The following is a 49760-nucleotide window of genomic DNA, read 5'->3' as shown; positions in this document are numbered from 1 at the left end:
ATTTGACGAAATGAGACTAAAAGGTATTTCCTATGATACAAGAGATAACGCGTATCATAATTTTCTCAATACTAACCCCACCATCAAAGACAAGCAACTCTACCGTACGTTTACGCTTGATCCCTGGCGTTTTTGGGAGTGGAAAGAATGGTTAGATCACTTCGATCGTTTCGCCCTGCCGTATATTTCCGAGGAAGAACTACAGCAAAACAGGGAAATAGATGGGTTAGATAGTGAACAACGAAAGAGATGCTTTTGAAAATGCAACTCGCGAACAAGCTTTTTGCTCTATTGGATTCAGACGTCCCGTGCGATGTCATCAAAAAATGGTTAGCTACCGCGAAGCATAAACCGCAGCAATCGCAGCTTGATAAGCTAGACGAAATTGTGCGTACGACAACTATGCGGCCAGGCATTACCACGCAAACGGTAGCTAGACTTCAAGACATCGATAATGCCTACAGCACAGTTGTCAATATGGACTATTTTCCGGTCACGATAGACCAACTTCCTGAAGTAAATGGACAAAGGCTCACTCCTCAACAATTTTTACGGCATATCCGAACGAATATCAATTATTTAATAAATACTGACTACACTGAGTTCGAACCTTATCAATGGTATAGTGTCAATGAGACTGCTTTATAGAATTCCTCTAACCCATTGGGTGCTGTTATCGCGATAGATTTTGACGAGCTCTTTGGGGTACTAGATGACAACGGATCCGTTATTGTAAGTGATTATTCTACAGACAAATGGACTTTTTCCACTATTTTTGACCCCAAATACGGCAATCATCCAGTGAGTGGGAATAGGGACTTTGGTTATGAGCAAAATGATGATGGGTCGTATACTTTTTACACAAGGGGGGTGGATAGACTGACAACCTTTGTTGTTGCATTGTTGCAGTCAGTAAGTGGGGTGCCATTTAATCGGGCAGATGAACTATGGGCCTCATTTCAGAATAAGATCAATGATTATGTGAACCAGCATGGGGGAGCATCCAACTTAGCCCCCAAACAGGTTCACAGGCCCGATTGGGGATTAGTTGAGGATGTAATAAATGGTGATGCACCATTAAGCTCACTCAGTAAGGATTGTCCTGATTAAAAGAAAGGCTATGATTCGAAAGGTTGTCGTCAATTTGGTGGTAAGTTTGTTTGTCGTTCCTATTCTGGCACTGTCAAGGCATTGGGGTAGTTTAATCGATGGAATAAAGAATGGGATATTCAGGTATGAAGATGCCTATTATGATACATTTTGGGAATATATCAAGGTACTCCTGCGTCCCATGTGGTTTGTTTCACTATTTTTCTTTGTCCTTATATTGATTCCCTTTCAAGTAATTAAAGGGTGGCGCTACACTAGACGCAAAAATGGGTTTTCGTTGTGGGTAAAGTGTTTGGTCTTGACAGGAATCATTTGTTTTTGGGCGGTATTTCTGCCCTACGTTCCGTCGCCAGATTGGCAGGATAATCTCAATCTTTTGGTACGCATCGTTATCATCAGTATTCCCGTTTCGATACTCTTGTATTTTATGGTGGATCGGTATTCAGAGAAGTGAATGGCACACGCAGCAACTGGACCCAGCGACCCGGCGGAGAAGCTGATCCTGAGGGGGAAAGACGCCTGGATTGTGGAAACACGCAGTGGCAACCGGGTGGTGGCACCCGAACACTACGTGAATAACCGCGACATCAGTATACGCCGGTTCCTTGTTTTCAATGCCGAGGGACAGCAAGATAGCCGCAGTATATCGTGCGTCTACAGGCTGCGATCCGCCTGTCAGGTCTATAGTGGATCCAAGAATTACCATTGAAGGCGTAGGCCGTGCAACGAGCGTCTATTATCGTCCAAACACTTAGAATACATGAAAAGTTTAAGAATCTATTTGTCAGTAATCATAATTATCACGTTGGCCAGTAAAGTTCAGTGTCAAACTAGAGAACAAGCGAGGGAACTCGCCGCCGAACTGTACAAACTTAGAGATTACAGTATCGATTATGATCGGTATTTGAAAATTGCAAAGCCGAATAAAGACTACGCACAGAAAAAGGACGCTGTTGAAAAAAAGTATAGAAGTCAAATACGAAAAATAAAATATGGGTCTAACCGAGAACTATTTCTAGCGTTTTTAAATAAGGCAATAGAAAAGGATTCTGTACAATACAGTAAATCGTTAGGGTTCAATTACACATATGTTAATGAATTACTTCCTATTAGGCGAAGTCAATTACCGACATTGTTGGAATATTTCAAAGCAGTTCGATACAGTCTGTTCGAATTGGATAAGGATGAGCTATTATCATTAGAGGATGTCCCTTTCTTGAAATATAAAAAAGACTTTCAAATTCAGTAATGTCGTAATCCTATACATTACCGGGTATGACAGAACGTTACCTGTGTATTCACAGCCACTTCCTCCGCGAGGTAGGAAATCGGCAACGTGATAAGCCTAAACAATTTAAATTGCAAACAATAGAGGAGGCAACGGGAAATAAGCATAAAATCAACTAAAGAGTTAAAAGCACAAATCCCATTTTCCCACCGAGCCTGTGGCTGACATGCTCAAGATACTCCTTATAATCTATTCGTTTTTAGCCCAAAGCCCGTGTGGAGAAAATCCACAACAGTGTCAAACCCCCAATAGTGCTGCAAGGGTAATGACTTGGAACAAAAGGCCGGAGGCCGCGAACGCGACCAAGACCACAACTGCGATTACAAACAAGGGTTTCCGGTTGCGCAGACCCAATAACCCGGCAACGGCAAGCAATACCAATGGGGTAATAGCCGGGAAAATATGCCGGAAGTCATTGGAGGAGGAGGAGTAAGGATAATAAATCCGGAAAGCGACCATAGAAATTAAAAGCAGAAAAAACGCCACTGCGAAGGGTAGATAGGCCGCAATATCCCTCACAGCCTGATGTTATACGTATATACGGCAAGGTCCCCTTCTTCTTTAGAACTAAACGGGACGTCTATCGGCACTACGTTGCCAGTGGGTAGTGTAACGGCAGCACGTCACATTGATTAAAAGCGTTTGCTGCTTAGTCAGCGCTCAAGCAGTAGTAACCGTTGCGTTAATAAAAAAGTTCCAACAGAATACGATGATCACCGCTATGAATTTACTGACATAGAAATCGATTTCTTTCCGTTGGTGGAGGATATAAATGGTCAGTGTATTTAAGCCCAGTCCTGCTAAACTGATTACAATGAATAAGCCTAGTTGTCGTATAATTCGTGGGTCGTTACTTTCAAAAGTCCATACCCTGTTATAGTTGCTAACTACGGCTACTGAAAATCCAATAGCGTTGGCAATAAATTTATTCCATAGCAGCTTTTCCTTAATATATAGGTAATACTAAAATCGATGAAGAGACCGTTAAAACCCACCATCCTGAATTTGAAAAACTGGCGAAGCATAAAACCTGCAAGTCAATTTTTGTTAAGGATTGCCACCAACGCTGTACAATTCGACAACAGTCTTACAGTCTGCTTTGACTCTGCGAACGAAGCTAGGGCTTAAAACCAAACAATCAATCCGGCTCCAAAGCATTAAAACCTGATTTCCCGGCCGTAGAATATCACCGGATGTTCAAGGTATTCCCTTCCCTTGAAAGTGGCTTTCACCTCCTTGCGAAGGCGCTTGTCTATCATATATAATTCCTTTGGCGTGATGAGTGTGTTTTTGGGAAAACCATAAGAAGAAATATCCAATATATTGCCGTCATGATCGAAAACATAATTAATGATAACTACTTCTTTGTTCGTATTTAATGCATCTAGTTTGCTTTTCAGCACGTCAAAAAAAATGTTCCGATCAACTACTGTATCCACTTCCATATCGCCACTCCGTATTGGCAGTGGGGGAGTTGGGCTTGTTGGCAATGGATAGCCATTTTTAAATTGTGGAAGTTTGGTAATTACAACCATCCTATTCATACTTGATTCAAGAAACTTTGTCTCAAAACTTTGATTGCCTATTATTTTTTTCCCTTCCGTAAATTTTTCCTGTGCACCAACTATTGAGCACCAAATTACATTCGCTAGGGTGGTAATTATCAATAATCTTAAAAAATTCTTCATATCCTATTGGCTTTTATAAAGATGAAATAAAGCATCAATTTTCACAATCGGGCTGTAATCCACCATTAAAAACCCGTTTCAATGCTTCCGGTTCACCGTGCCGATGATCGGTGCATTATAATACGGATTGGTGTCCTTGAACTCTTCCAAGAACTCGAAATATTTGGTTTCCAGGGATAACATTAGGAATAAGAGCGCAATTGTGAAGGCGTATCTTGGGTCGGAGAAGCAGGAATAGACCGCCATGTAGCTCCGGTTGCAATACCTGTATTCCATGGGCCAATTCGCACTTTGAATTTTTCAAAACCTGATTTCACGTCCATAGAATATCACCGGATGTTCAAGGTATTCCCTTCCCTTGAAAGTGGCTTTCACCTCCTTGCGAAGGCGCTTGTCTATCACCGCCAACTCCTTTGGTGTGAGCGTGTTTTTGGGAAGGCTGTAAGATGATATGTCAAGAACATTCCCGTCTTGCCCGAAAACATAACGGATGGTAATTTTCTCGCTATTTGCTTTTAGCTTGTCTAGCTTTTCTTTGAGCGCTTCGTAAATGATCTTTCTATCTATAAGCGTATCTACTTCCATATCACCACGCCGTATCGGGAGTGGAGGGGTAGGGCTTTGGGGTAATGGGTAACCGTCTTTATATTTTGGTAAGCGACTACTTACGACTATACTTTCGGTTTTTGGAAATGATACCTCAAAAGATATTTCATCAACAATCATTTTTCCTTCCGTAAATTTTTGTTGAGCACTGACGGTTAAACATAAAAGTATGTTTATTATAGTAATCCCTAATAATTTCAAAAAATTCTTCATATCCTATTGTCTTTTATAAAGATGAAATAAAGCATCAATTTTCACAATCGGGCTGTAATCCCCCGTTAAAAACCCGTTTCAGTGCTTCCGGTTCACCGTGCCGATGATCGGTGCATTATAATACGGATTGGTGTCCTTGAACTCTTCCAAGAACTCGAAATATTTGGTTTCCAGGGATAACATTAGGAATAAGAGTGCAATTGTGAAAGCGTATTTCGGGTCGGAGAAGCAGGAATAGACCGCCATGTAGCTCCGGTTGCAATACCTGTATTCCATGAGCCAATTCGTACTTTGTATTTTTCAAAACCAGATTTCCCGGCCGTAGAATATCACCGGGTGTTCAAGGTATTCCCTTCCCTTGAAAGTGGCTTTGACGTCCTTGCGAAGGCGCTTGTCTATCATATATAATTCCTTTGGCGTGATGAGTGTGTTTTTGGGAAAACTAAATGACTCTATATCAACGATGTTTCCATCCTGTCCAAAGACATAATGGATGGTGATTTGTTCATTATTTTTCTTTAGTTTTTCCAATTTGTGCTTAAGCACTTGGTGGATAATCGTCTTTTCAGTTGTGGTATCCACATTCAAATCGCCTTTCTGTAATGGCATAGGAGGGGTTGGGGTTTCAGGCAAAGGATAGCCGTTCTTGTATTGTGGAAGCCTTGTAGTAACCCACATTCTTTCTGGGTTGATTTTAGAAATCCTTATTTCAAAAGTTCGGTCGCCCATCGTCTGTTTACCTTCAATAAACTTTTCTTGGGCCTCGGTATTCAATAAGAAAATCAGGTTGGTGAGGGCAATTGTCATTATTCTCAAAAAATTCTTCATATCCTATTGTCTTTTATAAAGATGAAATAAAGCATCAATTTTCACAATCGGGCTGTAACCCTCCGTTAAAAACCCGTTTCAATGCTTCCGGTTCAACGTGCCGATGATCGGTGCATTATAATACGGATTGGTGTCCTTGAACTCTTCCAAGAACTCGAAATACTTGGTTTCGAACGTGGACCAATTGGCTGAAAAATCCGGGTATTCGGTGCCATTGTTAGTTAAAGAGTCTATCCAGGTTTTATATTGACCTTTGAGTTGTTCATCTTCTGAATAATTCATCGCGGTTGCACTGGATCCGTGAAGCATCATAATATCATGGAAAAGCGCTTGCTCAAATTCGATGTTGCTATAAACCGGTTCACCTAGACTGTAATTGCCGATGCCACCTGAATAAGCAATGTTGTCCTGATACGCGTGGAAGAGTTCGTGCCGTATAACCTCGACATGGGTCGAAGCAAAGTTTGTCGAAAACACGATGCTCTTTGTTGCCGCATTATATGTGCCGTTTCCTAGCGTCCCGTCCACGCAAATACCGATTGCTAGGTCCGGCTTGTTTGCCAAGGCCATATTGACAACATAAGTTGCACAGTTCAAATCGGCAGCGTCTTGTACAGCGTTTTTAATGTTGGTTCTTTGCGTGCTGTTCAATTCCGCGCAAAATGAAAAGGTGATTTTTGTTTTTGGCTGGCTCCCACCCCCCCCCACCAAACCACTATTGCGATTACAAACAAGGGTTTCCGGTTGCGCAGACCCAATAAGCTCAACGTCAGGTTTCCTGTTACCCTCAAAGTCAAGCAAACATGAAACTCACACGCACAACGAATTTTTTAAATATTAGTTTGTATTCTAACCATTTTTGTTTTACCTTTGTCCCATAAACAACGAGAGATATGGACGCTGTCAAAAATTTAGTAGAGAATATGCAGATGCTGAGCCTCAATGTGCGCCATTATTTTCAGAAGCGTTTTGCGGCCCTGGAACTGGACGTCACCTATGAAATGGTACGGGTACTGCTGATACTTTCCAAGCAAAAGTATATGAACCAGCAGCAGATCGCCGATGTTACATTTAAAAATAAAGCCAGCCTGACGTCGTTGATAGATAATTTGCAAAAACGGGGGCTGGTGGTCCGGAATGAGGATTCGGCGGATAGGAGAAACAAGATCATCACCCTGACGGCCAAGGGCAGGGAACTGGTGGGCGTCGTACAGCCGATATTCGATGAGATGTTTGACCTGCTCTATAAAGATGTAACGGCGGAGGAGCTGAAAGTGATGAACCGGGTGATTGCCAAGATGAACAGGGTAATCGAATAAAAAATTTAATACAATAGTTAGATATTTAACAGTTAACATATTGACTAATAAAAATGATGAATAGGTATAAAAATCAGGCGTTGAAATCACTAAGGGGCGTGATGTGGCTGACGGCGGTGGCTGCCTTGACGACATCGGCAGCCTCCGGGCAGGAACGTGCCGAGCACCGGTTAACCCTTGACGAAGCCGTGGAACTGGCAATGGAAAACCACCAGCAGCTGAAGCTCTCTAAGGCCAATGTCTCGCTCAACCGGGCCCAGCAGGATGTGGCGAAACAGCAGCGGTTGCCCACGGCGACCTTTTCAGCCAGTGCACTTTATCTTGGTGACGCGCTGGTGCTGAATACGGACTTTTCCAAGTTGCAGACCGTGGAGATGCCGCATTTCGGGAATTCCTTTGCCGTGCAGGCTTCGCAGTTGCTTTACAAGGGCGGTGCAATAACCAAATCCATCGAATTGGCTGGGTTGCAGACCCAGCTTGTGGAACTCGACCTTGAAAATGACATGCAGTCGATCAAGTTCCTCGTCATTTCCAATTACCTGGATATCTGCAGGGTGCTCAACCAATTGCAGGTATTCGAGCAGAACAGGGTGCTCGCCGAGCAGCGGCTGGCCAATGTGCTGAGACAGTACGAACAGGATATGGTTACGCGCAACGAAGTGATCCGCGGGGAACTGCAGATCAAGAACCTGGAGCAATCCATCCTGACGGCCCGAAACAACCACGCCATCCTGAGTAACCAACTGGCCTATGCATTGGGCCTGCCGGCTGATGTGCTGGTCAGGCCAGCCGATCCCATCGGCGAGCCCCGGATTCAGGCGCAGTCGCATTACGTGGACCTAGCCCGTCGTGCGCACCCCGTTATCCGTTCGGCTAACCAGCAGATCGGTATGGCCGAAAAGAACGTAAGCCTGATCAAGACCGACCGGCTTCCTGCGGTATCAGCCTTCGGCGGGTACAACATGCAGCGCCCGCTCACGACAGGCACGCCGGTGATGGACCTATACAATAACACCTGGCAGGTGGGCGTGAGCCTGAATTATACTATCGACAACCTGTTCCGCACGAAGAAACGCATACAGGTCGGGGAAAGGCAGACGGTCATCGCACAGGAGGCGTTGGAATTGACCCTGCAGAACATTGATATCGGCATCAATGCCGCCTATACCAAATACCGGGAGGCCGTGCAGCAGGAAAAACTGATGGAGGAGTCCAAACGCCTCGCCAACGAGAACTATCACATCGTCGAAGCGAAGTACCTGAATCAGCTGGCCATCACGGCCGAGATGACTGATGCGACAAACGCCAAACTGGAAGCCGAGCTGCAGCACGCCAACGCGGCGATCGGCGTCCTTTTCCAGTATTACAACCTGCTGAAAAGCACGGGAACACTCTAGCCGGGATAACACATTAGAACAATTAAAAAAACAAAATCACAGGATCATGTCTGAGCATACAGAAAACAACACACTGAAACAAGAGGAACCCGTTGCAGGCAACCGGCAACCGAACGCGAAAGATCCGGAAAAGGAAAGCCGGAAGGTCAACCCGAAGAGCAACATGAGGCTACGTGCCACCATCGTAAACCTGCTCGTCTTTGTCGTCGTGGCCGGCGGGTTCATCTGGCTTGTGCAGAAGTATTTCCATATCGGTGATGACGACTTCACGAATGCCGCCCAGGTAGAGGCTTTTGTCAACCCGATCAACACCCGGGTATCGGCCTATATCAAGGAAATCCGCTTCATCGAGCACCAGCAGGTGAAACGGGGCGATACGCTGCTGATATTGGACGAGCGCGAAATCATCACGCAGCTGGAACAGGCGGAAGCCGCCTATCAGAATGCACTGGCTTCCAAGGGGGTCACTTCATCCACGGTGACTACCGTAGCCAATAATGTGCAGGTGATGGAAGCCAACACCGCCGGTGCCAAAGCCCGGCTGGAAAATGCCGAAAAGAACCTGGAGCGTTACGCCAACCTGGTGGCTTCTGAAGCCGTAACACGCTTCCAGTATGACCAGATCAGGACGGAATACGACGTGGCCCGGTCTTCGTACGAGGCGCAGTTCAACCAACACCGGTCGGCGGGATTTTCCGTGACGGAAGCCAAAAGCAGGCTCGCCCTGAACGATGCCGAAATTAAGCGGGCGAAGGCTGCGCTTGACATGGCCCGGCTCAACCTTTCGTATACCGTCATCACGGCGCCCTACGATGGCATCATGGGAAGGCGGACCATCAATGAGGGCCAGCTGCTCCAGCCGGGGCAGCAGGTGGCCACCATTGTACTGGACAACGATAAATGGGTGACCGCAAATTTCCTGGAAAGCCAGATGCCGGGCGTCCATATCGGGCAGCACATCCGCATGACGGCCGACGCCATCGGCAAACACGAATTCGAGGGGGTGGTCACCGCGGTATCCGCAGCAACCGGTTCACGGTACTCGATGGTTCCCGTCGACAACAGCTCGGGCAACTTCGTGAAAGTGCAGCAGCGCATCCCGGTAAGGATCGAATTTACGGAAAATAATGCCCCGGAAGACCTGCGGAAACTCAGGGCGGGGATGAACATGAACGTGTTTATTAAAAAATAACAACCGTGTATAACAGAGGACTGACAAAGGATTGGGTGCCGAAAATCGGCATACTCCTGCTTATCATTCTGCTGCTGTTTACCTTCATGCTGATCAATCCGATTTACAGCGGCAACATGGGGCAGATGGTAAGCAGCACGGGCATCATGTCCGAATATTTCGTGTGGGCCAACTTTGCGTCCACCATCGGGATGGCGGCTGCCATACCACTGGTGATGCGCTTCAAGATGCGCTTCCGTTCCAAAGAGTTGATGATTTCCTCACTGCTGGCCATGGCCGTGCTATCGGTGGCCATCGCCACCACGATGTCGCCCGAGGTGATCGTGGGGTCAAGCTTCCTATTCGGCTTTGTCAAGATGTTCGGCATGATCGAGGTAATCCTGCCGGTGATGTTCATACTGAGCCCTACGGGCGACAAAGGACGCTTCTATTCGCTCTTCTACCCCATTGCAATCATCGCGGGCCAGCTGGGCGGGTTGATTGCCGCAAACGTGTCCCTGGACTACGACTGGCAATCCATCCACCTGTACGCCGCCGCGATATTGCTGCTGGTTGCGCTCATCTGCACCGTGGTGATGCATGACCTGCGTTTCTCGCGGAAAATGCCGCTGTACCAGGTTGATTGGCTGAGCGTGGTCCTGTTTTCGGCTTCGATGCTCTCGCTGGCGTATGTGTTCGCCTTTGGCAGGCAACAGGCCTGGTTCGTTTCCACAAGCATCCGGTATGCTACCCTGGCTTCGATTGCGCTGGCGGTTTGCCTGGTGGTCCGCCAGCAGTTCCTGAAAAGGCCCTACATGACCTTCGGGCTGTTCAAAAGAGCCAACGTGCGCATCGGTGTGATCCTGCTTGTCGGCCTTGGAATGTTTATGGGCGCCGGTTCCATCCAGTCCATCTATACCAATGCCATCCTCGGCTACAACTGGAAAATCAATGCCTCGCTCAGCCTGATGACGATGCCCGGCATGGTCATCGCTGGATTTGTCAGTTTCCACTGGACCAAGCATAACCTGCCGATCAAAATGTACATCTTTTCGGGGTTTGCCGCCTATGTATTGAACTACGTGATATTGTACTTCATGATGGTGCCGGGCCTCAGCATTGACTGGTTCCTGCTGCCGCAGCTGCTGAACGGCTATGGGATGTGTTCCTTGTTTATCGCGCTCTGGCTTTACGGACTGAACGGAATCCCCCAGAATGATATGCTCACATCCGTGGGTTCGGTCATGGTATTCCGCAGTTTCATTGCAACGGCATTTTTCAGCGCGCTGTTCAGCTGGCTGCAGTATGCCCTGCAATGGCAAAGCGTCAATAACCTCGCCTTTTACTTCGATGCCACGATCATGAACACGTACCACTCGGTGGGCAATTTCGGGCAGGTGCAGCTGGGCGCCATACTGGCCGCCAACAAGACCCTGCTGGGCTATGTCATCATCACGGGGCTGGCATTTCTCACGTTCATCTTTTTCCACCAGTTCGGCGATTTCAAGTACCGCATCGCAAGATACCGCATGCGCAAGTCCGAATGGGAAAGCCGCAGAAACGGGAAAGCCAGGGATGCGGCATCAGCCGGTGCCCAAGACATAGCAGGTGTTGTTTAATAGCATAGTAAGTGTCGTATTTATTTAATTTTTATCATTCATAATCTGTAAACCATGAAAAAAAGTATCGTTAAGAAGGCATTGAACTACTGGTATTTGACGCTGATAATCGGAATCTTATACCTTATATTGGGAATTTGGGCATTTATAACTCCCCTGAGTTCGTTTCTTGCCATGACGGTGTTCCTGAGCGCCGGAATTCTGATTATCGGAATTGCCGAACTGGTCTATGCCATCGCCAACCGGAAACGTCTTGATAATTGGGGCTGGAGTTTGATCGGCGGCATATTGAACCTGGTGATCGGTGTCTACCTACTCTCCAACCCAGGCTTATCCGCATTGATGCTGTCAGTTTTTATCGGGCTATGGTTGCTGTTCCGGTCAGTCATGGCGATTATCAATGCATTTGAAATCAAGCGTATGGGGACAAGGAAATGGGGCTGGGTACTGGCAACGGGAATTCTGGGTGTCCTCTTTTCCGCCCTGTTGCTCTGGAATCCCATCATCACCGGCATGACCGTCGGCATCTGGATAGGGATCGGGCTGGTCACCGTCGGGCTGCTCCATGTTCTGCTGAGCCTCATTCTCCGGAAAGTAAAGCAATACCGGGACGAGCTGGAGGGCCGGTTAGACGACTACGTGGAAGTGAATTAGCGGGCGTTGGCATGGCATGTGCCCGGAAAGTGCCGAACGCATCATAGCCATTACCCTGGTCGGTACGCTTCGCTCAGGAAGCCGGAGAATCCTCGAAAGGAAAGATAGCCAAAAACCGCGATTAATCACGCCAGCCCCCGGTACTCCCGCCGCAGGCGTTCCACATCGCTATCGCGGAAGTACTTCTTGCGGTTTTTGATCTTGGCCACGGCAATTTCGCCCCGCTGCTGGCAGCGCATCAGCGTGCGTGCGCTGATGCCTACGCGGTCCATCGTTTGCGCAGCATCGAGGTACGCAGTTTCGGCTTCCTGTTTCTCGAGGACGTGGTTAAGAATTTCCTGTTGGTCGGCGCGGATTTGTTTCAGTTCGGGATAAAGCATCACGAACACTTTGGCGCAGGCACAGCATGGTTGTGCGTGGCCCAATCGAGTTGGTTTGCGCATAACATTTGTTTTTCATTGGTTACAGAAGATGCAGGTTAATTACTCGTGGGGCATCGAAAACCACTCCAGATAGGCAGCTGCGTTTTTCCGATGCAGGGTAAATGTCTTTGTTGTGTTCTCCGCAAGCCTGATCGTCACCTCCAGCCCCCGCTTCCTTTTTATCCCCGGTCCGTTTACGATATACATTCTATTGATTATGATCGTCCTACGTATCCTGAAAAACCAATAGTCGGGCAGTGCTTCTTGAAGTGTAAGTAATGAGGCAATCAATGAACGCGGCGATTTCGTGGTGTAGGCCCAAACTTTACGATTATCGTACTCCAAATACCGGATCTTGCTAAACGGAACCTTCTCCATTCCCAATGCGCCTTGCATTTCTAAAACGCCGTGGAGCTTAGGCTTTTCGGGCAAGTTTCCCAATTCATCTTTGCTCGCCAGGAGTTCAGTCTCTAAAGCCGCCAATACGCTTTCCGCCTCCGATAGTCGTCTCGAGATCCCGGCCGCATCGTTTCCTGCAATTTCCAGTTTTTGCCTCAGTACCAAGGCGCGGCGCTTCCAAATGTCGCCACGGATCACAGCCTTCCGCAACGACACAGTGCTATCGTTCAACTCCTCGGCCAGCCGATCAGCTTCATTCCGGTAGTGAAGCACGAGGTAGGTCAGGTTCATGATCACGATCAGCAAACAAATAATCGGAAACTCATGCGTCAGGTAACCGCTCGCCATGAAATCCCGGCCGAAGCCTTGCAAAAACCCAAAGGCCAAGGCAATGGCGGCCAGGCAGGGAAGCACTACCCCACCGCCGATTTGCATAAAAAAGCGTACGTCATGCGATCTATTCCATCGTGGAAAACGGTCTATGGATCTCGAAAACCAAGCAATGAAATGGATGATCATCCAAGCAAAAAGCCAACTGAAGGCCACGGAGACATAAAATCCAGGATATTTGATAATTTCAATAAAAGGAATACGCTGGTTGTTGAGTACGATGACTACTGCTACAGCCAACGCCGTGGCCACTTGGCCACGCGCAGAAAAATAGGTTAGTTCATGTGTCTGCATAACGTTTGTATTAAGGTAACAGCTTAAGTGCTATCAGAGGTCAGCGCCCAAAATAACACATCGTGCCTTAAGTGCCAAATTCGCATGCCTAGAACCTCGCAAAATGGGTGGCCAAACGTGTACCTAAATTGGCCATTCGTGTAGCAAAATTCGGGTTAGCCTACTAAAAGCACCCAGTATGCCCTAATTTTGGCGATTCCAAGGCAGTGCCATCTGCCTTACTAACTAATTTTTTATTTAATCAAAATTAAAAACATGGCAAAAAAACCATTTACTTCCGTAGGCGTGCAAGCCTTACAACAAGAACTGTATGCGCTTACCGATGCAGCCCTGCAAGCCGAGGCCGATGCCGCCCGCAGCGAATTTCAGGATTGGCTGATTGATCATTTCGAACTGAGTAGCAGCCAAACGGCGTACATCGATAACTTTGATCCCGATTTCATCGCGCATGCGTCCGCTTTGGTCTCGCACTATATCGGCCATCGCCTCCCGATGTCTTTGCAGGCAGAAACGCCGCCAGAAGACGACGATGAAGGACGCGGCAAGCTCATCCTTTTCAATGAGAGCCAACAGGTTGTCTATCGGCAATCGGAAGGTGCGCTGGCCACCGGCCACCTTCAGGTAAGCATCCGCTATACCACGGCCAACAGCTAATTCAAAAAACACGATGGCCACAAACCCAAACAATCCACTAGCCCCGCTATTCGCCTACTGGGTGCAGTATTGTGCACTGGAAGATTCACACCGCGAATGGCTGCACACCTTCGCTACCGTGGTAAACGTGAAGCGTGGCACAAGGCTGTTCGAGCCGGGAGACAGGGATGACTACGTGTACTTCGTTTGTGAGGGCTTGTTGGCCACAGTATGGTGGGATGAAAACGGCAACCGGCGCATCGACCGGTTGCTGCCACCCACCCACAGTGTACTCACCAAAGGCAATCTTTACGCCAGCCACCAAGTTTATTACGAGGTGGTCGCGTTGCGTCCAAGTACCACCATCCGCATCTCCGCAAATGCATTGAAACTCTACAAGGAGGCGTGCACAGAGGCCGATACCCTCGTGGATGTGATGGAACAGAAAAAATTAAAGCAGTACCGGGCGAAGAACCGGTTGATGCTGATCAAGGGAGAACCCGAACGCTACAAAGCATTTGCGACGAATGACTACATGAGATCTTTCCGCCGCCTTACTTCCCAGCAGGAGCAAGCGGATTACCTGAACATCTCGCGCGTTACGATCACCCGCGCAAACCGGGAGATTTAGCCCAATTCGTAAAACTTGCTTCTCCAGAAGCAGGTGTACCCGCTCCATCTGCCCGACCTTTGCTTCTATGAATGAAGCAACTCACATATCCAACCAAAAGCAAACCGCATCCTCGGCAGGCTGGAACGACTTCCACGCCGAAGAAAAGCGTTATAAGAACCTGATGACCCGAGTAGACATGGTCGGCTCGTGGTATTTTGGCCGAGGTGGCAACCCGTTTCTGAACGTTTCGACCAGCGACGGCCTTGCTTTTGCCCTCGACTGCTGCTACGGGCCTTTGATGGTAATCGAATCGTGCAGCGATGTGTTAGCGGAAGATGCCCACCGGCTTACCTATCGGCTGGTCGGCTCGGGCGTCATCCATGAACGCGTCTTGGCCCTCCAGTTTGAGTGTAAAACGCTGTACATCGATATCGCCGTGCCGGTTAATATATACCTGCATTTGCTGCTATGCCTGAATGAGCTGCTCGCGCCCTACTATGAGCTGAGGCGATATAGCCGCTATATTGCTGCCAATGGTGACATCATTCTACCGTTGAAGCCTGCGGAGTGGGAGACCTTAACCAAACAAAAAGGCGCGCGGAAAGTAGAGGCTGCTTTCCAACGCATCACCGAGCGCACCGAACTCGCCATCCGACCGGATTTGCTTACTAAGGAAAGGTGGTGGTTATGAAATACCCTATCAATTACTCATTTAAATACAAAGGAGGTAGTACCATGGGACCCTGATCAAAGCGGATCGGCCATCGAGGATGGAGATCGCTAAAAATAAAATGGCTATGGTAAGCCATTCCAAAAACTAACCGAATAACATCAATACAATGAAAGTATTTGAACTAACATCAGGCTTTTTAGCCGCCGTAGTGGTCGCACTAGGTGTAAACTACTACGTCAAAAACAACAAGGTCGAGGAAAAACCGGTGGTTACGGACAAAACGGTATTAATTCAATGGTTTGAGTATACCGGGCCGGAATTGGACGAAGGAGATCCAAATAACCAATATGATCCGCACAATCCTGAAAACTATTCGCCCTATCAGGGCACAGGCACCCCAAACTGCACCTCGGGAAACCAAGTATGCGCGATTCAAGTGGAAACAGATGATTCTGATCCGGGAAACCCTATTCCGGATAGTAATGCTCTGCAGGCGCTAGCAGCGGATATAGACAATTTGACGCCAAGACCCGGCGAGCTTATGTTTAAACCTTAACGGGCCAGACTTAGAAAGTCCCTGCAGAAAGTTTCTTGCAGGGACTTTCGTTTTAGTTTTGCTCGATACCTGTTAGTTCGATAATCTGGGTAGGGATAAGAAAAGCAAACGATTTGATGTCGCTATTTTTAAGCACATACGACTCCTTGCCGAGCTGCCTTTTGAGCTCCAATGGAACTTCTTGATCCAATCTCCGGATATCGCTCCATCTAACTCCCCGAAAGACCAGCTCTTTTCTTCTTTCTGATAAGATTTCCGACAATATTGCAGCATCGGTTACACCATCAAATGCCACGAATGACTTCTCTTGGTACCTATTTCTTTTAAATGTGTTCAGGTCATTTAGTGCCTCTGACGCCCTGCTATTTCGAATATAGCATTCTGCCCTCGTCAGAAGCATTTCAGACGTGGTGATTCCGTTAAACTTAAACGCGGTATTGTTCTGGCCATAATCGCCCGTAAATGCATAATAACCGTCGGTCATCTTCGTAAAAAATAACCGTAAACGTAAGTCTGTATCAAGGTATTGTGTCATCAACGCCGTATCGACCCGCAGCCTACTTTCGGTAAGCATACTATAACCTGCGAGTTCGGAATAAAAAATCACTTCGTCATTGAATCGATCAAAGGGATACGGTCTTACTTCAATCTGATTATAGTCAAGCAATTGTTGGCGAATTTGGAGACAAAGATCTGCATATTTCCCTGCAACTTCGTAGTTTCCCATGGCGAGATAGCAACGCGCTAGTGCTCCATAAGCGGCCGCTTTGCTGGGCCTCGTGGGATATCTCGGACTGGCTATCGGCAGTAACTCAGCCGCCGACTCAAGATCTTCGATTATTTGAGCATATGAGTCAGCCACAGTGGCTCTTTGAGAAGGCACATTAATGTCAGAGGTTAACCTTAACACGATTCCGAGACGTTGAGAAGCCGAAGCAGCATCGAACGGCACAGCAAAGAGCTGAACTAAATCAAAAAATGAAATTGCTCTGAAGAATTTCGCTTGCCCCAAGATTCCGTTTCGTTGAGATAAGGTTTCATGCGAAACTTCATCAATCAAATCGATGACCGTATTCGCAGCGATGACCTTTCGATAAACGGTATTCCAGTAGATACTTGCCACTGGAGTTTTTTGCCATACATAGCTAGCCCTATCCTCTTCACTTGTAATTGAAGACCAAGTTTGATTCGTGTAGAATACATTGTCAGATGCGATTTCAGACAACCCCGCGGAGAAACCGTAATTCATTGTCGCCACATGATCCATAAGTGCTTGAAGGTCTTTCGAAGATCGGGGCACGGCAAGTTTTCTATCCGGTTTCACCGACAGGAATTCATTACAAGCCCCCAGAAACAATACGAGCAAGCACGGAACAATTATTGATTTCATAATGCATTCGTTTTTATGTTTAGAAATTGATGTTAAGCCCCAAACTGTAGCTTCGTGGGAACGGGATGTTTCCACTCATATCAGGATCTAACGCAAGTTTGTTTGCCCTCCATAGTATACCCAGGTTATTACCGCATATAAAAAATTGAGCGCTTTTGAACCGCTCATTTTCACCGGAAAATGCGTATCCAATGCGGATATCCTGAAGCCGTATGTGGTCGCCACGCTCCATAAGCACCTCTGCATTTTGATAGAACGTATTGGCTTGCGGATTTATCGGATAGCTAAACGCCGGAACATGCGTGAATTGTTCGTCACCGGGCTTCTTCCACCGATGATAGAAGTCGATATGGCCGTCGCGGCTGTTCAATAACTTCGTGTAGTCCATCCCTGCCCTTCTAAAAAAATATTTAAATTTCCAGCTGATATTGGCCGATATCGAAACGCCTTTATAAGTTAGATCATTCCGCAGCGAACCAAAAATCAAAGGACGGGCCGAGCCATGGAACACCAAATCCTCAAGGGTTGTCTGGTTGGACGTTATTGCGCGATAGTCCTTGCTGATTTCTCCGTTTAAATAGCCTTGAGGCTCACCGGTCTGGGGGTCGAGGCCGGCCCATTTATAGCTATACGCCGGAAACGCGATTGTCCCTTCGGTAAATGATAAGCTTCCCGTGCTCACATATGCCCGAGGATTGGCATACTCGCGTTCGGATTTCGTTATCCAACTGTTGTTGTAACTAAACAATAGATTTGCATCCCATGAAATGCTCTTGACAAGAATTCTTCCCCGAATATTTGCATCAACACCACGGCTGCGCGTATTAGCCACATTCATTGTCATGCTTGTACGGCCGGTCGTTGGGTCCAAAGGTGCTTCCTGCAACAGATCGTTAGTGAATTTCTGATAAAAATCTACACTGCCGAATAACCGCGCACCCACTAACTTAAAATCCACGCCGATGTTGACATTCCCTACCTTTTCCCATCTCAGTGCTGGGTTGGGCGGATAGTTCAGCATTGCTGCAGGCCAATCAACGCCGGTCGAAGCGGCATTATTTGAATAATAGATTGTTGTAAGCGCACTCATGCTATTATCGACATTTCCGCTAAAACCATAAGTAGCCCTTAGTTTCAACAACTGCGGTGCGTTTGAACTGAAAAACTCTTCATGGTGTACGGCCCAGCTCGCACCTACAGACCAAAGTGGAGTCCATTTATTATTCGTGTTTACGCCGAATAAATTCGATGCGTCACGCCGGGCGCTAGCGGTTACCGTGTATCTATCCTTGTACGTATACGATGCATTGGAGAAGTACGACACGAATCTATTCATAGTGTTTGCAAAATCAGCCACAGGATATGGTACGTTTTCAGTGGAAGCAAGATTAGCAAATACCGGATAACGGTATGTATGATCGATATTATTGGCATAGGTCAGTAATTCATCATCGTAGCCGTAAGTATTGAATCCCCCCGCCTCGAAGCTCGTCTGCGTAATATCCACCCCAGCCAACGCATGAACGGCATGGTTGCCGTGCCATTTTTCGGCGTAATTTAATAACGCTCGTGTATTATGGTTTTGGCGTGTGGCATAACTTTGCTTTAAAATCCCACCCAGTGGAAAATGATAGATCAATTGGTTGTTTACCATTTCTGTCCCTCTATTAATCAAGTTCCTCGCGTAGTAGGTAGAAACATCATAGTAATCTCGACCCGTTGAACCACCTCGAACATACTGGTATTTGACATCCGCGCGCAACGCCGCGGTTAGTTTGTACTGTACTCCAAAATTCGCTAACAGCTCCTGGCTTTTAGTGATGAGCGTGTAATTTTGAAGCTCTTCCAACGGTCTGTATTGCCAATCGAGCAGCCGGCCGTTGCCTGCCGTATCGACAAATCCCAGTCGATAATCGTTGGGAATCGCCAATGGATTGCCCACCTCATCCGCCAACTTCACATAAGGAAAACGAAAGCCATTATCCGTATATGCCCCGAACAATGTAGCATTGTATTGGCGGTTGTTTGTCCATCTTATCCCGGTTGATAACTCCAACTTATCACTGGGTCGGAATGAATTCTCCAAACGTAATGTCATGCGATCATGTTTGCTAGCTACTTGGGAGGGTAACGCATTGTCATACCCCAATCCCAGTAAGAAGCGATGCTTGGCCGATCCGCCACTCATATTCCAAGCATATTGTTGCTGCACGGCTTGCCGGTATGTATAACTTAACATATCGTCTCTGGTATCTTGCTTTCGATATCCGTCTATTAGCCGTTGTGCTTCATCCTCATCGATCGATCCGTCTCGTTGTTTGATCAGAATTTCTACCACCGGCGACAGTGCGGGTTTAGCACGGCTATTTTCCTGATTGCTATAAAAACCCTGGGAAAAGAGGTATTTTTCTACATCGATCAAATCCGAAACATCGATGATTCGATGCTGGAAAAGATCGGGTTTGTCTGTTATATTCACATTTCCACTAAAGCTCACATGGATGGGCTGTTCATACCGCGCTTTCTTACTGGTAATTACAATTACGCCATTTCCAGCTTTGGCCCCCCATATCGAAGCAGCGGCAGCATCTTTCAATATGGTTAGGCTTTCAATATCATTTGGATTAATATTGTTGATATCACCCTCATAAGGGAAGTTATCAAGTATGATTAACGGCGAATTCCCGGCTACGGCACCATCGCGAAGTGTACTTATGCCATGAACATAGATTTCATGATTCGGACGTCGGCCAGCGTTATTGAAACTAGCCCCCCGGCGGTCAAAATGTATTCCTGAGGTCACGTTTTCAATCCGGCTTAGCACGTCCATGCTTACGCTACGATTCAATAGCGCGTTGTCTATTTTTTCAAATGATCCGGTAGCCCGTTCAAGCGGAATCTCCTCGTAACCCGTAGACACCACCACCTCATCCAACTGCTGTGCTGCTGAGTGCAGCATAATGGTAAGCGAAGCGGTAAGGGGCAGTGAGATCTTCAGTTCCTGCGGCTGGAAGCCTATATGTGAGGCACGGAGCGTCACACGGCTTTCCATCAGTTTTATTTCAAACCTGCCGTCGCCATCGGTACGGGTGGCTCCAATGTCGGCCACCCGGATACCGGCATTTGGGATAGGGAGACTGTCTGCCGCATTCAGCACGCGCCCTTTGATGATGTACGTTTGGCCTTGGGCCACCATAATAAAAATGATGTGCAAAATGCACGCGATGATCGTTTTCATTTTGGGTTTAAGTGTATTAGTTAGTGTTATCGTTTTCCGAAAGAACAAAACAAGTTTCGCCATTCCTGACTTCCATACGCCCATTCAGGTTCAATAAACTATTGAGATCGGCAAGCATGTATTTACGCTGTACCGATTTGGATGTGCCCAAAGGAACCGTGCGTTCGTAGCAAATGGCATGACGTTGGTACCATTGCTCAGTTGTAACGGATGAAAAATCAGCCATTGAATAGGTATAAGCTGAAGGTTCAGCCACGTCCAGCACAATCTGATGCGGTCTGAGTTTATATAACCGATTTACTGCAATGAGATACAAGTCAAGAATTGTACGATTCCGAAACGACACACGTTCAATTCCCATCAAGCTATCTTGCTCGGTAGCTACATGCGGCCCTACCCCCTCCGTATATCCCGTAATCACAGCATAATGAAATCGACGTCTTGCATTGTTCGGTAATACATTAGATCCCGTTTGTAATGTGACCAGCGGCGCGTTGAAAAACGAAGTAGTTTCCGTTTTTACAGGCCAATTAAGTGGCACGCCACTTCGAAGCTCGTTGATAGTACGCGTAGTAACATGTTTGGTACCGGTAAATGCCCGGACTATGCCTTTCGAATCCACCCATACCACATGAGAAATGTATTGATGGGGAAAATGCTGTTTCAATATCTTATCTTCCACCACAAAAGGCAACCGGGTGTTGCGGGTGTGTTTATTCTTAGGAATAAACGCAGCCACCTGATTTTCCTTTTGCGACGTAATGGCTATGATGTACACATCGCCCCCGAAGTTATCTTGAGCAGCTTCCAATTTAGGAATAGCCGCAATACAACCGCTGCATCCGGTAGATAGAAAATCAAGGAGGATGGTTTTCCCCTTGTATTTGCTAAGCATAAAGGAGGTAATCCCCTCCGGATGGTTTACCACCTGCAACGGCAAATGCCACAGCGCCTCGGGGATGGTATCGCCGATTTGGAGTGGCTTGATGTCTGTTACTGCCGTAGCCGCAGGTCCCGCCTCTTGGGCGGAGACCGGCTGCACGGCATACAAACACATGACCGTCAGAAACAGTGTCGCCATTGCCCCCAAAGCGAGGCCCAGCCCGTAGCGGGCTGGGGCCATCGCATGGGTACAAACACATGATTCTTCGAGATTTCTTCGGAGCTCCGTTTGGTCTTCCTTTGGTCTTGGTTTGGACTCCGTGCTACCTTGGTTTGGTCGGAGGGCATGGAGTGCAATACGAGTTAGCTCGGAGTTAGCACCAAGCACCGAATCTGGTTTCAGGCGGCCTCCGGTATCACGCTGTAGCAATCCATCCTCCGTCGCATTCCCCTCCCTATGCCCCTTTCTCCCGCTATATAGCCGCTTACCCTTCGCTAAAGTGCCGCTTTTTGGGCTTTTTACCGAAGTATATGCGGGACACATGGGGATAGGACCCGAAGGAAGGGTAAGGGAAGGTGGGCGGAAGCATGTCTCCATGTAGGGTTTACCCTTTGGTAAATCCGCGCCCAAACGGCTCCGCATCTTGGTCGGGCCTTCGTGCGGTATTCCGGCAGTCTCGTTCGGGGTTCGCTGCCTAAAAACAGCACTGTGCCCCCTAGCGGAACGCCCCGATACCGCCAGTGTGACCGCAGCAGTCTGGGAGCGGTCTCGAAGCCGTCCCGCACTCCGCCCAATAAGGCGGTTGGTAATCCTGCCGATGGAACCGACGTATATATGTTGGCTAGTTGACTTAGGCCCTGTCGATCGCAATAAGCGAAGGGCAAACAGCCTCAGTAAAGGCCAAAGCATGGCCGTTAAGCGTAAATTTTGCTTCATTCTATTGTTTGATTTAGATGTAAGAATTGGTTATGAATCCGAATCTTACCCAAAGTCAAACAGGAGATTTTACGACGGATCGGTAAAGGTTACTCGTGGAAATCTTCCACGTTTTGGATTCCAAATGACCATCATCCCTCCTATCTTGAATAGGCTGGACGGCTTCAGATTCGATGGTTCTGTTCTCTGGTTTCATTGGCTTTCGTTATCAAACTGATTCCGAAAACCAAGAACAATAAAGAAGGAATTAAAAAGGCCGCCCTTAATGCTTGGACTGCGACGAAGGTGTAGGACCACCACCGTCTTTCGACGGCCGAACACAATCCAAGCAGGGCGACCAAGCCTTACTGCCATACAAAGATAGCAATAAGGCAAAGGTCTTTCCTACTCCTTGTGTTCTGAATGTCCTACTTTTCGTCACAAGATTTTCGGAATGTACTATTTAGTTTCTCTCACAAACTTACTCCATAATAAATTTCTTTGTTCCAGAAACGTTAACTACGGCAAAGTTATACATTATGTATCAAAATAACAACAAAATGTATCAATAAAATGTGATTAAATACTTTTAACAAAGCTTGACATCACAGAAATGCCAAATAAGAAATCGAACACACCAAAAACACTCACACCGTTTGGTAAATATCTAGCAGACCGATCGGTAAACAAATCGGATGTTTGCCGAAAGGTTGGTATCAGCCTAACACGACTAAATAGACTATGCTATGATGAAAAGAGTTTTTTAAGGGCGTACGAGTTACAGCTTATAGCTAAGGCTATTAATGTCGGTCCCTGCAAAATGCAAAACGACTTATTCGGCCACTTAGGATTAAAAGAAGAAATATCTCCGTCCGAAAAAATAATTGCCAATATCACAAATGGGTTAACCGAGAACAAACTGGTTGACAAACATAACCTGACCCTACAGGAGATAAAAAGGATTGCAGCGATACTACCATTTATCGACGCCGGAAAAACAGATGACGAAATCCTAAAACACGTTGGCCTGCAACGCAAATCTCCAAAATTCCAAGTGGCATTAAAGGCTGCTATTGAAGCGGGTTGGCTTACGTTACATCAGCGGCACAAAGAGGGGAATGTCGTCAACACGTACACGACTACTGCTCAAGGAAAAGAAATTGTCAGCGTTGAAGAGGAAACGACCAATGATGATTAACATCTTGGAAAACCCAGGAATGTGAAAACAGTCTTTTATGGCATTCATATCATCGAGGTTGGAAGAAAGCATGAAGGTTGGCCGGAAACAGCTCGGACGACTAATAAAACTGACAGCATTAAAATAAAAGATGTTAGCAAAGATTAAGATGTTAATAAATTTAGTAACAGAATGACAATTTGGAGTTTTATATTTGTTATAAATTAATATCTTATGACGACACTACCCACTTCCAAAATTTCAGCCACACGATATCAACAAAGGTTGCATGGAGAGACTGATCGCATAATATCAGAAGATAAAAACCTTTATAAATTATTAGTAGAATTGTCGCAACAACCGGAGAACATAAGACTTAAAAAGAAAATATTAATGTCTCTACCGGAGGATACATATCCTTATGATAGGCTAATCGTAATTTCGTCCAGCACATGCCCTAACTCATCTTCGATATTTATACATGAAAAATGGGGAAACCGTTATCCAAATAACGATGAAATGACGAACATTAGATTGAAGTATCTGGGAGAGGAAGATTCAAAAAAGACAAAGGAATATACTATTTATGATAAAACATTGAGAAATTAATAACTTCGGCATGAAATCAGACACGAAGGCATATTGTTTGACGACCGACCTATTCAATATATGGCAAGTGTTCGATTAGTATATCCGTCAACTAAAGAAGAAACTCTGGCTTCGGCGCTCGGCGAGGTTTTCACGCGACCAGAGGTCGTTGCTTTTATGCTTGACCTGGGTGGGTATACGATAGACAAACCACTTTATACGTATAGCGTATTGGAGCCTTCCTGTGGCGAGGGAGATTTTGTTATTCCAATCGTAAAGCGTTTACTGCAATGTTATCAGCATCATGTGGGCATTAGCGAACATACCGTCACCGATCTTAAAGATGCGCTTCGAGCCGTCGAACTCAATCGTTTCAATGTCACGCACACTCGCGACAGGGTAATCGACGAGCTCCTCGAGTACGGTGTCGGCCCCGACCAAGCCAGCTATCTGGCAAATCAATGGATCTTAAATCAAGATTTTCTGCTGTGCGAGCTTGACACAAAATTTACGCATGTATTTGGCAACCCTCCTTATGTACGCCTTGAGTCGATCCTCCCTGATCGGTTGGCTGCGTATCGGAAAAGTCATCAAACGATGACGGAGCGCGCTGATTTATACGTTCCATTCATTGAGCGGAGCCTCAGCCTGTTAGCTGAGAATGGCACTCTTACATTTATCTGTGCCGATCGGTGGATAAAAAACAAGTATGGCGCCAGGCTTCGGGCGTTGATCGCGGAGCAATACCACTTACACGCCTATATCAACTTGAGCGAAACACCAGCTTTTAAAAAGGAAGTTGATGCGTACCCCGGTATTTTCGTCATCCAGAATAAAAAACCAAGCTCGACCTGGGTTATAGATAGGTCCCCAGATATAGCCGACTTGCCTACACTCTATACTTCGCTGAATCAATCACGTGAAGTTGAGACCTGTGACCGACGCCGGAGCGATTTTGTGAATGGCGCCGCTCCGTGGATTCTCAATTCCAGGTCGACACAGCAGATAGTCTCGCAAATTGAAAGGAACTTTCCGCTCATTAATGAAGCAGGCTGTACTATTGGTATTGGATCGGCGACGGGAGCGGATCATATTTTTATTGGCAAAAAGGCTGAGCTCGACGTTGAAGATGACCGGCTGATTCCTTTAGTGAAAACAAAGGACTTAGCAACTGGACAAATTCAATGGCCGGGTAATTTTTTAATCAATCCTTATGGCGAAGATGGTTCCTTGGTGAATTTGGAAGAATTTCCGAAATTGAGGAATTACTTCCACCAAAATGAAGAACGGCTTAAGAATAGGTATTGCGCAAAAAAGCAACCGGATAAATGGTATAAGACTCTTGACCGAGTTTATCCCTCCTTGCAGTTCACCCCTAAATTATTGATACCTGATATTAAGCAGGAGTTGTTTACTGTTTTCGATACTGGCGAATTTTACCCACACCATAATCTTTACTATATCGCTACCGACGATTGGGATTTGAGAGCGCTGCAAGCCGTTTTGAGTTCGGATATCCCTAAATTGTTTTTATCTTCGTACGCTGTGAAAATGCGAGGCGGGTATTTGCGCATGCAAGCGCAATACTTACGCCGCCTACGCCTGCCTAAATGGAACGACGTTAATAGTAGCGTTAAACAAAAGCTAATAACCGCGTTTACTACATCGGATAGCCTTTTGGGAAACACGGCGACCAACGAAATGTACGGATTATAAAACTGAACCATGGGATTGAATTTATCGGACTTCGAGCCTCTGACCACCGAAGCGGTGAAAGCTTTTTGGGAAAATCGTTATTCAGCCCGACAAAAGCAGATTGAGCTAGGAATAACGGACAAGGGAGAGCGTGCTGGAGTAACCGGTGGCAAAAACATGGATGGGTTTATTGCGTTAGCCAAAGAAATCGTCATCAAAAACGGCCTTTCTGACGCCGAAATACATTTTACGCAGAAAGTACTGACGCTGCCTGGGTATTTCCGACCTACCAAACTTTGGGACATGCTCGTGGTGCGGGATAATCGGCTAATCGCCGCGTTGGAATTTAAAAGCCATGTCGGACCATCGTTTAGCAACAATTTCAACAATCGAGCAGAGGAAGCGATTGGCACCGCTGTCGATTTATGGACGGCTTATCGCGAGGGTGCATTTGGAACGGCAAACCGTCCCTTCGTGGGCTGGTTGATACTCGTGGAAGACTGTGAATCTGCCCACAAACCTGTAACGGACCGATCACCTCATTTCCCAATATTCCCAGACTTTAAAGATGCTTCCTACATCACTCGCTACGATATTATGTGCAAAAAACTAATGCAGGAGCAATTGTATAATACAGCGACAACTATTATTTCTCCACGCGAAGGAAAAGAAACTGGTGAATATCTGGACCTAAACGAATCGACGGGGATAAAAAGGTTTATCAGGGAGTTTGCTGGACATATCGCGGTAGAGGCAGCGAGGTAGCCAGAATCAGAGTAGCCATCACGGCAGCGTAATTCTCTATAGAATTTTAACAGCATTATAAATCGTCCAGTCCGCAAAATGGACGGCCCGGAATTGCAACGCCGGGTGATTTTTATACCTATTGAATCAACGCGTCTAATGCCGGATCGATTAATGAGAGCAACCAGAGTGTCGCTATGAAAAAACTTTCTTTCTTAATTTAATAAGCTAATATTTTTAGTAGTATATTTGCTTTCGTGATAAGGCAAATTGGAAAGAAGACGGGATCGATACCCAAGGCCGTAAAACAGCTGATGCTTGATGCGTGGAATAAACAGCAGTGGATTTACGACCGGCTTGATGATAAATGGTACACGCCGGAGGAATTTAAAACCAAGTGGTCAGTGCTTGTTACCGATTACAATTTGGGCCGCTTCGTAGCCCGATCGCCGGAGCTTGGCATTGCCGAGTCACTGGAAAACTTGCGCCGCGCACTGGAGCGCGCGGAGGAGTTTCAGAAGAAGTTGGAGGCGTATTATGAGGTGGGGTTGAGGAGGAAATAAAGACTATATAAAGCTACTTCCGAAATCCCTGATATTTCGACGTCAAGTAAGCCCCCAATGCATCTAAGTCTTTGAAAATTGAAAACTTATTAATTCCGCAGTCATTCAATGTTTTATAAATGTTATTAGCGAATACAGGGTCGATCTTAATCTTAGAAAACCTCATATCGTTATCGGAAATCTTGTCGACTTGAATATAGTAACCGCTGTTGTTACCTGTTTGTGGATGCATGGAAAACCATCCCGACTGAGATGTTATGCGATCAACAAGAGAATTCGGTTTCAAAAATTTGACTTCTTTTTGCTCAAATATGTCAATATCGTAATCTCTAATAATTAGATCGGAATTATTAGGAAAAGAACACACTACAACTTCTGGCTCCATGTTATTGGTCGGCGCGCCACTGACAGCAAAGTATAGGGCTGCTAAGGCATTTTCTGTCCAGTCTAATAGCCTTGTAGGTACGCCGTAATGCTGAGCAATAACTAAGTACTCCAAGTCTGTTTTGGGGAGTATTTTTAGATATGGAATCGAATTAGCCTTGAAATCATCAAGAATTCTTCTTTCGGTTTCTAATTTACTGTAGGAAAATAAATGAGGTCTAGCTATACCCGGCAATAATTTAAAATTATCACATTGGCCACGAAATAAATAGATTCGCCGGGTTTCAATCGCGCGTCTTTCAACAGTTGAGATGAACTCGGAAACGCTCTTAATCCTAGATGACGATGGCATATGGTAATTAGCTGTTTTGCAACCACAAATATAGTAGACTATTAATCAATAATTTATAAAATTCAACCTTTTGTAATCTCGAAACCAAGATGTACTTTTGAATACACAATTATAAGACTAAAACTTTTAAGGCCTTTGCGGATGAAAAAAATCGACACAGCCAATATCCTATTGAATGAGAACGCCTACTTCTACAAAGCAAAGAAACGGGTATCCAAAGCCAATGTTCTGACCCTATTTCGAGAAGCACGCGATGATAAGGAAGCAAAGCGGTCCTACGATTCAATAATAAGGCAATCACTGTTTGAGGGCGGTCAAGAAATAGCCAAATATTCACTGGACATTTTTGACTTTGATCAAAAACCCTCGTTCTTGAGAGAAGCACAGGATTTATGGGAAACAAAAACCGCCTTTCTGTTGCTGCTAGAATACCGTGACTATCTTGTTGTATTCAGAAAGAATATATCGGGGGTTAAAACCTTAAAAGCGATAGCAGAGCTCATTGACTATAATGTACTAGCCAACTTCTATATTAATGACAAAAGCAAATTTGAAAAAATAATCTCGAGTTCACTGAATACGGCAGACAATGCAGTCCAAACAAAAACTTCAGAAGCAGTTGATCTACAAGGCGTAATGACAAGATTTGGCGCTAGCAAACAGGTTCTTTCTGCACTTAGGCTCGACAATGAAGGCGATAAAGCGACCGTATCTTTAAACACGTCTCGAGTTAACGCTCTTAAACTGCGACAAGATTTTGATGAAGTCCTGTTTTGGGCAATAAAAATGTGTAATCTTATCACCGCCGCAATCGCAAATAATAAAATGCATCGATTCATAGCGGGTTTTGCAGGACCCATCGATTTCGAAAAAGAAATCAAATCGCTAACTCCCAAATATCTCATGTTCCGATTCAGCCCGCTTTTTGAACAACTTGAAAATGGCCTGATTCAAAGAGTATATCGGCTCGTTGAGAATGAAAAACAAGAGGAAATAAATATAATAGAAGAGATTACCCCTTTCATAAGTCTGATTACTTTAAGCAAGAAAAATGAAGTTCGCTATACCGGAAGCGACGTCACCGTTCATATCAACAAAAAAACGATGACTATCCATTGTGAATCTTTTAAGGATATTTATATTGTTGTTCAAGACAATAGCATTCGGCTTTCGGAATATTTAAACACTCGAAGCGACTATCTAATCACTTTTGAACAGCCAGAGTACGCTTATACCCACCACAAGATTTTCAAAGACCACAAATTATTAAATGATTTAGATGTGTTTTTGGAAACTTTCATACCCGAACCCCTTCTTCAAAATGTCGTCTCAGAGAAAGGTATCGGTTATACTACGACATCCACTACTTTTTCTCCCAACTCGATTTTTGGCGTTATGGACACCGCGTTAGCAAATAAACAATGTGTAATCTGCGACGATATGGGGGTAGAATGGGGAGACTTCATCTCCATACATAACAATGAGATTGCATTTTATCATTGCAAATACAATGACAACGCCCTTTCCGCCTCTGATCTGCAAGAGGTATTCGGCCAAGCGCAAAAGAATTTGGGTTATTTAGAGTTAAATGATGAAATGGTAGAATACCGAAGACGTCGTTGGTCAAGTAAATACCGACTAAACGGCATACAAACTCGGATAAAAAGGATAAGGCGATGTGCGAACCCCGCTAGACCGCTCCCGAGTGTAAAAGAAACTATCTACAAAGCTTCAGCAAGCGGAAACTTAAAAAGAAGTGTATTTGCCGTTATAAACTTTCTTTCCAAAGCAGAGCTCACCGCGTCACTGACCCGACTAAAAAATGGAGAAAGATTTGAAGAGAAAGGTGTGACTTTGCAAATACTCTGGTTTGTAAATGCCGTGCTATCAAGCGCTAATGAAATCGGGGTAGAGTTTCGAGTGATTTGTAGACCATAAAGACCGTCAATTTTTATTAATTTGCCATCCAAATACCCTAAACTTTCGGGGATTAAGCATTCATCGAGGATACTATGAACGAAAAACTTGATTTACAATCACCAAACATCGTTAATGAAAATGTGACGAAAATCGCTGCATTGTTTCCAAATTGTGTGACCGAGTCGGCGGAAGGCCTTGCGGTTGATTTCGACCTACTCAAACAAGAACTAAGCGACTCCGTCGTTGAAGGTACTAAAGAACGGTACCGTCTTGAATGGCCTGGAAAGAAAGAGGCAATTGTAACAGCGAATTTGCCTACGACCAAAACATTGCGCCCGGTGCGCGAAGACTCCTTGGATTTTGACAACACGGAAAATCTCTATATCGAAGGTGATAATTTGGAAGTTCTTAAATTGCTTCAGGAAAGTTACTTGGGCAAGATAAAAATGATTTACATCGATCCTCCTTACAATACAGGAAAAGACTTCGTGTATAAAGATAATTTTGCGAGGGGAAGGCAGGAGGAACTGCTTGAAAGTGGACAAAAGGATGAGTACAACCAACGGTTGGTGGTTAATTCCGAAACCGCAGGTCGGTACCACTCGGATTGGCTGAGTATGATGTATCCGAGGTTGAAGCTAGCGAGGAATCTTTTAAAAGAAGATGGGGTGATTTTTATTTCTATTGATGACAATGAATTGCCAAACCTTCGGAAATTATGTGATGACCCCTCCTTATTTGGGGAGTTGAACTTTGTAGGCCAAATCACTGTTTTAAACAACCCGAAAGGTCGATCCCAAGATAAATATCTAGCTACGTGCCACGAGTATTTGTTAATATATTCAAAAAATATTTTAGAAAAGGGGCGATTGTCTGTATTTAAAAATGACGACGAAATAGCTAAAGATTATCCTTTACGGGACGAAAATGGATCATATCGCGAATTAGAACTTCGTAATACACATAGAGAATTTGGAAAACATAATCGGCCAAACTTATATTACCCTTTTTTTGTAAATGAGAGCGGAAAGGTCAGTCTTACCAAGAAGCTAGATAGCATTGAAATTTTTCCAAAATGGGATGACGGATATGATGGGTGTTGGACTTGGGGAAAAGAAAAATCACAAAATGAAATAAATCTTCTTGTAGCAAGGAAAGTCAAAAGTAACTGGAAAATATATCGTAAAGCATATGCACATGAAAATGGAGAAAACCCGTTAAAACAATTGAAATCAATTTGGACCGATAAAAGGTTTCATACCGAAAAAGGGCAATCAATCTTTAACGAACTTTTTCTGACTAAAGAAAAAATATTTCAAGCACCAAAATCAATTGACCTTCTTCAAACCTTAGTACAGATGTCACAGGATACCAAGGGGATAATCCTTGACTTCTATTCTGGTTCAGCTACTACCGCTCACGCGGTTATGAAACAAAACGCCGAGGAGAAGGATGGCAAACGCAAATATATTATGGTTCAGCTTCCCGAAGCCACGGATGAAAAAAGCGAAGCGTACAAAGCCGGCTACAAAAACATCTGCGAAATAGGCAAACAACGTATCCGCCGAGCTGCCAAAAAAATCAAGGAAAAAACCGGCGCAGATATCGATTACGGGTTCCGGGTATATCGGCTGGATAGCAGCAACATGCAAGATGTATACTACAGACCGCAGGATTACCAGCAAGCCAATCTGGATTTGTTTACCGACAACGTAAAACCGGATCGCACCGCTGATGATCTGTTAGCCCAGGTGATGTTAGACTGGGGCCTGCCACTGAGCCTTAAAATCCAAAGCAAAGATATACAAGGCAAAAAGGTATTTATGGTGGCAGAAAACTCGCTGTATGCCTGCTTTGACAAGGGCATTGATGAAGCCTTTGCCAAAGAGATTGCGAAAGACCACCCATTGCGCATCGTCTTCCGCGATAGTGGCTTTGCCAATGACACTGCTAAATCTAACGTGCGGCAGCTGCTCAAGCAGCTCAGCCCCGAAACGGAAATGAAGGTAATTTAAGGGGATGGAAAGTACGAAGGATCTGATTCAAAAATTAAACATCGCCGATGAGTGTACCACCATCGAAGCAAAAAAAGGGTCTGCTATAGACAGGTCCATCCTGGAAACGGTTTGTGCGTTTGCGAATGAACCAGCGCTGGGCGGTGGCAACATCCTGCTCGGCGTAGAACAAGAAAAAGACTCGCTATTCCCTCAATACGTGGTATCGGGCGTTACTAATCCAGACAAATTACAATTGGATTTGAGCACCCAATGTGCGTCGGTATTCAACCAGCCTGTACGACCTGAGATTTCGGTAGAACAAGTTTCCGGCAACACCGTGCTCAATGTATTCGTTCCGGAACTGCCCGAAGGCCAAAAGCCGGTCTATTTCCGGAATGAGGGCTTGCCGCGAGGCGCATATCGGCGCATTGGCTCTAGCGACCAACGTTGTACAGACGACGACCTCTTTGTGTTTTATAACAAAGAGGATTCGTTGGATGGCAGCGTCGTTAAGGATTCTTCGTGGAACGATGTCAGCGAGGAGGCGATTTCGCTATACCGGAACCTGCGCGCCAAGGTTAATCCATACGCCGAGGAACTGCAATACAATGACACCGACCTTCTACGGGCATTGGGCTGCATGAGGAACGATAATGGCGAAATTAAACTCACCTACGCGGGGCTTCTATTGTTTGGCAGCCGGATAGCGCACCGCAGGTTATTGCCAATGGTACGCGTGGATTACATCCGTGTGCCTGGAAACGATTGGATAGCTGATCCGGATAACCGCTTCGTTACTATCGATATGCGAGGCTCGCTGCTCGAAATGGTACAACGGGTGTTTAGCCAGATTTCGGATGACCTACCGAAGGGTTTCTTGCTGCCCGAGGGTGAACTTCAAGCGGAAAGCATCGGCCTGCCAACCCGGGTGTTACGCGAGGCTATTGTGAACGCGCTTATACACCGTACGTACCGTGAAAACCAACCTATACAGATTATCCGGTATAGCAATCGATTGGAAATCATTAATCCTGGTTTTTCACTGAAGCCGGAGGAGTATTTGGGCGAACCGGGCTCGAAAAACCGGAACCCGCATATCGCCGCGGTCTTTCATGACACGAATCTTGCTGAAACCAAAGGCTCGGGTATACGAACCATGCGCGCCTTGATGCAAAAGGCAAACCTCCTCCCTCCTACCTTCGAGAGTAATCATAGTAGGAATCAATTTACCACGCGTTTACTCTTGCATCATTTCTTAAGTGAGGAGGACGTGAAATGGTTGGCTACCTTTGAGCCATATGACTTAAACGACGACCAAAAGCGGGCATTGATTTTTATAAAAGAAGTGGGTGCGATTGATAATTCGGCCTATAGGCAATTGAATAGCATTGACACATTGAAAGCAAGTGCTGACTTAAGGGATTTAAGAAAAAAAGATATTCTGTACCAAAAGGGGAAGGGAAAGGCCACGTATTATATTCCCGGCATCACATTTGCCCGCTATCAAGAAGACGATGTTGTGCGCAAACCGCTTAACACACCCGCTCTGGAGCTTAAGACACCACCTCCTGCCCTTAACACACCACCTTCCACAGCGCTTAACACACCACCTCCCGAGCTTAACACGCCACCTCTCACTAAGCCTAACACACCACCTGCTGATGAGCTGCCGCCGGATAAGGATATTGAAGAAATCGTCGTAAAGATTGGTGATTTGGGCGAACGGGTTAATGACGCCAATAAAGTAAAAGAACTCATATTGGAAATATGTAAAATACGGCCCTATAAAGCGAGTGAAATAGCTAAGCTATTTAATCGCGAGGAGGACTATTTTAAAAGGAAATATTTATCAAGCATGATTGCAGACAAAACACTAACTTATACATATCCTGAAATGATTAACCACCCGGAACAAGCCTATAAGACGAAGGACTAACAATGAAACTTCAATTCAAAGAACAGGATTTTCAACTGCAAGCCGTGAAAGCGGTGGTAGACTGTTTTGCCGGACAGCCGGTAAAAACGCATAGTTTCTCTTTGGAGCGCAGCCGGGAAATCATGCGCAGGGCGAAGCTGGCCGCTGCAGGAGCACTGGAATTCGGCTACGAGATCGAGGAAGCCATTGGCTACCGCAACGCGGCGCTGCATGTCTCGGAAAGCCAAGTGCTTGAAAACATAATTACGGTGCAACGCCGCCAGGACCTCAATGAGAGCGAGCAAATCGAACGGACGAAAGGCGTGAATATTGGCTACAACCTTACCATCGAAATGGAGACGGGTACGGGAAAGACGTACACCTACATCCGCACCATGTATGAGCTGCATAAGCAGTACGGGTGGAGCAAATTTATAGTCATCGTGCCAAGCATCGCTATCCGTGAGGGCGTGCATAAATCGTTTCAAATTACGCAGGAACATTTCCAGGAAATATACGGGCATAAAATCAATCCCTTTATCTACAACTCAAGTATACCGCAGGATATTGAGAACTTTGCTTCAGACAGCCGAATCAGCGTAATGATCATCAACACCCAGGCGTTTAATGCCAGCGGCGCGGATGCCCGCCGGATCTATCAAGAACTGGATCAGTTCGGTTCTCGGAGGCCGATTGACATCATTGCACAAACCAACCCGATATTGGTCATCGATGAGCCACAGTCAGTCGGCAAACAAGGATCGAAAACCTTAAAGGGCATGGAAGACTTTAAGCCGTTGTTCACACTGCGTTATTCCGCCACCCACGCCGAAGGGGAAGAATACAATAAGATATACCGTCTGGACGCGTTGGATGCGTATAACCGTAAGTTGGTAAAGAAAATTCAGGTAAAAGGCATTAACCTGCGAGGCGCTACGGGAACGACCGGATACCTGTACCTGGAGCAGATAAGCTTGAGTACCACCAAACCACCCTTTGCGGTGATTGAGTTTGAAAAACGGTCGGGAACGAGCGTAAAGAAGGTGCGCCGACAACTGTCTGAGGGCGACAACCTCTATGAGCTTTCCGGCAACATGCCGGCATATAAAAACCATACCATTACCGAGATAAATGGCTATCTGAATAAGGTGGTGATCAATGGGCAGGATATCTACCCCGGCGATATTCTGAACGACAACGATGAATTGGCGTTCCGAAGGGTGCAAATAAGGGAAACCATTCTCTCCCACCTGCAAAAGGAAAAGCAACTTTTTGATAAAGGGATAAAGGTGCTCAGCTTGTTTTTTATTGATTCAGTTGAAAATTACCGGGTATATGATGAACATGGCGAGGAACAACTAGGCGAATATGCACGGATATTTGAGGAGGAATACAACAACGTACGCAGCAATTTTCTGGACCTGTTCCATCAGGAATACAACGAATACCTGAAAGACAGTGATCCGGGCTATGTGCACAAGGGTTATATGCCAACGGGATATACCGAGTATTTGGAACGGGATGATCCACATCGAGTGCACGGCGGATACTTCGCCATCGACAAAAAAGGAAAATCCGTGAATCCGGTGACGAAACGCGGCAGCGACGATTCTGACGACATATCGGCATACGACCTGATCATGAAAGACAAAGAACGACTGCTTAGTTTCGAAGAGCCTACGCGTTTTATATTCTCGCACTCGGCATTGAAAGAAGGATGGGACAACCCCAACGTGTTCCAGATATGTGCACTGAAAAGCGCTGAAGGCGGCAGCCAAACCAGAAGACGACAGGAGGTAGGACGCGGTATGCGCCTATGTGTAGACAAGCGTGGCGTACGCCAAGACTTTGAATTAGTGGGTGAGCAGGTACACGAAATTAATAAATTGACGGTAATTGCGTCGGAAAATTACGAATCGTTTGCCAGGGGGCTTCAGCAAGAAATCGCACTGACACTGAAAGACCGTCCACACAAAGCCGACATCGATTACTTCGTTGGCAAAATGGTGACAAACGCTAACGACGAGACGCTGCGGCTCACCAGAGACGATGCGAATAAACTGAATAAACTATTGTATAAGCATGACATTGTTGACGATGACGACAGGATTACACAGGCCGGAAGGGAACTGATTGAGCGTAATGAGATTTTCGTACCGGAACACCTGGAGCCTTTTAAAGCATCCATTTGCTTACTGCTAAAAGCAGTTTATACCGGTGAACCATTCAAGCCGGAAGATGAGCGGCAAACCGTTACCTTAAACCCCAATGCAAACTTTAACCGCAAGGAGTTCCAGGCGCTGTGGGATAAAATAAACATTAAGACCATCTACGAGGTTCAGTTTGACACGGACAAATTGGTGCAGGATGCCAAAAACCAGATCAACGCTGACCTTCATGTAGCCGACCGCGTATTTGAAGTGAAAACGGGTGAATTGCATGAAGGGACGAAAGAAGAAATGCAAGCGGGGACGCTGCTGAGGGAATCGAATAGAGGGTTCGTGAAGCTCTCAAAAGAGATTCGCTCTGAAGCTACTTACGATATTGTTGGTGAGATTGAAGTATTGACTGACCTGACCCGCCGCACGATTGTGCATATTTTAAAGGCAATCCGGGAGGAAAAGTTCTTATTGGTACGTAAAAATCCGGAAGAGTTTATCGCCAAGTGCGCCAAAATTATTAACAATGTAAAAGCCAGCTTGGTCATTAACAACATTGTATATCATAAAACGGACGAACGGTACGATGCCAAAACGGTGTTTACAAACGACAAAAATGCGCTCCGCAATTCAGCATTGCTCAAAAAGCATATCTACGATTTTTTGACCACAGATTCTAAGGTGGAAGCTGCGTTTGCGCAAGCACTTGAAAACAGTTCGGAGGTAGTAGTGTATGCCAAGTTGCCCAAGAGCTTTTATATAACAACCCCTGTAGCCAAATACAGCCCCGACTGGGCTATCGTTTTTGAAAAGGACCTGGTACGCCACATCTATTTCGTGGCTGAAACGAAAGGTTCCGATTCGGTACTGGACCTTCGCGAAATTGAACAGCTGAAGATTCATTGTGCGGAACAGCATTTCGAAGCTATCAGCGAAGGTGTGGTACGATTTGCAACCGTGAACAGCTACGAACGGATGATGGAAATAGTACGCTAACATGAAACTCATCGATAACATCCATACGCGCTTGGGCGACGAGCTGAAAGGGAGCCTTAAAAAGGGAAGTCAGGTTAGCATTGCGGCTGCTTCCTTTTCGATTTATGCGTATGAGGCATTGAAACACGAATTGGAAAAAATCGATGAGCTGCGCTTTATCTTCACCTCCCCTACTTTTGTAGAGGAAAAGTTTAAAAAGGAGGTCCCTAAATTTTTTATTCCGCATTTATTCAAAGAGGCAGAGCTTTGCGGCGGTGAAGTTGAGCTCCGGCTCAAAAATCAGCTGAACCAGCGGGCCATTGCTAAGGAGTGCTCTGCCTGGGTGCAAAAAAAAGCAACCTTTAAATCTAACAAACATGCGCAACAGCCCCTGAGTGGAATGATTCATATCAGGAATTCCGATCGCAGTGACCACGTCTATACCGGTGTTGACAGTTTTACAACGCCGGGACTAGGCTTTGCCCCCAAGAAGGGTTTCCCCACGCTGATCCAAAACGTGGAATTTCCCAATAGCCAGGCATTCCTCGATTTATTCGACCAAATATGGGAGAACACGGACGACCTTGCTGACGTAACCGAACGTGTACAGAGCTACTTTGAGAATGCTTTCAAAGAGAACAGCCCGGAGTTTATCTACTTCATTACGTTATATAATATTTTCAATGACTTCCTGAAGGATATCTCATTGGACAAACTGCCTGATGAGCAAATCGGCTTTAAAGACACGCTGATATGGAGCAAATTATTCAACTTCCAAAAGGACGCGGTAATCGGTGCAATCAACAAATTGGAGAAGTACAACGGCTGCGTCTTAGCAGACAGTGTGGGCCTCGGTAAGACATTTTCTGCACTGGGTATTATCAAGTATTATGAACTTCGGAATAAGGATGTTTTGGTGCTCTGCCCCAAAAAACTGGAAGCCAATTGGAATAGCTACAGACACAACGATAAGACGAATATACTGGCAGGCGATCGGTTGCGATACGATGTGCTTTTCCATACCGACCTGACGCGGAAGAGTGGGACGAGCAATGGCCGACAACTTGAAAATGTGAATTGGGGCAACTATGGCTTGGTAGTCATCGACGAATCACACAACTTCCGCAACAACAACCCTAATGCAACCCGCGAAAACCGGTACCAGGCGTTAATGCGCAAAATAGTACGGGAAGGGATCGAGACGAAAGTGCTTATGCTTTCGGCCACCCCCGTAAATAATCGATTTAACGACCTAAAGAATCAATTGGCGCTGGCATACGAGGGAGACCCTGAATTTATCGACCACAAGCTGGATACAGACCGTGGCATAGAACAGATTTTCCGGCGTGCACAAGCGGCTTTCCGGGAATGGAGCCGACTGGAACCTCACCAACGGAATACAGAAGGGCTCTTGGAACGGTTGGATTTCGATTTCTTTGAGTTGCTCGATGCACTGACAATCGCGCGCAGCCGCAAGCATATAACCACCTACTACGACACATCGGCCATAGGTAAGTTTCCTACCCGATCAGTACCGATCTCCATTGAAAGCGATTTATGCAATAAGAGTGAGGTAAATTTTCATCGGATTGCCGAGCAGTTGACATTGCTAAACCTTTCGGTTTACACTCCACTTAATTACATCCTCCCTAGCAAAGAAAGGTATTATATGGAGCTGTACCAACAAATGGTACGCGCTGGTACATCACGGCTTTCCCAAAAAGACCGCGATAACAGCTTGCGCATACTGATGCGGATTAACTTATTGAAAAGGTTGGAAAGCTCGGTAGATTCCTTCCGGATTACGCTTAATGGAATTATAAGTTTTATTCAGGAAACCATCGAAGCGATAGACAACAAATCAATTGACGAATTCTCCGGCATTGAGGCCCGGATCAATGATGAGAATTTTGACTGGGAAGCGGAATGGGGCGATGAGGAAAATGTCATCGGCCGGAAAGTGAAGGTACACCTCGCCGACATGGACATTATCAGATGGCGTGAAGACCTAGCAATCGATCTGGATGTATTAGAGTCACTGTTTCAATCATTGGTTGATATCACACCCGATGCAGACTTAAAACTTCAGCAGCTGCTGGCCGAGATAACCAAGAAAATCGAGAAGCCTGCGAACGGGAACAACAAGAAGGTAATCGTCTTTACTGCTTTTGCCGACACGGCTGAATATCTTTTTAGAAATGTGAGCCACGTGGTGAAGGATCGTTATGGTTTGGATACCGCTTTGATAACCGGTGACCGAAAAACCAGTACAGCTTCAAAACTAAAAAATGACCTCAACACTCTCCTGACCTGCTTCTCTCCGCTATCAAAAAACAAACAACAGTTGTTGCCGGAGGTGAAAAATGAAATCGATATTTTAATCGCGACTGATTGCATCTCGGAAGGACAAAACCTACAGGATGCAGATTATCTGGTGAATTATGATATCCACTGGAATCCGGTACGGATCATTCAGCGATTTGGACGGATCGATCGAATCGGATCAATCAATGATACGATCCAGATGGTCAATTTCTGGCCTGCGGTGAGCTTAGATACGTACATAAATTTGAAAGACCGCGTGGAAAACCGGATGTTCATCGTAAATGCCTCTGCAACGGGCGATGATAATATTTTGAACATCGATGAACGAGACTTGGAATACCGGAAACTACAGTTGCAAAAGCTCAAGGAGGAGGTAATTGACCTGGAAGACCTTCGCGAAGGAGTTAGCATTACGGACTTGGGGCTGAATGATTTCAGGATTGATCTTTCTAATTATATCAAATCCTACGGGGAACTTAATGACATCCCAGAAGGCTTGCATGCGGTAGCTAAATGTGTAAACGGTCTTTCTGCCGGAGTGATTTTTGTACTGAAAAACATCAATCCGGATGTAAATATCAACAAGCTGAATCGGCTACATCCGTATTACCTAGTTTATATAAACGATACCGGCGAATTGGTATTGAACCACATCGAGTCAAAGAAGATCCTCGATGCGATGCGGTTACTATGCAAAGGACAAACTGAACCGCTGCAAGCACTCTGCAAAACATTAAGCGTAGAAACACAGGATTACCACGAAATGGGGTTCTATTCTAATTTACTCAGGAAGAGCATAGGTAGCATACTGGAAACTGAAGAAGAGAAAGATGTACTGAGTCTCTTCAAAGCTGGAGGCACCACAGCCTTAGCCGATCGATTTAGGGGTATAGAAGACTTTAAGTTGGTTACCTTTTTAATCATCCGATAATGGAACTTTTTAACCTTCCACCAACTACTATCGTTAACCGGGTGATTCCGAAAAACACTTTCGATAAATACACCAATACGAAACAAAAAAAGCTATTTGCTGATTGGATTGGTCGGATTACTTGGCTACACAAACTATCAGCAAGCACAACCAACGTCGAACCCAAAGACATAAACGAAATACAGGTGCTCCTCGTTGAATTAAAAGTAAAAAGGGATATCGCCCCACTGCTCGATATTATTGACAGGTTTATCCCCTATCCAATCATTTTTGCCATCGTATACAACGATGAGTTATATTTCTCCGCCTCTTCAAAACATCCGAACCCCTCCAACGACAACAACGCGGTCATTGACTGGACCTTCCAATCGGAATGGATAACAACGGACGAAAACCCGTTCCAAATACGGTTGCGGAAAAATCTCGATTGGGTATTTCATAACTTCTGTGCCCAGCTTACCGGCAATGAGCAAGCTGCATCGCTTTCTCATGAGGAACTTATTAAGCAACGCCAGACGGCTACCAAACTCGAAAAGGAAATAGCTAAGCTTAAATCACGGATTGCCAGCACTCCACAGTTTAATAAAAGGGTTGAATTGAATCTAAAGCTCAAGGAGTTGGGGGCGGAACTAAGAACCCATAGCAATGGTGAAGTAAATTCGTGATTTTGTTTAATCAACCAACAGTAAAACATGCCATTATTTTTAATCAGCTAGAACGGCAAATCAATTTTGTCATCGCTGGCGGTATCCCCACTATTTCTTTGATTGCTTTCGTACATCTTTTTCTCCTTTTTTAAATGAATATGTGGCCTTTTGAATTTGTATTTACCTGTGTCATATTGTACTTTACAATCAGAACACTCAAAAACATCGGGTCGCGTTTCGGTCATTTCAGATTCGCACCGATAACAAAAATACTCCGCTCTCTCAAGGTGTCCTAATTGTTCCTCTACACATCTAATTAAATTATGATGAATGTAACCACCGTTCAGTTTCAAGTTTTTTAAGCGTCTCTGTAGCATATTGTGAGAGCAACAACTTCCGCAATTATTGCAAATAAATAGGCCATTGGGACATTTCTTTGAAGTTCTACTATCAATAATACAATTACACTGTCCATTGAGGCAGTGGTTAAGGTACACCTCTTCATTGTTATCGCAATCCTCATTTCTGCATTGAAATCTTATCACAGTATGGGCCGCAAAATGACCAGTTCCAAAATCTGACGGAAATAAAATATGATTACAGTCACGACAATATAATTTATCAAGCAATCTGTTAAAGCGGTTAATTAGCGCAATAAATAAATAATAATGACCTTTAGGAACAAAATCTCCCATTTGGTTAATTTCATCCGTTTCGAAACCTAATATCTCGCAAAAATCAAGCAAGGTGTACTGTTCCCATTCTTCAGTTGGGTGAATTGTTTCGCATTTACTAAAGCAAGGCTGGCCAGCACACCACCAAAACTTTTTATTAAAACGCTTGTGCGGTCGATTTGCCAGCCTGCCCTCGCAAAATGAAATTCCGTTTGGTCGGTCTTTTCTTTCAAACACAACTAAATGCGTGTTGTTCGAGTAGTTACTGCCTTCAAAATCAAAAAAGAAATGATTCTTTCTTCCAAATGCTAGAACCTCCTTTTCATACTGTAACGGAACGCCCCAGTGACCTGCGTCGGCATTCCATTTCCTGCCAGGTAACTTTTTTATTTGTTCTATCAAATACTGATTATATTCAAATTTTATGGCAAAATAAGTTACATTGGCACCATTCCTGCTTAAAGCAGTGATTTTGCTTATTGTTCCGAGTGTGTCCCAATCAAACGTTCCCACTTCCCTCCCTAAACAGCTTTCAAAATAATTCTCAAGCTTAAATCGTCTTGTTTTGTCAAGATTTAAATCGTTTAGAATCACCGCAAATAATTCATTTTCGACAATAAAACGCTTATATTTCTCGTAAGACTGCAACGCTTTAATAACTACATCTGTTGAAATATCGACCGGTATATCAGGATTGAAATTTAAGCCTGCTTTATACAAATCGCCATCAAACCGTGCAAGCTCATTCAGCTTTTCAACGGTTAGTTCAAAACGCCCAGAGGCTTTAAGAAAAAACAACTTACGTATGATTCTAACCTGTTCATCCGGGGCGAAATAAATGAATTTCGATTTAAGCAGCTCAAAATTGAGAGCGTCTTCCTTATCTAAAAACCATAGAATTACAGTGTAGAATTCGCTCCGATGTTGTCGTATTTTTTCGAGGTGTGTTTCATTTAATTGCAGTAGATATTTTATGTGGTTCAGCTGTTTACAGAATATAAACCGATCTGTTACAGGGTCTCCTCTTTGAAGATAGGATAACAGGAAGCCACTAATATGTTCGGCTGAAATGATATTGCTGCTAATCCACGTTTCAATTTGGCCATAATTTTCGAACCTATCATTCAGAATGCTTCCGATATGGTTGTCTGGGAAGATCTTCGCTTTTCCAACTGACCAGAATTTGAAATATTCGGGTTGTGCAATGGTTTCAAATACTTTTTTATCAAAAAGCATAAAGGCTGCCGGATCCAAAAACTCGTCCGCAAGATCATAAAGCCAATCAATATCGGGAATATTCTTGTCCGTCACTTTTCCTTCCAGTATCCTCTGAATAAATCCCTCGTCATCAACCGAAATATTACTGAGTATCCTCTTACAATCATCCTTTCCAAGCTGGGCTATATTTTTAATAATTTCGTTTCGAGGGACATCTTTTACGAATCCGTTTAAAAACAGCGCATATTTCAGCGCATCGCTACTTTCATTTCTCACATAGTTATTAAACAAACTAATGATTTCACTGCACTTTTTGTCAGTCCAAAACTCCTCGTCAAAAAGGACTTCCGAAAGTTTGAAATGATATTCGAGCGAGTTTTCTTTCCTCACTAACCCTTCGATTAAAACGAACGCTTTTTCGTGGTTATACTTGCTTGAAAACGCTTTTAAAAGCTCGAGTTGTTCGTTAGGTGGCGATTTGGCTAGAATAGCAATACGTTTTTCATTTTTTGTGTTGCCATCGAGAAAAGCCGCTGAAACATATTCAAATGGTATTTCATCAATAATCCCTTTAATCCAAAGCTCTGGTTTAAAATCATCAACACATCGGGAGGAAACTATATCATAAAACTCCCTCTTTATTTGGCCAATATGCTCATTATTTAACTGACTAGGAATAAACTGCAAAAGACGACTGTATTTCACAAAGCTAGTATCGTCTGTTATCAAATCAAGATCACTTGCGAGTGAGGCCAATTCAGCGACGGTTTTTCGCGCGAGTAGGCTATTAAGCGTCAACCTCATTTGCGTTTGTTTATTTTCGCTGCAAAACCCAAGAAATTGATACAAGTTCTTAATTTCAGAAGATGAGAGATGTTCAACACGGCTGAACTTAGTATCGACATGTTGAGAACAAAATTCTGGACCGAAACTAAAGTTTGCGATTCTATTTAACTCAGGCACACCGATTTCATCGATTTTCGATTTTAATATACCTTCTGGTATTTCATAATCGTCTTTATCGCTGTAAGAAATAAACCGGAATTTCTTCTTCTTCCATACGGCGAAAAGGATTTCCTCGTTTAGATTTTCACGAAAATGAACGAAGACCTTATTGAGCATATTGGATGAACTATTTGGAAACACTTTAGTTATTGCGCTTTCTATGTGTTCACCGTATGAAATAAAATGGTCGGGATTTAAGCCATTATCAAAATACTCGGTTACAATACTTACTATTTCCGATTCAGCTTTTCCTTTAAGAAATTGTTCGATTGATAATGCTATTAAACTGAAATTTTGTGTTTCTCTTCTGTAATAGGGATTGCCTCTCCTACCGTATCTGATTGCTTCGACCTCTATACCAACATTGTCGGGCTTACCTAAATAACTGAAAATCGATATCCAATCCTCGGGCTTTTCTACCAAATGGCATTTTTTTGCCACATTTCTTTCTCCCTTCGCATCCATAGCTTCTTGAAAGGCGATAGATGTCTTCTTAAATATTTTTCTTGGGTTTGTCGAAAAGCTATTTATGTGAAGAAAATACTCCTTCCCGCCAGGTGTTCCAACAACGCCATACTTCTTTTCGGAATCAAACCATTTTACAAGCCCAATTAACATTTATCACGATAATAGTGTGGTAGGACAATAGTCGACTATATTCTTTTATAATTACTTTTGTGTTTCCTTGATTTGTCCACAACAGCGGCATTCAACCATCAAATCCTCAACCTTACTCTGAAAATAATGCCTACAATCCAAACAATACCCCGACGCTAACGGAATATTGGCGACCTTGGGATGCCATTCGCTGCCATCCCAACAATAAATCAAATCGCCAGAGCTGATTGCGGCACTTTCTTCGCCGCACCTGCCACATGGATACTCGGTTTCCATAATGTTGTAAAAATCATAGCCTTTTTCGATATAGATAACTTCTTCGCTTTGACACGTGTCGCAGCAATACACGTGTTTTTCAAAATCATCAAACGAGACATTCGGGTCGGACAGCCGAATATTCACACGATCTTTTGCCATCTGAGGGTCAGTGTTAACGGTAAGTTCCTCCACAATGGTGTTTGTATATGATATATCGGCAAGATCGTCAAACAGATTATCGGGCCAATGTATTTGGCCATCTTGCTTAACGATGTCCGCAGTGAGCCAAGCTAAAAAACGGGTATCATCTAATCTTCGGAGAAAAGCAACGGTCGGACCATATTGATCGTCAAAAAAATAGTGATGGATATAATCATGATATACAGAAGCGCCTTTAGCGTAAAAATCCGCACACAATTGCGCGGCCGTTCCATCACGGCGGTGATAATAAAAAATTTTATCCTGCCAATGGGCTGCTTCATCAATCGATGATAAATTTTTGGCTATGTAAGTATGAAGCCATCGACCAAAATCAAATGCCAAGATTATGTCCTCGCGAAACCATGGGAGGTAACGGGAGCTGACTGACTCATTTTTGCGCAAATGAATGGGAAAATCGTAGATAACAGGTTTAGCATGCATAAAGATTCGTATTGATTTGGCAATATAATAATTTTCTATTATTCCCAAAATCTTTGGATTTTGGTATCACGAAGCACAGCTTTTCGAAATAATGATACGTCCGAAACCAGCTTAAACAAGTTAAATTACAGCTGCTTCTATGGTTATGAAGGCAAAAGACATTCGGGTAAGCTCAGTAGGTTATTGGGTTGCTCCCCATCGTTTTCGGTTTTGATGTACTTGTTGCCGTGGGCGCTCGTGGCCACAATGACATTGACGGCTGCCCCACCCTGGGCTACATAAAACTCCCGCTGGCCCTCTTCGATACCCGCAATTGCTTCCTGCTGCGTGAGGTACCACCAGGTGCCGGTGCCATTCATACCGCCGATACGCTCGATCCGCTCATGAGCGTTGGTACGGTTGGTTTTGTTGATGCATTTGATTTCGTGTCTGCTTGCCATGCTATTGTTGATGTGATAGAATCTGACTCCAAAGCTACCCGTGGTAAGTATGGACTCCTTACGGGAAACCGTAAGGGCGATAATTGGAAAATCGGAAATTCCGGTTTTTGTAGACATTAATTGGTCTTTTGCTATCAACTGACAAAGTATTACAAATCGACTACTTGCGATAATTTTACCTTTTGCGGTACGATAAGACCTAAAAACTAGGTCCTATCGTCCTTCATTTGGTAAACGGGCATATCTTTTTGAGAGCGGTGAGCAGGAGAAAAGATGGATCTTTTGTATCTTTGACTAAGAAGCCGGATTTACTGAACCAAATGTATAACGAAGCCGCCTTTGCCATTGATGAACAAAATTGCACAACGCTTCTTTGCTTATTCGAAAATTATCCGAACGGCGACCCTAATGCGTTGGGCATGCAATCCGATTGGAGTTCGGAGCCGCTTTGGAGATGGGGTAAAATAATTTTGGATCAATATGAAGAAGCACAAGCCGGAAATAGACATTGAAAAACACGAATTAACGGATAGTGATAAAGCGCTATTGCGTGATAACATTCGTCCTCGAACCGTAAAGAATGCACTTCTGTTTTGCCTGATCTACCTTTTGTTGACTCCTATAATGCCATACTTCCCGGCTAAGGTCACTCATAGTAAGTTAATCGATTCGTACTCCTACGGACAGGCACTCGTTATTTCGGCCCTTCTGGCGGTAGTAGTGGTTCTAGCTGCGTACTATCTGAATGTCGTACTATTGGATAGGGACATTAGGGATGGGGTTAAATATGTCTATCGGACCAAGATTTCTGGAAAGCTGATTAAAGGAAACAAGGAATTCAGAATAGACCTGTCCGAAAGACCTAAAAATGTAAAAGAGAAGATATTTATAAACCAATCGGAATACTATAATTGGCTTGTGGGTGACATGGTTGAGGTTGAATACTTACGACGCTCCCGTAGAATCCTGTCTTATAAGAAGGTGGGATAAATGTAATGTGATGTAATCCTCCACAATTCCCCCGTCTGCATTAATTATCGTGGGTGGCTCATGACCGACCGGGGACAACCCAGTCTGTTTCTGCAACGAACGACAAAACAGCTAGATCGCTTGGTTGGATTCCTTCTGGTTTTCGGCTTCTTTAACGGTGCGCTCTTGGGAGCATGAATTGATAGATACGCCCATCATAGCGATAAATAAAAATGCTTTCATGATAAATAAGATGCTATAATTCTAATTGCTTATTGATAAAGATATTTTGAACACCTTGGTCTATTTCTTTAAACACAATGAAGTACTTGGGTTTACTGGCCGCTCCATTTTTAAAATAAAACGGATTGAAATAGATAAGGGTACCGGGCTGAAACATGGTGTAGGATGTAGGGTTGGTTAATGGGCAAATGCAATGGTTTACTGTAGCGATTTGGACATATCGAGATATTCAATATGATCCGCATAACGTTGTTTTCCTTCGTCATCCAACAGGGTGCTGAAATCGATTTGGTGGTCGGTGGTCATAATCTTTTCGGCCAGAAGGCCTTCTAATACCCCATTTTTTTGAGCAGTCATCGTCCATGGTGAATGCGGACGGTGCGTGAGACCGACTAATTCTTTGGCCGTGCATTTCCCGAACCGATCAATCACGTAGTCCATGAGGGCTATCTCACTGTCGGAAAATTCACCATCGTCAAACGGTCTCTGGGCGGACACGTATGCCCGCCCCTCGTCATCCAGTGCGGTTTGTATGTAGTCTTTTAACAGGTGTTGCTTGCTGGAACTAAGATCAACAAAGAGGTCCTTTGCGACCGGACCAAGCTGCCAAACTTCGAAATCTAAATTGAGGACAGGCCGTGCAAAGGTTTTTATGATACCGACGTTGACGCAAACGTTCCTCCTTGAAAAAAAGACTTTGCCGATCATCGGATTTGACACCAACCAATATCTACAAGGCAGAGAGCATATCGGTAGTTTGTTTCACCACATCCTTTATAAACGGGTGCTGGCATTTACGTATCACCCGTTTAGCAGCGAAGTACCTGTACAGATGATCATCCACCCGTATTACCTGCGGCAATATAACAATCGTTGGTTTTTGTTTGGGTGGAACGACGAGCTACAGCGAATTTCTACGCTGGCACTTGACCGCATTATAAGCATGGAGGAAAGCAAAGAAACGGAGTTCATTGAAAATACGTGTTTCGACCCGGTTGACTATTTTGAAGATATCGTCGGCGTGAGCCGCATCGAGGGACAGACACTGCAACGTATTGTATTGTTTTTTACGGCGAAGTCCGCTCCGTACATATTATCCAAACCGCTACACGGGTCGCAACGGATCGTTTCAAAATCGGAAGAGGGCGTGACGGTTTCGATCGACGTGATCCCTAATTTTGAATTGGAGACTGTGATTCTCTCGCACGGCGAACGCGTGAAGGTATTGGAGCCGCAGGATTTCCGGCTGAAAATTGAGGAGAGGCTAAGGGGGGCGTTGGGGTGATTTGAACCAACAGGTTATCTTCAAAACTGCGACGATGCGTCGCAGTTTTTGATTGAGGGGTTTGTCTCGAAGGAACCTAATGAAAAATGGAGCAATTCTATGAGGCATATGCTACTTTTTCAATTGTGCCTTTGACAACGGCACAATTAAATGAGGTTTCCGACAGCATCTTCTATAGCATTAATTTTTCAACGAGCGTCTATGGAATTTAGCGGAGAGTTTAGGTTTATGAAAACATTTTGTAAATTTGTATAAATGCATTTGACAGAAAGGAACATAATCATGGATCGCATCGTATTGGAAGTTGATAGTGCATTGGCCCGGGCTTGGAGAAACAGTGCTCCTGCGCTGAAGGCAGAATATGAGCGTAAAATAGCTGATATACTCCGTGAGTTGAAGGAAGCTGAATTTGATAAGCTATTGGATAAAGCTGGGAAAACAGCAAAAAAAAAGGGATTAACCGAAGCCAAACTAAACCAATTACTGAGTGAAGAGGATTAAGCTATTCGTATTTGACACCAACACGCTAATCAGTTCATTTTTATTGCCGAATTCCGTCGCTAGGCAGGCGCTAAATCTCGCCCGAAGAATGGGGCGTATAGTCTTGTCTAAAGCAACGGCCGATGAGTTTAAAGGTGTATTTGTTCGCCCTAAATTCGATCGGTATCTCCCACTCGCTGTCCGCCTAGAGATTATTGAGAACTTCGATTCATTGGCAGTATATATTAACCCACGCCATACAGTAACGGATTGCCGAGATCCGAAGGATAATAAATTTCTAGAAATTGCATTGAGCGCCAAAGCGAGTGCCATCATTACCGGAGATCAAGATTTACTCGTGCTCCATCCGTATAAAGATATTCCTATTATCAATGCCGCTACGTTTTTAGAACAATGATGTGGTATGCAGTCCTGCCAGTAAATCGAGTCAACCACACCATGGAAATCTTCTCGACTCATGTGCTGGTTAAGAATAGAAATAAAACAAGGGCGCGGCTAAACATGGCGCGAAGATAGAATTAATCGTGTTCAATGAATATCTGGCTCCCGACCGACAGGACAAACCCTAAGATTGTGGAACTGGTATGCTTAAAACATCCAGTCTTCCGGTGCGATCAACGCCATGCGCTTATTGACCTCGCGTTGGTTGTAGTATGCCGGGTCCCAATCCTCGTTTGTTCGTAGGCCAAGCCATTGGCGGTAACTCCGCTTTTCCGCTGTTGTGCCATGGGCAAACGTATCGACCATTTCACGGTAACCGCGGATGTTACCGACATCTTCCGGAGGACATTCGTTTTTACCGCCGATGCAATACGCCGTATAAATTTCTTTATCAGTAATTTCCTCCAATACGATTTGATGCTGCCAATAGTCACCGAAATCATATACGTACGTAAACTTATCGTTCACTTTGCGGAAAATGGCACTGATTTTTACTCGACGGGCATCTTTTACCGGCATCTCGTCATTGGGAATCCCGATACCATCTGGGTCGTTTAACGCACGTTTGCCGAATTCAAACAGGTGACTATTCTCCCAACCGAATGCGGCTTGGATAGCCATATGAAGCTGATAAAAATTAAAACCGGTGGGAATGACAATCCGGCGCCAAACGCTCGGTTTGGTTTCCAAAAGCGTGATCTTTAGTTGAAGTGTTTTGAAGCGGGGCATAATCCTTTTTAATTTCTGCAAAGGTATTTACTTAATCCCAGGATGCATGACCTTCTTTATCTATGT

At 44.8% G+C, this 49760-nt stretch carries 47 protein-coding genes; 28 read left to right on the top strand and 19 right to left on the bottom strand.

Going from position 1 to position 49760, the window contains the following annotated elements:
• From ACFOET_RS11020 to ACFOET_RS11000, 5 genes are all read left to right on the top strand, one after another.
• The coding region (locus ACFOET_RS11020; protein ID WP_379022537.1) for a hypothetical protein at positions 1–259 on the top strand (259 nt) is incomplete at its 5' end.
• 2 nt (positions 260–261) lie between these two features.
• Positions 262–648, top strand: coding sequence for a hypothetical protein (locus tag ACFOET_RS11015; protein WP_379022535.1), 387 nt, complete (start codon positions 262–264; stop codon positions 646–648).
• 15 nt (positions 649–663) lie between these two features.
• Positions 664–1110 carry a hypothetical protein gene (locus tag ACFOET_RS11010; protein WP_379022533.1) on the top strand — a complete coding sequence of 149 codons (447 nt, stop codon included), beginning with the start codon at positions 664–666 and terminating at the stop codon, positions 1108–1110.
• 10 nt (positions 1111–1120) lie between these two features.
• Positions 1121–1564: a hypothetical protein gene (locus tag ACFOET_RS11005; protein ID WP_379022531.1), complete on the top strand. Its 444-nt coding sequence runs from the start codon at positions 1121–1123 to the stop codon at positions 1562–1564.
• The gene (locus ACFOET_RS11000) at positions 1565–1819 is read left to right on the top strand and encodes a hypothetical protein (RefSeq protein ID WP_379022529.1); all 255 of its coding nucleotides are present in this window, start codon (positions 1565–1567) and stop codon (positions 1817–1819) included. It abuts the gene before it with no gap.
• Positions 1820–2635: 816 nt separating this feature from the next.
• Here ACFOET_RS11000 and ACFOET_RS10995 read toward each other — a convergent pair.
• The 8 genes from ACFOET_RS10995 to ACFOET_RS10960 form a co-directional block, all read right to left on the bottom strand.
• Positions 2636–2917 carry a hypothetical protein gene (locus tag ACFOET_RS10995; RefSeq protein WP_379022527.1) on the bottom strand — a complete coding sequence of 94 codons (282 nt, stop codon included), beginning with the start codon at positions 2915–2917 and terminating at the stop codon, positions 2636–2638.
• 141 nt (positions 2918–3058) lie between these two features.
• Positions 3059–3307, bottom strand: coding sequence for a GtrA family protein (locus tag ACFOET_RS10990; protein WP_379022539.1), 249 nt, complete (start codon positions 3305–3307; stop codon positions 3059–3061).
• Positions 3308–3555: 248 nt separating this feature from the next.
• Positions 3556–4086 (bottom strand): hypothetical protein, encoded by a 531-nt coding sequence (locus tag ACFOET_RS10985; RefSeq protein WP_379022525.1) that lies wholly within the window; start codon positions 4084–4086, stop codon positions 3556–3558.
• A gap of 78 nt (positions 4087–4164) precedes the next feature.
• Entirely contained in the window at positions 4165–4362 is a 198-nt protein-coding gene (locus ACFOET_RS10980) for a hypothetical protein (RefSeq protein ID WP_379022523.1), read from the bottom strand.
• 24 nt (positions 4363–4386) lie between these two features.
• Positions 4387–4905 carry a hypothetical protein gene (locus ACFOET_RS10975; protein WP_379022521.1) on the bottom strand — a complete coding sequence of 173 codons (519 nt, stop codon included), beginning with the start codon at positions 4903–4905 and terminating at the stop codon, positions 4387–4389.
• A gap of 78 nt (positions 4906–4983) precedes the next feature.
• Positions 4984–5181 (bottom strand): hypothetical protein, encoded by a 198-nt coding sequence (locus tag ACFOET_RS10970; protein ID WP_379022519.1) that lies wholly within the window; start codon positions 5179–5181, stop codon positions 4984–4986.
• A 24-nt stretch (positions 5182–5205) separates the two neighbouring features.
• Positions 5206–5733, bottom strand: coding sequence for a hypothetical protein (locus tag ACFOET_RS10965; protein ID WP_379022517.1), 528 nt, complete (start codon positions 5731–5733; stop codon positions 5206–5208).
• Between the two features lie 78 nt (positions 5734–5811).
• On the bottom strand, positions 5812–6261 hold the full coding sequence (locus tag ACFOET_RS10960; protein WP_379022515.1) for a hypothetical protein: 450 nt from the start codon (positions 6259–6261) through the stop codon (positions 5812–5814).
• Between the two features lie 365 nt (positions 6262–6626).
• Here ACFOET_RS10960 and ACFOET_RS10955 point away from each other — a divergent pair, with 365 nt between their 5' ends.
• The 5 genes from ACFOET_RS10955 to ACFOET_RS10935 are packed head-to-tail and all read left to right on the top strand — an operon-like array spanning position 6627 to position 11893.
• The gene (locus ACFOET_RS10955) at positions 6627–7052 is read left to right on the top strand and encodes a MarR family winged helix-turn-helix transcriptional regulator (RefSeq protein ID WP_379022513.1); all 426 of its coding nucleotides are present in this window, start codon (positions 6627–6629) and stop codon (positions 7050–7052) included.
• Between the two features lie 53 nt (positions 7053–7105).
• Positions 7106–8449: a TolC family protein gene (locus ACFOET_RS10950; RefSeq protein ID WP_379022511.1), complete on the top strand. Its 1344-nt coding sequence runs from the start codon at positions 7106–7108 to the stop codon at positions 8447–8449.
• A 46-nt stretch (positions 8450–8495) separates the two neighbouring features.
• A complete protein-coding gene (locus ACFOET_RS10945; RefSeq protein ID WP_379022509.1) occupies positions 8496–9641 on the top strand; it encodes an HlyD family secretion protein in 1146 nt (381 codons plus the stop codon).
• A gap of 5 nt (positions 9642–9646) precedes the next feature.
• Positions 9647–11239, top strand: a complete 1593-nt coding sequence (locus ACFOET_RS10940) for an efflux MFS transporter permease (protein WP_379022507.1) — start codon at positions 9647–9649, stop codon at positions 11237–11239.
• A gap of 54 nt (positions 11240–11293) precedes the next feature.
• On the top strand, positions 11294–11893 hold the full coding sequence (locus ACFOET_RS10935) for an HdeD family acid-resistance protein (protein WP_379022505.1): 600 nt from the start codon (positions 11294–11296) through the stop codon (positions 11891–11893).
• Between the two features lie 125 nt (positions 11894–12018).
• Here the strand turns inward: ACFOET_RS10935 and ACFOET_RS10930 are convergent, their stop codons facing one another.
• Positions 12019–12336 carry a hypothetical protein gene (locus ACFOET_RS10930; RefSeq protein ID WP_379022503.1) on the bottom strand — a complete coding sequence of 106 codons (318 nt, stop codon included), beginning with the start codon at positions 12334–12336 and terminating at the stop codon, positions 12019–12021.
• Between the two features lie 39 nt (positions 12337–12375).
• Positions 12376–13398, bottom strand: coding sequence for a LytTR family transcriptional regulator DNA-binding domain-containing protein (locus tag ACFOET_RS10925; protein WP_379022501.1), 1023 nt, complete (start codon positions 13396–13398; stop codon positions 12376–12378).
• Positions 13399–13653: 255 nt separating this feature from the next.
• Between ACFOET_RS10925 and ACFOET_RS10920 the strand changes: the two genes are divergently transcribed.
• The 4 genes from ACFOET_RS10920 (at position 13654) to ACFOET_RS10905 (ending at position 15873) form a co-directional block, all read left to right on the top strand.
• Complete coding sequence (locus ACFOET_RS10920) at positions 13654–14052, top strand: hypothetical protein (protein WP_379022499.1); 399 nt, start codon at positions 13654–13656, stop codon at positions 14050–14052.
• A gap of 13 nt (positions 14053–14065) precedes the next feature.
• Positions 14066–14662: a Crp/Fnr family transcriptional regulator gene (locus tag ACFOET_RS10915; protein WP_379022497.1), complete on the top strand. Its 597-nt coding sequence runs from the start codon at positions 14066–14068 to the stop codon at positions 14660–14662.
• Positions 14663–14729: 67 nt separating this feature from the next.
• The gene (locus ACFOET_RS10910) at positions 14730–15335 is read left to right on the top strand and encodes a hypothetical protein (RefSeq protein WP_379022495.1); all 606 of its coding nucleotides are present in this window, start codon (positions 14730–14732) and stop codon (positions 15333–15335) included.
• Positions 15336–15483: 148 nt separating this feature from the next.
• Positions 15484–15873, top strand: a complete 390-nt coding sequence (locus ACFOET_RS10905; protein ID WP_379022493.1) for a hypothetical protein — start codon at positions 15484–15486, stop codon at positions 15871–15873.
• Positions 15874–15925: 52 nt separating this feature from the next.
• On the opposite strand, the gene ACFOET_RS10900 is transcribed toward ACFOET_RS10905, so the two are convergent.
• The 3 genes from ACFOET_RS10900 to ACFOET_RS10890 are packed head-to-tail and all read right to left on the bottom strand — an operon-like array spanning position 15926 to position 22320.
• On the bottom strand, positions 15926–17263 hold the full coding sequence (locus ACFOET_RS10900; RefSeq protein WP_379022491.1) for a RagB/SusD family nutrient uptake outer membrane protein: 1338 nt from the start codon (positions 17261–17263) through the stop codon (positions 15926–15928).
• A gap of 19 nt (positions 17264–17282) precedes the next feature.
• The gene (locus ACFOET_RS10895; protein WP_379022490.1) at positions 17283–20501 is read right to left on the bottom strand and encodes a SusC/RagA family TonB-linked outer membrane protein; all 3219 of its coding nucleotides are present in this window, start codon (positions 20499–20501) and stop codon (positions 17283–17285) included.
• A gap of 16 nt (positions 20502–20517) precedes the next feature.
• Positions 20518–22320, bottom strand: coding sequence for a TlpA family protein disulfide reductase (locus tag ACFOET_RS10890; protein WP_379022489.1), 1803 nt, complete (start codon positions 22318–22320; stop codon positions 20518–20520).
• A 592-nt stretch (positions 22321–22912) separates the two neighbouring features.
• Here ACFOET_RS10890 and ACFOET_RS10885 point away from each other — a divergent pair.
• From ACFOET_RS10885 to ACFOET_RS10870, 4 genes are all read left to right on the top strand, one after another.
• Positions 22913–23497: a helix-turn-helix domain-containing protein gene (locus ACFOET_RS10885; protein WP_379022487.1), complete on the top strand. Its 585-nt coding sequence runs from the start codon at positions 22913–22915 to the stop codon at positions 23495–23497.
• Between the two features lie 648 nt (positions 23498–24145).
• On the top strand, positions 24146–25780 hold the full coding sequence (locus ACFOET_RS10880; RefSeq protein WP_379022485.1) for an Eco57I restriction-modification methylase domain-containing protein: 1635 nt from the start codon (positions 24146–24148) through the stop codon (positions 25778–25780).
• Positions 25781–25789: 9 nt separating this feature from the next.
• Positions 25790–26524, top strand: coding sequence for a PaeR7I family type II restriction endonuclease (locus ACFOET_RS10875; RefSeq protein WP_379022484.1), 735 nt, complete (start codon positions 25790–25792; stop codon positions 26522–26524).
• Positions 26525–26760: 236 nt separating this feature from the next.
• Positions 26761–27066: a hypothetical protein gene (locus ACFOET_RS10870; RefSeq protein WP_379022482.1), complete on the top strand. Its 306-nt coding sequence runs from the start codon at positions 26761–26763 to the stop codon at positions 27064–27066.
• A 13-nt stretch (positions 27067–27079) separates the two neighbouring features.
• Here the strand turns inward: ACFOET_RS10870 and ACFOET_RS10865 are convergent, their stop codons facing one another.
• Positions 27080–27802 carry an FRG domain-containing protein gene (locus ACFOET_RS10865; protein ID WP_379022480.1) on the bottom strand — a complete coding sequence of 241 codons (723 nt, stop codon included), beginning with the start codon at positions 27800–27802 and terminating at the stop codon, positions 27080–27082.
• Positions 27803–27943: 141 nt separating this feature from the next.
• Here ACFOET_RS10865 and ACFOET_RS10860 point away from each other — a divergent pair, with 141 nt between their 5' ends.
• The 6 genes from ACFOET_RS10860 to ACFOET_RS10835 all read left to right on the top strand — a co-directional run bounded on the left by ACFOET_RS10860 (position 27944) and on the right by ACFOET_RS10835 (position 40689).
• Positions 27944–29740 carry a hypothetical protein gene (locus ACFOET_RS10860; RefSeq protein WP_379022478.1) on the top strand — a complete coding sequence of 599 codons (1797 nt, stop codon included), beginning with the start codon at positions 27944–27946 and terminating at the stop codon, positions 29738–29740.
• A gap of 74 nt (positions 29741–29814) precedes the next feature.
• Positions 29815–31737, top strand: coding sequence for a site-specific DNA-methyltransferase (locus tag ACFOET_RS10855; RefSeq protein ID WP_379022476.1), 1923 nt, complete (start codon positions 29815–29817; stop codon positions 31735–31737).
• Between the two features lie 4 nt (positions 31738–31741).
• Positions 31742–33655: an ATP-binding protein gene (locus ACFOET_RS10850; RefSeq protein WP_379022474.1), complete on the top strand. Its 1914-nt coding sequence runs from the start codon at positions 31742–31744 to the stop codon at positions 33653–33655.
• A 2-nt stretch (positions 33656–33657) separates the two neighbouring features.
• The gene (locus ACFOET_RS10845) at positions 33658–36789 is read left to right on the top strand and encodes a type III restriction-modification system endonuclease (protein WP_379022472.1); all 3132 of its coding nucleotides are present in this window, start codon (positions 33658–33660) and stop codon (positions 36787–36789) included.
• Position 36790: 1 nt separating this feature from the next.
• Positions 36791–40024, top strand: a complete 3234-nt coding sequence (locus ACFOET_RS10840; protein ID WP_379022470.1) for a helicase-related protein — start codon at positions 36791–36793, stop codon at positions 40022–40024.
• Entirely contained in the window at positions 40024–40689 is a 666-nt protein-coding gene (locus ACFOET_RS10835; RefSeq protein ID WP_379022468.1) for a DUF4391 domain-containing protein, read from the top strand. The genes ACFOET_RS10840 and ACFOET_RS10835 overlap by 1 nt, the downstream gene beginning before the upstream one ends.
• 47 nt (positions 40690–40736) lie before the next feature.
• Here the strand turns inward: ACFOET_RS10835 and ACFOET_RS10830 are convergent, their stop codons facing one another.
• The 3 genes from ACFOET_RS10830 to ACFOET_RS10820 all read right to left on the bottom strand — a co-directional run bounded on the left by ACFOET_RS10830 (position 40737) and on the right by ACFOET_RS10820 (position 45643).
• The gene (locus ACFOET_RS10830; RefSeq protein ID WP_379022466.1) at positions 40737–44186 is read right to left on the bottom strand and encodes a hypothetical protein; all 3450 of its coding nucleotides are present in this window, start codon (positions 44184–44186) and stop codon (positions 40737–40739) included.
• Between the two features lie 51 nt (positions 44187–44237).
• A complete protein-coding gene (locus tag ACFOET_RS10825) occupies positions 44238–45134 on the bottom strand; it encodes a hypothetical protein (protein WP_379022464.1) in 897 nt (298 codons plus the stop codon).
• A gap of 95 nt (positions 45135–45229) precedes the next feature.
• Entirely contained in the window at positions 45230–45643 is a 414-nt protein-coding gene (locus ACFOET_RS10820) for a DUF3892 domain-containing protein (protein WP_379022462.1), read from the bottom strand.
• A gap of 363 nt (positions 45644–46006) precedes the next feature.
• On the opposite strand from ACFOET_RS10820, the gene ACFOET_RS10815 reads away from it, so the two are divergent.
• Positions 46007–46516, top strand: coding sequence for a hypothetical protein (locus ACFOET_RS10815; RefSeq protein ID WP_379022460.1), 510 nt, complete (start codon positions 46007–46009; stop codon positions 46514–46516).
• Between the two features lie 420 nt (positions 46517–46936).
• Here ACFOET_RS10815 and ACFOET_RS10810 read toward each other — a convergent pair whose 3' ends face one another.
• Complete coding sequence (locus ACFOET_RS10810; protein ID WP_379022458.1) at positions 46937–47446, bottom strand: Panacea domain-containing protein; 510 nt, start codon at positions 47444–47446, stop codon at positions 46937–46939.
• Here ACFOET_RS10810 and ACFOET_RS10805 point away from each other — a divergent pair.
• The 3 genes from ACFOET_RS10805 (at position 47436) to ACFOET_RS10795 (ending at position 48921) form a co-directional block, all read left to right on the top strand.
• Positions 47436–48023: a helix-turn-helix transcriptional regulator gene (locus ACFOET_RS10805; RefSeq protein ID WP_379022456.1), complete on the top strand. Its 588-nt coding sequence runs from the start codon at positions 47436–47438 to the stop codon at positions 48021–48023. The two genes, ACFOET_RS10810 and ACFOET_RS10805, sit on opposite strands and share 11 nt — an antisense overlap.
• A 282-nt stretch (positions 48024–48305) precedes the next feature.
• Positions 48306–48524, top strand: a complete 219-nt coding sequence (locus ACFOET_RS10800) for a hypothetical protein (RefSeq protein ID WP_146088618.1) — start codon at positions 48306–48308, stop codon at positions 48522–48524.
• The gene (locus ACFOET_RS10795) at positions 48511–48921 is read left to right on the top strand and encodes a putative toxin-antitoxin system toxin component, PIN family (protein WP_379022454.1); all 411 of its coding nucleotides are present in this window, start codon (positions 48511–48513) and stop codon (positions 48919–48921) included. The genes ACFOET_RS10800 and ACFOET_RS10795 overlap by 14 nt, the downstream gene beginning before the upstream one ends.
• 191 nt (positions 48922–49112) lie before the next feature.
• Here ACFOET_RS10795 and ACFOET_RS10790 read toward each other — a convergent pair whose 3' ends face one another.
• Positions 49113–49694, bottom strand: a complete 582-nt coding sequence (locus ACFOET_RS10790) for a plasmid pRiA4b ORF-3 family protein (protein ID WP_379022452.1) — start codon at positions 49692–49694, stop codon at positions 49113–49115.
• Positions 49695–49760: the final 66 nt, after the last annotated feature.

Origin of the sequence: Parapedobacter deserti (genome assembly GCF_042646065.1) — a bacterium.
Taxonomy (GTDB): domain Bacteria; phylum Bacteroidota; class Bacteroidia; order Sphingobacteriales; family Sphingobacteriaceae; genus Parapedobacter; species Parapedobacter deserti.
The sequence above is the reverse complement of the archived record's forward strand: the minus strand, read 5'-3'. Positions and strand labels throughout refer to the sequence as shown.

Excerpts from the sequence above, each read along its gene's own strand:
- ACFOET_RS11015 (WP_379022535.1), top strand. The coding sequence starts at position 262 with ATGCAACTCGCGAACAAGCTTTTTGCTCTATTGGATTCAGACGTCCCG.
- ACFOET_RS11005 (WP_379022531.1), top strand. The coding sequence starts at position 1,121 with ATGATTCGAAAGGTTGTCGTCAATTTGGTGGTAAGTTTGTTTGTCGTT.
- ACFOET_RS11000 (WP_379022529.1), top strand. The coding sequence starts at position 1,565 with ATGGCACACGCAGCAACTGGACCCAGCGACCCGGCGGAGAAGCTGATC.
- ACFOET_RS10985 (WP_379022525.1), bottom strand. The coding sequence starts at position 4,086 with ATGAAGAATTTTTTAAGATTATTGATAATTACCACCCTAGCGAATGTA.
- ACFOET_RS10980 (WP_379022523.1), bottom strand. The coding sequence starts at position 4,362 with ATGGAATACAGGTATTGCAACCGGAGCTACATGGCGGTCTATTCCTGC.
- ACFOET_RS10975 (WP_379022521.1), bottom strand. The coding sequence starts at position 4,905 with ATGAAGAATTTTTTGAAATTATTAGGGATTACTATAATAAACATACTT.
- ACFOET_RS10970 (WP_379022519.1), bottom strand. The coding sequence starts at position 5,181 with ATGGAATACAGGTATTGCAACCGGAGCTACATGGCGGTCTATTCCTGC.
- ACFOET_RS10965 (WP_379022517.1), bottom strand. The coding sequence starts at position 5,733 with ATGAAGAATTTTTTGAGAATAATGACAATTGCCCTCACCAACCTGATT.
- ACFOET_RS10955 (WP_379022513.1), top strand. The coding sequence starts at position 6,627 with ATGGACGCTGTCAAAAATTTAGTAGAGAATATGCAGATGCTGAGCCTC.
- ACFOET_RS10950 (WP_379022511.1), top strand. The coding sequence starts at position 7,106 with ATGATGAATAGGTATAAAAATCAGGCGTTGAAATCACTAAGGGGCGTG.
- ACFOET_RS10945 (WP_379022509.1), top strand. The coding sequence starts at position 8,496 with ATGTCTGAGCATACAGAAAACAACACACTGAAACAAGAGGAACCCGTT.
- ACFOET_RS10935 (WP_379022505.1), top strand. The coding sequence starts at position 11,294 with ATGAAAAAAAGTATCGTTAAGAAGGCATTGAACTACTGGTATTTGACG.
- ACFOET_RS10930 (WP_379022503.1), bottom strand. The coding sequence starts at position 12,336 with ATGCGCAAACCAACTCGATTGGGCCACGCACAACCATGCTGTGCCTGC.
- ACFOET_RS10925 (WP_379022501.1), bottom strand. The coding sequence starts at position 13,398 with ATGCAGACACATGAACTAACCTATTTTTCTGCGCGTGGCCAAGTGGCC.
- ACFOET_RS10920 (WP_379022499.1), top strand. The coding sequence starts at position 13,654 with ATGGCAAAAAAACCATTTACTTCCGTAGGCGTGCAAGCCTTACAACAA.
- ACFOET_RS10915 (WP_379022497.1), top strand. The coding sequence starts at position 14,066 with ATGGCCACAAACCCAAACAATCCACTAGCCCCGCTATTCGCCTACTGG.
- ACFOET_RS10910 (WP_379022495.1), top strand. The coding sequence starts at position 14,730 with ATGAATGAAGCAACTCACATATCCAACCAAAAGCAAACCGCATCCTCG.
- ACFOET_RS10905 (WP_379022493.1), top strand. The coding sequence starts at position 15,484 with ATGAAAGTATTTGAACTAACATCAGGCTTTTTAGCCGCCGTAGTGGTC.
- ACFOET_RS10900 (WP_379022491.1), bottom strand. The coding sequence starts at position 17,263 with ATGAAATCAATAATTGTTCCGTGCTTGCTCGTATTGTTTCTGGGGGCT.
- ACFOET_RS10895 (WP_379022490.1), bottom strand. The coding sequence starts at position 20,501 with ATGAAAACGATCATCGCGTGCATTTTGCACATCATTTTTATTATGGTG.
- ACFOET_RS10890 (WP_379022489.1), bottom strand. The coding sequence starts at position 22,320 with ATGAAGCAAAATTTACGCTTAACGGCCATGCTTTGGCCTTTACTGAGG.
- ACFOET_RS10885 (WP_379022487.1), top strand. The coding sequence starts at position 22,913 with ATGCCAAATAAGAAATCGAACACACCAAAAACACTCACACCGTTTGGT.
- ACFOET_RS10880 (WP_379022485.1), top strand. The coding sequence starts at position 24,146 with ATGGCAAGTGTTCGATTAGTATATCCGTCAACTAAAGAAGAAACTCTG.
- ACFOET_RS10875 (WP_379022484.1), top strand. The coding sequence starts at position 25,790 with ATGGGATTGAATTTATCGGACTTCGAGCCTCTGACCACCGAAGCGGTG.
- ACFOET_RS10865 (WP_379022480.1), bottom strand. The coding sequence starts at position 27,802 with ATGCCATCGTCATCTAGGATTAAGAGCGTTTCCGAGTTCATCTCAACT.
- ACFOET_RS10860 (WP_379022478.1), top strand. The coding sequence starts at position 27,944 with ATGAAAAAAATCGACACAGCCAATATCCTATTGAATGAGAACGCCTAC.
- ACFOET_RS10855 (WP_379022476.1), top strand. The coding sequence starts at position 29,815 with ATGAACGAAAAACTTGATTTACAATCACCAAACATCGTTAATGAAAAT.
- ACFOET_RS10850 (WP_379022474.1), top strand. The coding sequence starts at position 31,742 with ATGGAAAGTACGAAGGATCTGATTCAAAAATTAAACATCGCCGATGAG.
- ACFOET_RS10845 (WP_379022472.1), top strand. The coding sequence starts at position 33,658 with ATGAAACTTCAATTCAAAGAACAGGATTTTCAACTGCAAGCCGTGAAA.
- ACFOET_RS10840 (WP_379022470.1), top strand. The coding sequence starts at position 36,791 with ATGAAACTCATCGATAACATCCATACGCGCTTGGGCGACGAGCTGAAA.
- ACFOET_RS10835 (WP_379022468.1), top strand. The coding sequence starts at position 40,024 with ATGGAACTTTTTAACCTTCCACCAACTACTATCGTTAACCGGGTGATT.
- ACFOET_RS10830 (WP_379022466.1), bottom strand. The coding sequence starts at position 44,186 with ATGTTAATTGGGCTTGTAAAATGGTTTGATTCCGAAAAGAAGTATGGC.
- ACFOET_RS10820 (WP_379022462.1), bottom strand. The coding sequence starts at position 45,643 with ATGTCTACAAAAACCGGAATTTCCGATTTTCCAATTATCGCCCTTACG.
- ACFOET_RS10815 (WP_379022460.1), top strand. The coding sequence starts at position 46,007 with ATGAAGAAGCACAAGCCGGAAATAGACATTGAAAAACACGAATTAACG.
- ACFOET_RS10810 (WP_379022458.1), bottom strand. The coding sequence starts at position 47,446 with ATGATCGGCAAAGTCTTTTTTTCAAGGAGGAACGTTTGCGTCAACGTC.
- ACFOET_RS10800 (WP_146088618.1), top strand. The coding sequence starts at position 48,306 with ATGGATCGCATCGTATTGGAAGTTGATAGTGCATTGGCCCGGGCTTGG.
- ACFOET_RS10790 (WP_379022452.1), bottom strand. The coding sequence starts at position 49,694 with ATGCCCCGCTTCAAAACACTTCAACTAAAGATCACGCTTTTGGAAACC.